Genomic DNA, 57,671 nt, shown 5'->3' with positions numbered 1-57,671 from the left:
AATATTGAGCGGAGCTATGAGCGCGACTTTCCTGAAATATACCGGCCTCCCAGCCACAGACCAGTTAGTTCGTATGCCCATGTTTTACGTAACTATGACTATACTGCTCGAAATCCTGTGTTTCTCGCTGGCATTAGGGCGACGTTTTCAGCTAAACAAAGAAGAAAAAATTCAGACGCAGCAGCAGTTAATTCACCAATTGGAAGAAAACCAGCGGCTTCAGCAAACCCATACTGTCGAACTGGAACGCCAATTAAACCAGCGCACCCGGGAAATTCAGGAACAGAGCCGCCTGCTGGAAGCCCAGCACATCCGCCAGCTCGAAACTGAGTTCGAGCAGAAACTGGCCGACACCGAGATGACTGCCCTCCGCGCCCAGATGAATCCCCACTTCATCTTCAACTGCCTCAACTCCATCAAACTCTACACCCTCGATAACGATGCTGACCGAGCCTCCGACTACCTCACCAAGTTCAGCCGCCTGATTCGCTTAGTGCTGGAAAACTCCCGCTCGGAGTTGGTGCCGCTGCAAAACGAGTTGGAAGCCCTCCAACTCTACATCGAACTGGAAGCCATGCGCTTCAAACAGAAGGTGCAGTTCTCTATTGACGTTTCACCCGACATCGACCAGCGGTACCTGTGCATTCCGCCCCTGCTGTTGCAGCCGTACGTCGAAAACGCCATCTGGCACGGGCTGATGCACAAACCCGAAGGCGGTACGGTAACGGTGGAGGTCAGTCAGCCGAAAGACAATCTGCTGCACATTGAAATCACCGACGACGGGGTAGGGCGGGAGCGGGCGAAGGAGTTGAAGAGCAAGTCGGCGGGTACCCACAAGTCGTTCGGGATGCAGGTAACGGCCGACCGTATACGTATGATCAACCAGTTGTACAACATCCAGACCCAGGCTGAGGTGATGGATTTGGTGGATAGTTTCGGGGAGCCTTGTGGTACACGGGTAGTTCTGGAAATACCCGTATGAAAGCGCTACAATATCATCGGTTGTTATTCATCGGCCTATTGTGGCTGCTTGGTCCGATGGTGTGGGGGCAGTCTCCGCTCTCGCCGATTAACCAGATCCCGGCAGCTACGCTGGATTTTTTTAGTGCCGCACTGGGGGCTTTGCTGTTCATCAGTCTGTTTACGTTCGCCCAATACCTGCTCAATCGAGACGCACCGTATGGTTGGTACGCGGCCTATCTGACCGCAACATCGGTCTGGCTGTGGCAAGCAATCAGTTCATGGTTCAACGTCGTTCCACGCTTACCCGATCATGCTATTTCGCTTACGTTCATGTTGATACTGGGCTATGGCATGATGGTATCATACATCCGCTTTTTAAGCTACCTGCTTGAAGTACCCCGGCAATACCCTCGGTTAGAGCGTTGGTTTCGCCACTTTTTCGGCTACTTAGCTATATCCATGCTGACTTCCCTGGCCGGTCTATTTGTTTGGAATTCTATGCTTGTGTACATAATTACCGATCTCTTTAGCTATGTCTGGATGTTAATTATTATGATCCAACTAGTGCGTCTTAGCCATCCATTGAAGCGTTATGTTCTGGCCGGGACGATACTGTTATTAAGTGGCGCTATTACATCAGCCCTGCTCAATTTTACTGGCGTTGCCTCAAATGACCGATTAAGTCACATGCCATACTTTTACGTGGCAGTTGGCATATTACTCGAAATTCTGTGTTTTTCGTTGGCCCTCGGGCGACGCTTTCAGCTAAATAAAGAAGAGAAAATTTGGGTGCAGCAACAGTTGATCAAACAGTTGGAAGAGAATCAGCAGCTGCAACAAACCCATACCGTTGAACTGGAGCGCCAACTGAGCCAGCGGGAGACCGAAGTGCTAACCAAAGCGCATCAGCTCGAAGAGCAGCGCATCAGCCAGCTTCGCTCGGGTTTCGAGCGTCGGACCGCCGAGTGCGAAATGGCTGGACTACGTAGTCAGATGAATCCGCACTTCATCTTCAACTGCCTCAACTCGATCAAGCTTTATGCCACCGAAAACGATTCAGAAAAGGCATCGGAGTACCTGACTAAGTTCTCGCGACTGATTCGCATGGTACTGGAAAATTCCCGCTCTGAGCGCGTGACGCTCCGAAACGAGTTGGATATGCTGCAACTCTACGCCGATATGGAGATCATGCGCTTCAAGCAGAAATTGTCGTTTTGCGTATATGTCGAACCCAGTATTGATGCGGGCTTTGTAGAGATACCACCCCTGCTGTTGCAACCCTACGTGGAGAACGCGATCTGGCACGGGCTGATGCACAAATCCGAGGGTGGTACCGTTCACGTGCGGGTTACCCAACCGCACGAAAACCTGCTTCAACTGATCATCAGCGACGACGGTGTTGGTCGGGCCAGAGCCGCCGAGCTAAAGAGTAAATCGGCCAGCCACCGCAAGTCGTTCGGCCTGAGAATGACCTCCGAACGAATTGCCTTAGTCAACCAGTTGTATCAAACCGACACGCAGGTAACGATTGAAGACTTAGTTGACGCCGACGGGCAGCCCGCCGGAACGGAAGTTGTCTTGCAGATACCGATATGAAAGCGATCATAATAGACGACGAACCCGACAATGTCCGGCTACTGGCCCTGCAACTGGCGAGGCATTGCCCGCAGGTCGAACTCGTTGGCCAGTTTACCGATAGTATCGAAGGCCTGAAAGCGATTCAGCAACTGCATCCGTCGCTGGTGTTTTTAGACATCGAGATGCCGCTGATGAATGGGTTTCAACTGCTGGAAAAAGTTGGTGAGATAACGTTCCATATCGTGTTCGTGACGGCCTACGACCAGTATGCCGTGCGGGCGTTCCGGTTCAGCGCATTAGACTACCTGCTCAAACCCATTGACACCGTTGACCTGATTGCCACCATCCGACGCGCCGAAACCACCGCCCGTGTCAATCCTCAGCAGTTGGAACTGATGCGTCAGTATTATCCCCCGGCTGGATGGCCCGCTGGTCCGACACTTGGTGGTCCGGCGGCAATAAAAGGATTGAATAACCCAAGCCGCATTGCGCTCCCGCACGCCAGCGGGATGGTGTTCGTGGATACGAAACAGATTGTTTATTGCGAAGCCGACAGCAACTACACCCGGTTTCATCTCGAAAATGGCGAAGTGTACATGGTCTCAAAAACGCTTGGTGACGTGCAGGATGTGCTCGAAACCCACGATTTCGTGCGGGTTCATCGGCAGTTTATGGTTAATCTAAATCACATTCAGAAATTAGTGAAGGGCGAAGGCACGTATCTGCTCCTGACCAATGGCGTCAGTATCCCCGTGGCCCGCCAGCAGAAGGACCGGTTGATGGAGCGATTTGGGTGGATTTAAACAGGAAGTCATTCCCGGCACGCAGGGTCAACCGCACGTGACCATCGCGGGTGGCGGGCATTTCGTGCAGGAGGATAACGGAGACGAGAGGGCGAGACTGGTGATGCGGTTCATTCAGAATAATCCGGTTTCGGTGCGTTCTCCCGTACGACAAGCGTATTGAATGGTCAAGATTTCCCAATTTTGGCAAAATTAGGAAATTCGATGCCTGCACTCTTCATCGACACCGAACGCCTGCGCGACTTCAACAGCGGTTTAGGGCAGGTCTGTTTACACCTTGGTCATGAGCTAATCCGTCAGAAGCCCGACGACTGGACGCTGACGTTTCTGGTACCAAAGGGCCAGACGGATATTTTTGGTAACCAAGTTAATTACGTTGAAGCGTCGTGGTTAAAGAAACTCTGGATACCCGGTGAGTATAACCTGTGGCACTGCCTGCATCAGGATTCAGCGTATTTGCCCCCGGCTGGATGGCCTGGCAAGAACGAAAAACTTATTCTGACAATTCACGATCTGAATTTTCTCGAACGTCCTGACTATTCCGAGGCAAAAAAAAGCCGCAAATTAGCCACCCTGCAACGCAGCGTCGACCGGGCCGATGCCCTGACCGCTATCTCAGCGTATACGGCTTCCGTCGTTCAGCAACACCTTCGTTTGCCCGATACTAAACCAGTACGGGTTATCGCCAACGGCGTGGCCGTCAGCGCACGTGACCTCCGGACCGATGGCCCACGCCCGGCATTTCTGGGTGAGAATGACGGCCCTTATTTTCTGTTCGTCGGCGTCATTCACCCCAAAAAAAACGTGCATACGCTGCTACCCCTGCTCGAAGCCTTCCCCGACTATCGCTTAGTACTGGCCGGGCCGGATGGTCACCCGTACGCGCAACACGTTCGTGAGCAAGCTCAAAGACTCGGCGTGGCCGACCGGCTGCTGATGCCCGGTGCGGTGGATGAATCGACTAAATGGTGGCTTTATGCCCACTGCGAAGCGTTTTTGTTTCCGTCACTGTCCGAGGGCTTCGGCCTGCCCGTGGCCGAAGCTATGACGTTTGGCAAGCCCGTGTTCCTCTCCAACCTGACCAGCCTGCCCGAAGTGGGCGGAAAGGAAGCGTACTATTTTGCCGATTTTGAGCCGGAAAACATGGCTAAGATTCTGCACGATGGGTTGCATGATTTCGGCCAGAATCCATTGCGTCAGGAGCGAATGAAGAAACGAGCGGCTGGCTTTAGCTGGCCCGACGTGGCGGGGGAGTACTGGACGTTGTACCGGGAGTTGGTAGGGACTATCAGCCGCCGTTAGCGAAACGGTATTTGCGCTGTACCTTTGCCCGATCAATGAAGACCTACCTCCGACTACTCAATTTTGCCAGGCCGCTGGGTCGCTTCCTGACGCCGTTTGTGCTGACGTCGCTCATGGCCAGCGTGTTCGGTGTGCTGAATTTTACACTGTTGATTCCCTTACTCAGCATTCTGTTCGACAAGGTTGATTCGGAGCAGATGCGTACGTTGTTGAGCCAGCCCGCCCCGTCGTTGACCACCTCGCCCGCCGATGCGTTCAGCTATTACTTCGCGCAAATATTTCGGGACTACGGAAAAGTGGGGGCGCTTCAGTTCGTGTGTGGGGTTATTGTCGGGTCGGTCTTGTTCAGCAACTTGTTCAAATACTTGTCCATAAGGCAGTTGGAGACGTTTAAGGCCCGGATGGTGGCCCGGCTGCGGGAAGCCGTTTTTGCGCAGACCCTTCGGCTGCACCTCGGCTTTTTCTCGAACGAACGCAAAGGAAACCTGATCTCGCGCACCACATCCGACGTGCAGGAGGTTGAGAATTCGATTGCCAACACGATGTCGGCCGCGTCGAAAGAAGTGTTTTTGCTGATCGGCTATATCATCGCGCTGCTCAGTATTTCGGTTAAACTGACGCTGTTCGCCATCGTGGTTATTCCGCTGTCGGGCGTGTTCATTGCCACGCTCGTTCGGCGCATGAGACGTGACGCCCAGGCCGGGCAACAGCGGCTCAGCAGCCTGGTAAGTTTGCTCGATGAAACGTTTGGTGGAATGCGCGTGGTGAAGGGGTTCGTAGCCGAGGGCTTTATTCTGGACAAGTTCCGCGCCGAAAACGAAGGCTACCGGCAGGCGGTGCGGTCGCTGGCCTATCGGCGCGAACTGGCCTCGCCATTTTCGGAGGTGATGGGCGTGGCCGTCGTGGCGGGCATTCTGCTCTACGGCGGGTCGCTGGTACTCAGCGGTCAGTCGGACCTGACGGCGGCTCAGTTCATTGCGTACATCGCCATTTTTTCGCAGGTAACGCGCCCGGCCAAAGATATTTCCAACGCCTTCAGCGGATCGCAACGGGGCCTGGCGTCGGGCGAACGGGTGCTTGAACTCATCGACACCCAGCCGACTATTCAGGACAAATCCGACGCGGTAACGTTGGCTAATTTTCAGGATCACATCTCGGTACAGAACGTGTCATTTGCCTACACGACTGAAACACCCGTGCTGCGAAACGTTAGTTTTGAGTTGGGAAAGGGGAAAACTATTGCCCTCGTTGGTTCGTCGGGCGGGGGCAAATCGACCATTGCCGACCTGATTCCACGCTTTTATGACCCAACCGCCGGGCAGATTCTAATCGACGGCGTAAACCTGCGTGATTGTACGATGGCATCCCTGCGCGGTCAGATGGGAATTGTAACCCAGGAGAGCATTCTGTTCAACGATACTATTTTCAATAACATCGCCTTTGGTACGCCCGCTACTGAAGCCCAGGTGATGGAGGCCGCCCGGATTGCCAATGCACACGATTTCATTGTGGCCCAATCCAACGGCTACCAGACCATCATCGGCGACCGGGGCGGCAAGCTGTCGGGTGGTCAGCGGCAGCGCATCAGTATCGCCCGTGCTATCCTGAAAAACCCACCCATCCTGATTTTAGACGAAGCTACGTCGGCCCTCGACACCGAATCCGAGAAGCTGGTTCAGGAAGCCCTCACGCGCCTGATGGCCAACCGCACAACGCTCGTGATTGCCCACCGGCTGAGCACCATTCAGCACGCCGACGAAATTCTGGTTGTCAATCAGGGCCGCATCGTTGAGCGCGGCCGACATGATGAACTGCTAACGCTGGACGAGGGCTTCTACCGAAGACTGAGTACCATGCAGGGCGTTTGAAGCAATAATTCACGGGCTACTTTCATCAAAGAAATCGTAAATCCTCTGCTCAGTAAATGACTTTTCAAAAGCTGATCCCTCGCCTACGGTTCAGCAGGTAGCTCGCGAAAAGCACTTCATCAGGCACGTCTGTTTCGGCTCCTCCCGAGTAAATGATACCGCTGTTGGTAGCTGCTCTATCGACAGTATAGTCCAAGTGAGCCGTTTGCTCACAAACCCACCAAACCGGCCGTTTTTTGTGCCCAAAATAAAACGTTTTTATAAACTTTTAGTAGTGCATGATGCCGACCATATACTGAGTCAGCAGTACTCAACTAAATCGTTTTTCTATAGTGAAAAAGTTACCTCAACACCCGATAGTGGGCAACAAGCCGCTATCAGTTCTGCCAATTCTACCGGTCTTTTCCGGTCGGCGGATGTTTATGCGCTACGTGGGCGTAGCGACCGCAACGGGTCTCGTGATGAGCTCCTGCAACGACAAAATCATAGAACCATTAGCTGGACCGGGGGGCGGTTCAACGGCGGGTGCCCGCGAGGGTGACGTTATCGACCTGGGTTCGGGCGACATCGGGGTGCTGAACTATGCCTACGCGCTCGAACAGGCCGAACTGCGCTTCCTGGAACTGGTAACGGATAATTTTTATCCCGGAATATCTGAGAAGGAGCGTCAGACGTTCATCGACTTCCGTAATCAGGAAATCACGCACCGCGAATTCTTTAAGCAGGTGCTGGGCAGCTTCGCCATTCCAACATTAACGCTCGATTATAGCAGCGTCGACTTCAACAACCGGGACAGTGTTTTGCAAACGGCCAAGAGTTTTGCCGATCTGGCAACGGCGGCTTACAATGGAGCGGGTCAACTGCTGACCAACGCCACCAACCTCGGCATTTCGGGGATCATTGTTTCGGTCGAAGCGCGTCACGCGGCCATCGTTCGGGAGCTTATCAGTCCGGGCAGCACCGCCTTTGCCGGAGACGACGTCATCGACCCCAATACGGGACTGGAGCAGGCACTCAAACCAGCCGAAGTATTGCCCAAAGCGAAGCGCTTCATCAAGGAAGACCTCCGGATCGACAACTTGCCACAGCCAACTGTTTAAACGACCTCAACGCAATGAACTTACAAAACATAGTTTCCGAATTAGAGAAGGTCGATGGCGATGTCTACGACCGGTTGAAACACGTATCGCGCCGTCACATGTTCAGCATGATCGGCCGCAAAGCAGCCGCCGTTGCCGCTCCAACCGTGCTGGCGTCGGCGCTGAATAAAGCCTATGGACAGTCGCTCGACCCGGTTGTGGTTGAGGTGCTCAACTTTGCGTTGACGCTGGAATATCTCGAATCCGAGTACTATAACGTAGGCATGGACATACCGGGTCTGCTGACGGGCACGGCCCGCACGGTGTACGGCCAGATACAGAAACACGAAAACTCCCACGTGAAACTGCTGAAGTCGGTGCTGGGTGGTCAGGCGGTTGAGAAGCCCGCCTTCGATTTCACGGCTAAAGGTGCATTTCCCAACCCGTTTGCGAACTACGATGTGTACGTACTCTTATCGCAGGCATTTGAGGATACGGGTGTGCGGGCTTACAAAGGACAAGCTCCCAAGCTCATTAACAACGATCCAATTCTGACGGCGGCATTACAAATTCATTCGGTCGAAGCGCGTCACGCAGCCCGTGTGCGCGAACTGCGTGGTGAAAAGGGGTACATCACCGGTAATACGGGCTTTCCGCCGGGCGTATACGATGGGGATGAATCCACTCGCCACCTCGAAACTTCGTCACTGAGCGGAGGTATTCCTTTTGAGAATGCAACTCAGGCGTGGGACGAACCGCTGTCCAAAGAAGACGTGCTGAAAATTGTTACCCCTTTCCTGGCCTAACGAGGTTCAGTAGTCTAATGTAAATGCCCCGTATTGCTAAAAAGAATTATTTTAGCAATACGGGGCATTCTACACTGAATGCGAGGTTTTACTTAGGCATTGCGCCAAGTCTGGCCCGCTGCGATTGCGCTTTTTCAACTAACTGTTGCGCATAGGTGCGCAATGCCGTGTTTTTGCCGTATTGCAGGTACGTCGTCGCCATGTCGATGGCATCCTGCTGATGGTCGGACAGCAGAGCAACCGCGTTTTTATCCACATCGCTCGTCAGCTTATCACTGGCACCGGTTTGCTGAAGTTTCAGGTTTATAGCTTCAATGTTGCGGCTTTGTTGCTGCGTGAAGGCCTGATTGGGGCGCGACGGTTTGATCTGACGCAGGGTTCCATCCAGCATTGTGATGTCGGCCTGAGTTCCCGCAATGAGCGTTTGGGCCATTTGCTTCATCGACGAATCTTTGCCACTCAGCAGTGCTTGTTTTAAAAAATCCTGTTCGCCCTGCGCATGAATTTTAGCAACGAAGGCATAATCAAAATCGGGGTCACCGGTGGCCTGTAACTTTTTCAGCTTCGTCACCATCTGTTGCAGGGGTTGCAACAGAGCGGTTTTGGCCGGGTCGGGTTGGGCGCTAACTCGGGCTGTACCCTTTGTGGCGGTGCCCGAAACTGGTTTCGCCTGGGCGCAGGCAAACATCGAACCGAAAAGCAGGGTCCCCATCAGAATCAGGGTAGCCTGGCGTACAATCATGGTGTTTTGCGTTTTCATAAACTCGAATGGTTGATTTTGTGCGTAATACACTATTCAGACCGCTAAAAGTAAGAAAGGTTTAGTGATCGGGCGCTGTTTTTGACTGTCTGCCCGGTTAAGTGACCGGTCGCTTTGCTTGTATAACCACCGAATTGATACCTGTGTTGCACGCATCGGTAGTGTGTCGATTACTCATGTAGAAAACGATTTGCTCAACAACTATGAAAAAAATACGTTCACTGATTGCCCTAATTGGCTGGCTGGCTGCGAAGATCACCGCAACTTTCCCGCGCAGAATCTAAACGTTCAACCCCGCATTGCCTATAACCTGCCGGAGCAGTACAATACGCCCGACGGCCTGGCTCTGACCCCGGACAACAACATGCTGCTGTCAGTGCCGAATCCTGGCAATCCGGCGTACCCACCCGTAATTCTCCGGCTGACGGACAAGGGTTACGCCGTGTTTGCCAATCCCGCGCCCAGCCCGGCAACGGGTAAAGCCTCACCGTTTGATCTGGCCTACGGACCGGATGGCAACGTGTATTACGCCGACAACCAGTTTAATAACGATCCCAACTTTAAATCACGGCTTATGCGGATACGCATCGTTAACGGTCAGCCAATGACCATTGAGCCGGTTGTTGAAGGCTTTCGGTTATCGAACGCGGTGGTATGGAGGGAAAATATCGTCTACGTGTCCGACAGTCAGTGGGATTTGCCGGGCGTTCCGAACGGCAGTGCCATTTTCAAATTCACGCTCAACGAGTTGAACGCCGGTGGCCCGATTCAGCTCCAGCTGCTGTCGCTCGACCCGCACATCCTGACCACGTTCACGACGCAGGTTGGACCCGACGGCGATGATTTGGGAGCAGACGGCGTTGACTACGACAGTCAGGGGAATCTATTCACGGGTTTGTTTGGCGATGGGACTATGTATAAGATGATACTGAACCCGAACGGTAGCTTAGCGTCCAAAACGCAGTTCGCCAATGTGCCCAATGTGGACGGCATCATCATAAACCGAAGCACGGACAATATCTACGTGTGCGATGCCAAAACCAACGCCATCCGGGTTGTGTCGCCCACCGGCGATACGCGGGTGGTGTCCCAAAACGGCGGCACCCACGCTCCGACGGGCGCCTGGACCAACCCGCCGAAATTCTGTTGTGCAACAACAAACTGTACATCTCCAACTTCGATGTCCCACAAGCGGGCACCATTAACACAAAGTACGACGCCCCGCACACCATTTCGGTGCTGGAGTGATTGGGGTAGACAATATATTTGCGAGACACGAAACAGGTGCAGCACGAAACGACTGCGCCTGTCTCATTAGCGAGTGATCAACGATTCTGACCAAACCGTTTTAATCGGTCTTCATAAGCGCTCAGGTAGGTCCGCTTTCCTTCATCACTCAAATAGGAACGGTTCAGTAGTGATCTAACTGCATCCTGATGACTTAGTAGATCCATCAAGTATTGCAACTATCCGGCGGTCAATCATACTAATTCGCTGACCAAACAATATGAACTCGTGGTAGGTGCGAAAGGCATTATCGCGAAAGTTCTGCGTTTCTTCATTGCCATCGAACAGCCCGTCTAAAGCCAATTCTGAATCTGTAACGTGTAAGGCTGTGCAAAGCAGGTCGTAGGGGGGAGCCAGTACAAAATCGCCTTGTGGTCCTTCAATCAGCGAAAAGTTTTTAAGGTGTGCATCGCCGTTGGAAAACAGGAAGTTAAACGCTACTAACCGAAAAAACTTTTCGACTTCAATGCGCCAGCTTGGCACATGTTGTTGCATGGCCCGCGCAATGTCCTCATAGTAGCCATCGTACTTGAAATTACGTCCAGCATTCCGTTCCGTCCGACCCAGAATAGAGGCAAAGTCCTCAATAGCCATCTTACTGCCATCCGGTTTGTAGTCGAAGCGCTTAACGATGTAGGCTGGTTGACCATCTGGAAAGAAAATCAGTGCGTTGGCGGGCGTTGGTAAGCCGAAGATTTGCCCGGCGATCTGCATGGTGAGGTGTTCGTTGGCGGGTATGTCGTTCCGATTGGCCAACTCGTAAGGTACAGGTTTGAGAATGTATTGACCGGCGTGGTCCGTCGGGGCAAGTTGACTCTTCTCTAACTGTAATGATGATTTAACCTGTACGCCCGAAATAGAAATTCGCTTTCGATTTTCCTGCAGACTGGTCTGACTCGTTCTGTCTCGTTCAAACGGCAACACATGAGAGACGTTGCGGCCATTAAACAGCTTACGGCGGCACGGTGGGCTGTAGGTTTGGAAGCCCTCAACCATCGTACCCGGACAGGTGGTCAGTTGCAATAGGTCATTCATCGGGTTGAACGGTAACAGGACCAATCGTTTCCGACCGAGCCGTATAACCTAATAAAGTAAAAAAGTCATGCTCATCAATTTGATAGGCCCGGCATTGTAGTCGCCGGTTTTCGCCTTCTGACAGCATATTATAAAAGAAGGGAAAGAAGACCGGTGACTTAAAAGATGATTTAGTTTTGGGAAAGCTGATGGCAATGGGGCGGGTTACCGGATCAAGCCGATACGTTTCATCATAGCGAAATGTGAACCCATCGCTGTCCCGCTCTAACCAGCCCGCTGATTTAGCATTGTAAAAAACGGCCAACCGATTCATCCAATGTGTATGTTAATTGTTAGGCCCAATACGTCTAAAATCTTAGTAACGGTATCCAATCTGGGACTTATCTGACCGCTCTCAACCATTCTGATCGTGCGCAGGCTAACACCTGCCAAAGCGGCTACATCTTCCTGACGAACACGAAGCGATTTACGTCTACTTATTATTATCGAAGCTAATTCCTCACTATTCATACGTGTAAATAGGCAGAGTTATGCCTATTTACACAATAATAGCTGATATAATGTAATATATAACGGCAAAGGGGCAGAATTCTGCCCCTTTGCCGTTTCTGAGAATAACGTTCTCTCGTTTACATCCGCATAATCTCCGCGCCAATGGCATTGAGCCGGGTGTCGATGTGCTGGTAGCCCCGGTCGATCTGCTCAATGTTGTCGATGATGCTTGTGCCCTTTGCCGACATGGCCGCAATCAGCAGCGCCACGCCAGCCCGAATGTCAGGCGACGACATGCGGATGCCTTTTAGGGGTAGTTGCCGGTTGAGGCCCACGACCGTAGCGCGGTGCGGGTCGCAAAGAATAATTTGCGCACCCATGTCGATGAGTTTGTCGACAAAAAACAGGCGGCTCTCGAACATCTTCTGATGAATGAGCAGCGTTCCCTGCGCCTGCACGGCCGTTACGAGCACAATGCTGAGCAAGTCGGGCGTGAAGCCGGGCCACGGGGCGTCGGCAACGGTCATCATACCGCCGTCCAAAAAACTTTCGATCTGGTAGCGTTCCTGCGCCGGAATAAAAATGTCGTCACCCCGAAATTCCATCTGAATGCCGAGCCGCTTGAACTGATCGGGAATGATGCCCAACTCCGGAATCCGGCAGTTTTTTATCGTAATCTCCGACTGTGTCATGGCGGCCATCCCAATAAACGAACCGATCTCGATCATGTCGGGGAGCATAGTATGCTCCGTGCCATGCAGTTCTGACACGCCTTCAATGGTGAGCAGGTTGGAACCGACGCCGGTAATTTTTGCGCCCATGCTGTTGAGCATTTTGCTCAGTTGCTGGAGATACGGTTCGCAGGCGGCATTATAAATCTGGGTGGTGCCCTCGGCCATGACAGCCGCCATCAGAATGTTGGCCGTACCCGTTACCGAGGCTTCATCCAGGAGCATGTACGTGCCCCTCAGATTGCTGGCATCGACCTGGTAGTAACCGCCGTCGTTAGCGTCGTAGTTAAACTGAGCGCCTAACTTCTCGAAACCCAGAAAGTGCGTATCCAACCGTCGACGGCCTATTTTGTCGCCACCGGGCCGGGGGATTCGCCCTTTTTTGAAGCGGGCGAGCATGGGGCCAAGTAGCATGACCGATCCGCGCAGGGCGGCCGCTTTTTGTTTGTAGGTATCCGTTTCGAGGTAATCCAGGTTAACGTCTGATGCCTGAAAACGACAGGATGTTTCGCCCATTCGGGTAACTAACACGCCCAAATCGCCCAGCAGGTCGATGAGTTGATTGACATCGCGGATACCCGGAATATTATGAATCGTGACGGATTCCTTAGTCAGCAGAACGGCGCACAGAATTTGTAGCGCTTCGTTTTTTGCTCCCTGCGGAATGAGTTCTCCCTTGAGGGTACGTCCGCCCGTAATTTGAAAAGATGCCATTGTAAAATGATAAATGATAAATGATAAATGACGAATGCTTTAAATGGAGCATTCATCATTTATCATTTATCATTGTTAATTTATCGTCTTCTGCGGTCGTTGTTGGGTCGGTTCGGTCCTGAACCGCCCGGTCCTGATCCGCCGTCGCGGTCGCCACGGTCCCGGTTGTTAGGGCGTTGTGGTCCTGACCCGCCCGAACCGCCCGTTCCACCGTCGCGGGGCCGGTCGTTGCGCGGGTTTGAGCCACCGGCGTTGTTGCCGAAGTTGCGTGGCCCACTGTTACGTGGTCCGCCATCGCGGTTTTGATTGCCATCCCGGTTGTTGGGACGTCCCTGATTTCGCGACCCCGGTCGGAATGCCGCATCACCGTCGTTACGGCCACCCATGTTGCGCGGCCCGGAGCCGTCGTTGCGGCCCTGCCGCCCGAGTCGGGAGTTGGCATCACCCCCTTCGCGTGGTGTGCGCATACTGGGGTTGGACGATGCGTTGCTAATGCGCTGGGGCTGAATCTGGTCGCCAGTGCGTTCGCGGGGTGTGGCCTCTACAAGGCCTTCTTCCCGGATAAGCTTGATATCGTCGGCAAGTTTGCCGTTCGAGAGTTCAATCAGGCTTTGGTAAATGGTTTCGTCCTCAACAGATTCCTTGTTCCAGGCCTGGTAAAAGGTTCGCATCAGCCGGGTCAGGTAGGAGACAAACGTGCGACGTTCCTCGGGTTCTTCGAGGGCAACGGCTTTGGCAATTAGCAGATCGACGTTGCGGCCAAAGTGCTTAAACTTCAACTGGTGCGTATTATAAGGAACCCGCTGCGGTTTCTTGCCCAGGGATTCTTCCGATGGCGGGGGATAAGGACTCTCGACGTCGAGGGTGAAATTGGACATGATATACAGGTCGTCCCACAGTTTATTGTAGTAGTCCTGACCATCCTTCATGTTGGGGTGAATTTGCCGCATCAGTTCAACCAGAATGTGGGCGTAGCGGGTACGCTTCTCCCGGTCGTCAATGTTGACCATGTTGTCAACCAACTTCTGCATACTACTGCCGTATTCTTTCAAGGGCTGTGCTGGATTCGTGATATACGCAAAAGTACAAACATTCGGTCCAAAATCCGCAAGTTGCCAACCGGGGAACATCCGGCGTCCCGATTTTGTCATTTGGATACCAATCTATTTGTATGCTACCTTTTTTACGCAACTACCGCGCTGAACTCACCGATACGTTCCGGTTAAGTGTCCCCATCATCATTGCTCAATTGGGCGTTGTGCTGATGGGCGTGACCGACAACCTGTTTGTGGGCCGACTGCTGGGGGCCGTACCCCTCGGGGCGGCCGGGTTGGCCAATGGCGTGTCGTTTTTAGTATCGTGCATCGGTGTTGGGGGGCTGTCGGTGGTGGCCGCGCTGGTTTCTAAAGCACACAGCCAAAACGACGCGGCCGAGGTGAACCGGTTGTTTCGGGCGGGCCTGCGGGTGGCCGGGTTGTTCAGCGTTGTGTTCGGAGCCGTGTCGGTGCTGCTGGCTTACAATTTCAACCTTTTTGGGCAGTCGGCTGAAGTGACCCGGCTGGGTGAGGAGTTTATGCTGATCCTGAGCGCGTCGTTAGTACCGCTGCTGCTCTTTGTGGCCGCCCGCCAGCTTGCCGACGGCCTGCGGTTCCCACGCGTGGCGATGGCCATTACGGTGGGTGCGCTGGTTCTGAACGCCCTGTTCAATTACGTGCTCATTACAGGGTTTGGCCCGTTTCCCGAAATGGGACTGATGGGGTCGGCCATGGCTACGCTGCTATCGCGGACATTTATGGCGGTCGGTATGCTGGTGTATATCTACCGGTCAGCCCGGTTCAGGCCGTATCTGCTTCGGGCGTTCCGGGCGCTGCCCACCGCTACTGAGGTTCAGACTATTCTGCGCTTAGGCATACCGGGCGGGCTAACGTTTTTCTTCGAAGTGGCTACCTTCACGCTGGCGGCCGTGGTCACCGGCTGGCTCGGCGACGACCGGCTGGCGGCTCACCAGATTGCCATCAACATGGCGTCGGTAACGTACATGATGGCGACCGGCATCTCGTCGGCAGCGGCTATCCGGGTGGGAGCAGCCGTAGGGCGGGGGAGTGGCGAGGGGGTCTTTCGGGCGGGTGTGGCGGCTTTTGCCTTGTCCATTGGGTTTATGAGCGCGGCCGCGCTGCTGTTTTTTACGGCCAACGACTGGCTCGTTTCGCTCTACATCCGCGACAGCCCCGCTGTGGCCAGCATGGCGGCTACGCTCATGATTATGGGTGGTATCTTCCAGCTTTCCGATGGCATTCAGGTGGTGGCAGTGGGCGCACTGCGGGGGCTCTCGGACGTGAACGCGCCCACACTCATCACCCTGTTTTCGTACTGGGGTGTGGCCCTGCCAATGAGCTACCTGCTGGGGTTCACCTTCGGGATGGACGTCGTGGGCGTCTGGATTGGCCTGCTGGCGGGCCTGACCATTGCCGCCGTGTTGCTGACGATTCGGTTTTTTCGGCGGGTCCGACGCATGGAACCGGCGGATTCAGGGGTACTGGCTTAGCTTCCAGTACGTGTGGACGTACCGCTTAACTGTCTCATGGGTTAGGGTAACGTCCAGCGCATCCCGCAGCATCGTTCGTTCTTGCCGTAACTCCGGGGGGAAATCAGCGTGGGTCGAGTCCATGCGGGCGTAGATGTATTGGCCGAAACCCTGCCGGAACGCGCGTTTCAGGTTGTCGAGACAGAGGGTCGTTTCGTTCCGGCTGCCGTAGTGACAGGCGGCTGCAAAAAACGCCTGCCGAAACGTGGCGTGTTTGATTGAGAAACCATCGTCGGTGTATTTCTCGTAGCCGTTCATTCGGACAAAACGCGCCCAGTCACCAAATAAGAACGATACCAAGCCGTGGTAGTGGTGTTCGATCAGCATCAACTCGCTGAAACTCTCGAAACAGCGGTACACCAGACGTGCCGGGTCTTCTTCGCGGTGGAGAATGAACGCGCTGGCTTCCGGCTCTTCGGCCATGCGGGCCAGTATGCCAAAGTGGTACACGTTGGCGCGGGTCTGACTTGTACCCGGTTTAGGAATCGAGAGGATCAGACTGCTCCAGAATCGCGACTCCCGGAAGGACATCATCAGTCCATTGGCACCGTCGTAACAGATTTCACCGTCAACCGTGAGGTCGCCATCCGTGATGACCACCCGGTCGCCGTTGATCACCAGTGGCATCTGAATAAGCTGGATGGGCTGGTCGGGCAGTGGCACCCGGTTGTCGGGATCACTCCGGCGCGGGTCGGATTCAATTTTCGTTAGGAAAAAGGCGTTGTATGTGCCCGTCAGGTAATCGGGTGTCGGCGTTGTTTTTGGCTTCGGTGCCTCACCGAACAGACTGTCGAGGTGGCTGGTCCAGCTATTGTCGGTGGTTCTGAGCGACCGGTTGGTCAGGAACGCGAATGCGTCGGGATCGGTACCCGCCAAATCGTCAAAATAAGGGCGGGCCGGTGCGCAGAGGTTATCCATCTGAATGGTTTCGGCGTCCTGCCAACCGAGGTACAATCGGCCGGATATGAGCGTTTGTCCCTTGGTCAGACCCGAATAAATACCCGTCAGATTGCGGCTGCCGGGCACTTTCTCCAGCATAAAGTAGAACCGGTAGTACCCTGCGTCGGGGTCGTAGGCAAACTTAACAATCATCGTTTTGTCGCAGTAGTCGACAAAACCGGCTGTTTCCTCATTGCCACCGATCAGCATCACCCGGCCGTTGGCACTGACAACGAGTTGCTTAACGTTGAGTTCCGCATTGTGCCAGGGTTGATACATCTGGTATGTACCGGCGAAATTTTTTAGCTGTATTGCTTCCTGACGATGCGGAATGGCGCGTTCGCTCGCGATGGGCTTGTCTGCTATTTTCAGGCGGGCGTTGGCAATTGAATAAAAAATGGTATTGGGAATATTTTTCAGCACCTTCTCCACACCGCCCGGTGCGGGCGGGCCAACGTAGTCAGACCGACTGAGGTTGGGGTTCGACTCGTTTTGTTTCAGAATTAGTTTGCCACAAACCGGCTCATTGTGTCGGTTCGACGACGCGAATACCCCAGCAATATAATCCCGTTCGTTCGTCTCATCGGGAATGGACAAACTCCAGAAGCTGTGAATGGATGGCAATCCTTTGGCCACGTGCGCATCGGCGAAACTGATGTAGGCGTTTTTTCCGTGCCGCTGCACGTCGCCCGTCAGCAGCGCGTATTCTTTGCCGTTTCTGATGGTCAGGTAATGGTAAATTAAATCGGCTTTCTGCCAGTCGTCGTAGAACCGGAGTTTAGCGATGCCCACATCGTCGCGGGTGGTGCGCCAGTAGAACACATCATACACAACGGAGTCGTCGTGGTCTGGTCCCAGTGGCTTAAAACGCACCGTATCAACCCGAACGTCTTCGCCGGTTTTGCTGCGAATCACCGATCCGAGCTGTTCGGTACGCACGACGGCTCCCTGCTCGCAGGCCAGCCACACTCGGTGTTCGTCGTAAAAAAGCAGCAAATACCGAATGGCGTTCTTCCTGTTGGTCGGGCTGTCGATCTGCTGCTTGTTGTTAGCGTAGAGTCTGTCGATGATAAACTTTTTGTAGGTGCTGGACCCCAGTATTTTGCCTTGCGTTGGGGGGGTGTTCTTATGCTTCGCTTGGATCCACTTATTGAGGTCACTCTGCTTCAGAAATACTGCCTTCCGTACTAAGTGATTGTTTACCTGCTTGACCGCATCCCGCCATTCGGGCTTAGTTAATTGCTGGAGGGACTGCTCATACTCGACTCGACTCAACATGGTTGGGGTGGATTAGAAAATAAATTGACCAGCATTTTGACCAGCTTCCTAGCCGTTGTGGTCTAAAAAAGAAGATTGACCTACTAATTTACCTCAGGAATGTACACCGCCAATCGAAGTATAGTGAATTAGTAGGGAGCGACCTCCATAGTTGCTTTATTAACCGGTAATTCTGCGAGGAAAAATTCTGTTGATCAGTCAGTACACCAACTATTATCTAACCTGAACGAACATGGAAACGAACCCCTTCTACTACCAACGCGTCACTGACCCCGCCGAACTAAAGCCCTTCATCCGGCACTACTTCGCCGAATCGGGTAACCTGCTCACCGAGGAGTTTCTGGCAAAGGCAATCGTCTACCAGTTTTACGAAGGGCCGAAAGCTGTCGCTGGTTTTGTTCTAAATACCGTCGAGATAAATCATTTTCTGCGTACGACCAGCTACCTCGATGGGTGGGTGACCCGGCGGGTAATGTTCTACGAAGACCTGTCGGAGGGGGATATACTGGAAATCTCGGCGAACTACAAGCTCAAAACGCTCGACCTGAGACGCACTATGAGCGTCTACGCAATCATGCTCAACAAAGCCCACGACCATGCGCAGCAGCTCAACAAAACTTACATTCTGGCCGGTAGCGTAGTCAAATCTTTGCAACTGATTCACCAACTCCTCCTGACGCGAACGGTGTATTTTGGCCCAATCAGCGCCGACCGGCAGGCAGCGGTAAAAGGCGAGTTGCCGCTGTTGAAGGTCTACGTCTCTAAGGTCCGGGGATTCCGATTCCGGGCCATGCTGGCCTTGGCGAGCCTGTTCCTGACCAAGGCTACCAAAAAGCGGGCTGCACCTGCGCCGGGAGAGGCAAAACCAGCCGTTGTGGCACAATCACAGCCAGTTACTGAAGACATTGAAGAGCCAGTGGGTGTTCAGTAACCTGATAAACCAACAAACCGGCGAGTCGACGAGCAACATCCCTGCCTGACGGCCCGCCGGTTTGTTTATTTCAGCAAGCCACTCTTTTTAAGGAAAACGGCCACGTCACGGGCGGTTTTGGCCAGGATGTCCTCCCCAAACATCGTTTTGGCCTTGCTTAGAATGGCCTTATTATACGTATTGATGGTGTTGTGCGCTACCCCGGCTAAGCCAGCCAATTGCTTAGCCGACAGGCCCTGATGCTCTTCGGCTATGTAGAGTTTCATGAGCACAATTTCCTTGGGCGCGAACAGATTGGCCTTGGCGGGCATATTGGCAAATGACCGGGCATTGGCATCGTTGAATTCGGTTTCGGTAGTGGGTCCCTGATTGAGGAAGCGCGGGTTCATCGGCTCGTTCTCGTAGGGTTTCATCACCGTGTATTCGACCACGTAGGAGGTCATCTTGCCCGTGTCCGTGTATTGCCACGGCGAGGCCATCCGCTTGGCCAGCATCACCTGGCCGTCGGCGCAGGTCAGCGGAACCTGCGACACGTAGTTGGGCTTCATGAACGACAGCACCGACTGGTGCGAGAGGGCGAACGCCTGTTTGCCCACCAGCGTGATGAGCTGGAGCATCCCGTGCGACGGGAAAATCGACAGATACTGGCGGAACGTGAACTGTGCAGAGTTGTAGCCAATCTCTTCTAAACCAGCCGCTTCCGTAATCTTCAGATTCACAAAGTCAACGATCATAAAAAACTGTTCGGCCCGCAGGCCCTGCTGCATCGTGCGCAGTTCCCGCTGCTGCACCGATTCGGGCACCACAAACATCAGAGACTCTGGTTTGGGGAAAAGCTCATGGACAAATGTTTTCAACTGCTGTAGTTCGTAGTCGACGGGAGAGAGTAAAGTTTTAGCGGACATTGTGCAGAAGTAAGGGATGTGGATAGCATTTGGAATCACCGTAAACATACTATGAATGAACCGTATGCAAAAAAAAATTGGCAACTTTTATCCCTACCCTAAGTATAATTTTTGAGGATAAATACGGACAAATTGCTGCCGTTTTCGCATTCATTATCATATCTGTCCACAAGTAGTATGAAGATAATCGTTTACCTCTCCTTAATGGCACTTTTAGGGTTGCCAACCGGGTACGCACTGGCCCAGAAAACCCCGCAGGTAACCCTTGAACAGATCGCCGAGAAATGCAAAGGCTTAGCCCGCGACAAGCGCGTGGTGGTGAAGGTGGCCCGCTTCAGCGTTTCTACTAAATCAGCGCAGGCCCACGCTACCTTCGGCGACGAACTGGCAACGATGCTGACCTCCGCCATTCAGCAAACGAATTGTTTTCGGGTCATGGAAATGACGCGGAATGTGGGCGACGCTACCAGCGAAATGGCATTGGCGCAGGACGGATTCACGGATGGGTCCGGCCCGTCGGCGGGCAAGATGGTTGGCGCTCAACTCGTGGTGACGGGTGAGGTAACTGACTTCTCCGAAGGTAATAAGTCGACGCAGGTGGGTGGGTTAAACTTCGGCGGCAACACGGCCACGCTTGGCTTCACGCTCAAACTCCTCAACCCGCAAACGGGCGAACTGCTTTTCAGCCGCGACATCAACATGAAAGGCAACACGTCGGGCTTCCGGGGCATGAGCTTAGGGGGAGCCAACGGACTGAAAATTGGGGGTTCCACCGAAAACCGGGCCGTTCAGGATGCCGTCCAGAAGGCCATCATCCGGTCGGTTGAAGTGATGGCTGATGCCAAAGATCAGATCGAAATGCCGGAACCGATGAAGCCCCGCGAAATCAAACGCTACACCGCGCAGAATTGCCAGATGCTGCGCAGTGGGTCGCCCAAGGTAATGATTCTGATTACGGAAGCGACCACGACCGGCACCTCGCGCTCTAGCGACGACACCGACCTGGCCCGTAAGGAACGGGAAATGGAACTGCGCGAACGCGAAAATACCATGTTGATCGGCCGCGAAATTGTAAAAGGCATCTTTGCAAAGCGGGACAAGCAGGTTCTCAAAACCGAAGAGCCCACCAGCCGACAGACCAGCGCATCGGCCGTGTATAAGCCCGTTGTCATTGAGCAGTCGGCTACGGAAACCGAACTCACCCGCCGGTTTGTGGAGGCTGGTTTCCGGGTGATCGACCCTAAATCGTTCGCCAAAATGCGCCGGAGCGTCGATTCAACGGGCGACCTGTCGCAGATGGCGGCCGTGGGCCTGAAAATGGGGGCCAACATCATCATCACGGGGCAAACCATTTCGGAGCGGACCAACACGCAGGGCGGCATGGTGTCGTGCCGGGCGCGGCTCGAAACGCGGGTCGTGGCCACCGAAGACGGCACCATTCTGGCATCCAATGCGCTGTCGGGTGGCGGCATCGACGTGTCCGAAGCAGTGGCTAACAAGCAGGCCATTCAAAACGCGTCGGAGAACATGACCCAGTACCTGCTCGACCGGCTCTGCGCCATGAACGTGCAGTTTGCCAGCGTGGCCAACAGTGCCGTTGCGGCCCGTCCGGCGGCCCGCGTGACCACATCGACTACCTCGTCGGTGCCAGCCGCCAACACGACTGACATTACCGTTGCGAACGCCAGTTTTGCCAAGCTCAAAGCCTTAGCCGACGTGTTGGCCAAAAATCCGAAAGTGAGGGGTGTGCAGAAATCTCTGAAAGGCACCGACGGTACACTGCACATTGAGCACCTCGGCACGACCGATGACCTGCTCGAATTTCTCGGTAAAAACCCGGCTGCCAAGTTCGACGTGACGGGCATGGAAGACGGGAAAGTGAGTTTGACGATGAATTAAAACCAATTGCAGTACGGCTCTCCGTTTCCATCCACCCCACATTTTAAGTGTACGTGTTTGTGTGTTTAGGTGTACAGGCTTAAACACGTACACATATAGTACGCATACACACACGTACTGAATAGAATCAAACCCTGCTTAGTGTCGTGTAATCTAAGTCTTTTATTCCGGTGTTTACCCCCCGCCGACGTTTCGGCGGGGGGTGGAATACATGCTCAAGCGAGTTACCTGCGATTCCCTTCAATCATCAACTTATTGGTACGATGCGAAACCGTTTACTCTGTTGGTTCTGGCTGGTTAGCGCAGTAGCCGCATCGGCTCAGGATGTGGCTATGAAAGAAGCCGTCAGGAAGGTATCAGGACTGCTTTCGACCGTTAAAACCGCTAAGTCGCAATTTTCCCAGCGTACAGAAACGGATAAAGAATCGATCTATCGCCTGACATTCGGCGTGTTGGAAACCGATAGTAAAGGCAAAATCAACGATGAACTATACTACCTCAATTTAGCGGATCTCGATCCGGCTTCGATCGCTTATAAAGTAGATCGTGATGTGGTTGTGGTTAATGCGGACGTTCGGCAAAAACGAAAGTTTATCCGCTACAGTACGGGTGGCGTCGTTAAAAATTTTACGGAACGCCTAAAGCTATACGCCGAAAGTGCGGATGCCGCCCGGACGCTGGTTGATGCGCTCCGGAGTGCGGCAATCTTAGCCGACAAAAATTACCAGGCCGGTCGGCTTCCCGACACGTATGAAGGCCTTACGCTTTGGCTTAAATCAAACGTTGGCCCGGCAACGGTTGGCACCGATCGGTATGAGCAGGAACTGAGCTTCGACACTCGTAATCCCCTACAGGTTACGTTTCGCCAGAGCCGAACCGACGCCAAAGGCAGCTCCAAACAGGCCGACGTGTTTGTGGTTAACGCCGGTGATCTGAGCGTGGGCGACCTAAAAATTGATGTTCGGAGTAACCAGCTCGAACTGACCATCGTCACCAAAAACCGGCAGAAGTTCATCCGCTACACCAAAGCTGGCCGGACCGACGGTAACGTTAGCTCATTTGAGCTGGTCAGCGCCGATGTCGACCGGATTCGGGACACCGAAGCCGCCTGGCGTAAGCTCATTCCACTGGCCGAGAAGAAACTCGTAGCCGAGCGACCGGCTCTGACTACCGTTGCCGAAGCCCGCAAGTACATCAGCACCGCCGTTGGCCCCGTTCGCGACGGCGATCAGACCATTGAACAAGCCATCCGGCCCGACTGCCTGTGTACACTCAGCCGCAAAGAGTCGGGGGCACGATCGGCAACGGAGGAGTTATATACGGTTGAACTGGCTGACCTCACCGACAAAGACCTGAAGTTTGACGTTAACAAGGCGTTGTACGTCCTCGATCTTCCCGTTCAGAATAAGCAGCGCTACGTCAGCTACCACAAGAACGGAGTTCGGCAAAACTACACCTCGGAGGTTCGGCTACTTGGTGCCGATCTTGACGGTACGCGCTACTTACCGGCTGCGTTCAGTAAACTGATTCAGTCCTGCATGCAGTCCCGCCAAAACGCGCCCGCTGCGAGTGGACTGACCGGGCTGACCGCCAGAATCCCCTCCCTTCGCAATGAAGACGAAGAACTCAAACAAACGCTGGTCGCTACCGGACCGGGCACTTGTCAATTACGCTTCACGACCACGCAGACCGGCAAAAAAACGGTCGAAACCAGCTATGATCTGAAGCTGAAAGACCTGAATGCTGACTTGACCGACTTTGTCGTAAGTGGCAAAAACGTATTCGTTAACCTGTTTACGAACGGCAAAGAGAAAATTATCAACACCCAGCAGGACGGGCGTCCGGCCAACTACGTCAATACCGTGCGGTTCCAGATCGACGATGTTGGCAAAGCCCGCGCTGTAGCCGATGTTGCCCGGCAACTGATCCGGGCCTGTTCAACCAACTAAATTCACTTCTTACCTCTTTTGATTATGCGCCTACATGTACTGCTGTTATTGATAGTTGGCCTGTGCCATGCGGTGACTGGCCAGGACAAGATACTGACGAAGGACGACGTCAGCATTTCGTGCCGTATCATCACGGCAACCAGCCAACAGATTCACTACGTCAATACCTTCAACAGCCAGCGCGATTCAATTCCCACCGAGAAAGTTGGGGAACTGCGCTATGCCGATTCTACCCAGCTCATTGTACCGGCCCTGAAGCGGAATCAGGTAATGAGCGTTTTGCCGGACGAACTCACGAAAGCGATTCGGGAAAACGACTATGGCACGGTACTTCATGCGAAGGCCACCCGCCTTGATTTTGCGTTTATGCCGGGTCTGGTGGCGCTCACAACGGACGGACGCCGGCAAGCATTGGCGCTGGCTGCGCTGCTGAAGACAAAACCCACATTTCACACGACGCTGACGGTTCATACCGACACCCTCGGCAAAGCAGCCGCGAACAAAACCCTGTCCGACCGGCGGGCCGTTGCCCTGCGTAGTTTGCTGATTGCCAACGGCGTCAAAGGCTCCCACCTTACCGTTATCGGTATGGGTGAATCGACCCCTATTTCGGTCCGCCAGGTACTGAACCGCCGGGTCGACGTGCAGGTAACGGCCATTGATGAAATTTCGGTGCTCTACGCCGAACCCTACGTGCCGCCCCGTCAACCGGAAAAGGTCGTGCCCAGAGCTGCCGAACCAATGTCTACGCCCGTAGCGACACAGTATATAGCCCCAAAAAAGAGTAAGATAGGCTTCGTCGTGTATGGCGAAGCGCTGTATGCCCTCGAACCATTGGCCAAAACATGGGTAAATCCTGATAATGGTATCGGTATCCAGCAAGGTTTTGGTGGTGGGGTACTGCTGAATTATTACCTGACCCCGCGTTTTGGATTGACGCTACAGGGCGGCTACGGACAGTGGCAGGTGCAACGCCGGTACATGACCGAAGAAGGAGAGGTGATCTTCACGAACGACCGCAATCTCAGGCGAATACTGGGGCAGGTTGGGTTTCGGTTCTACGCACTCCGTTCGGTGTACCTACAGCCGATGGGGGGTGGTCAACTGCTGACGCTGGCGAGCGAGAACTCGGATACGCATCCTGATGGGGTGGCTAAAGCCGAAACCAAAAAGTTCATGCCGACGTTTGGCGGGGCGCTTGGGTTTGAAGTGGGCAAAGGCAGCTTCATTGTCGACGTAGCGGCTCAGTACCAGATGACGCCCAACAGCAGCGATTTTGCCGGGGCAACCGGGCCGCTCCATTACGTTGGCCTGCGGGCAGGCATTGGTTTTCGTCCCCGTGCCCGCTAAAAATTTGGCTTCTTACTTCTTACCGTCTATTCGCACTCCCATGATACATCGTATAGTATTCTCTCTACTCGTAGCTACGTTCTCTCTAAGCTGCGTACGCAACGTTGATATTATTGCCGTACCAACCATCATTGACCCCAACAACCCAAACCAGTTGAGCCGGTATGTGGTGATGCCCGATGGTACACTCCGCATCGTTGGTGTACCGCCCGCGCCCAATGGGGGCAGCCAGGCACCCCAGATTCGGTCAATCTTTGTCACGCCCATTACGGCCAGCAACGGCGGGGTGGCGGCCGTATCCTTTCAAATTCCGACTAACACGAGTTCGACTGCACCAATCAGTGGCTACTACGTGCAGATTCAGGGGTCTGATTCGTATTTTAATGTGCCGGTTGCATCGGGGAGCAACCCCGCCGTGGCCTCCATCCCGATTCAACTACCAGCCAACACCGGGCAGGGGCGTTTTTGCGTCAATGTGTGGGCCTACGACGCCAGCGGCCGGGTAAGCAGCGTGGTGGAGCAGTGCGTGGAAGTGCTGCAATTGGGCACCGGTGATTTACAAACCAACCTGACCTGGGATACCGACGATACTGACGTGGACTTGTATGTGCAGGAGCCAAGTGGAAACGTCATCTACTACAGCAACGATCAGTCAGCGTCAGGTGGTGAATTAGACCGCGACGACACGGACGGATTCGGACCGGAAAATATCTACTGGACAAACCAGCTACCCGACGGTGAATATAAAGTCTGGGTGGAATACTACAGCGGTGGCCCGCGCACCAACTTCTTTGTGACCATCAATGCCGCCCGGACGGTACGGTCCTACACGGGTTTCCTAACGCGCGAGGATGAGCGCAAGGACATCGTTACGATTCGGAAGCAGGGGGATTCGTACACCTTCAGCAATTAACCACCGCAGCTTATGAAATCGGCTTTGTTAAGGTTGTTGTCGTTTGGCTTGCTGGTGCTGCTCATTGGCCAGTCATCCTGTCGGCGGATGATCGATGTACCGGTTCAGCCGTCTGTCTTAAATTTTCAACGTGGAACCGGAGCGCTGCCGCTTGATCCAGTTGAATATGCCAAAATTCCGTTGATACAGGAACCGTTGAACGGCGGCAGATTAGGTGCTTCGGATAACCTTTTTAATGGCTTCAGATCGCCTGAGAGTATAGGGATGCCTCCTGTTGGAGATCAGGGTCAATTAAACTCATGTGCTGGTTGGGCGGTAGGATATGCAACCAGGAGCTACTTGTACAGAAGAGCTACGAACGTAGTATTCACAAACGCTACAGGTCAGCGGGATGACAATCAGGTCTTCAGTCCGTCTTTCATCTGGAACTCGTTAAAGCCGTCAAACTCGAATGATGGAATTACGATCAGTTCAGCTATCGACTTTGTGCTAAGACAAGGAGTGTGCACGTTGACAGAGATGCCTCACGCTATTTACTCAGCTAATTACAATCACAGCCTCCCATCGCCAGCTCAAAAGCAGTCGGCTACAAACAATACAATCAAAGATTGGGGTCGAATAAATATAGACAAAGAAACCTTTAAGCGATTTCTGTCAAAGAATAATCCTGTAATCCTAAGAATATCTACCGACGACAATTTCCACGAGAACAACAAACTACTTAATATCCCTGATAAACTTGCACCGGATTATATATGGAAGTCATTTGGCAACCCTACTGGGCCAGGTGGACAACATGGTAGCCATGCCGTCGTATTGACCGACTATGATAATAGCAGGAAGGCGTTCCGGGTTCAGAATTCATGGAATACAATCTGGGGAGATAATGGAAAAATATGGATGCACGAGGACATGATTACTTCCCAGGTAGTGCATGAAGCCTATGTAATGGGTCCTGGAGACAAAGATGCAACGCCAGCTATCGTGCAGACGAATCCGTATGGAAGCGCACCAAATCAACAAGTTGTCTTGAAGGGTTCTGTAGAATCGGAGGGGGGAAAAGCGATAACCCGTTATGGTTTTATAGTCGGAGAAGATTCAACAGTCTTGTATCATGGTAGTGGTGGAATTTTCAGGGAGTTAAACCCAGCTCAGGTATCGTTCACTACAGTGCCTTATTCATTTTCTGTCAATCATACTCCCGTACAGAATCGAAATAATTTTTATCGGGCTTATGCCGCGACGTACGGGGATTATCATTATGGTAAAGTAATCCGAATTACGGGACAACCAGTGCCTACTGACATTCCCGATGAAGTCGAAGATTCCCCCACCGCCGTCAGCACCGCCGATCCGCACCTGACGACCTTCGACCGGGGGCGGTACTCGTTCATGGGCGTTGGTGAATTTGTGGCGGCTAAATCTACAGGTGATAATTTCCTGGTTCAGGTCCGGCAGTCGCCTTATCCAAACAGTACGCAGGTGTCGGTTAACACGGGTGTGGCGGTGCAAACCGGTTCCGACGTAGTGTGCGTTTATGCACCGAACCAGTTGTATGTCAACCGGCAGGCGGTGCCGCTCACTTTCACCGATTATGCCCTTGCCAACGGTGGGTCGCTGCGTTACCAGCGTAACCGGCTAACCATCAAAAATGCCAACGGCGACGTGGTGGAGGTTCAACTACTGGGAGCCGACCTTGATTACTTTATTACGCCCGCTAAAAACCGGAAGGGTAAACTAAGCGGCATTCTGGGTAATTATGACGGAAACCCCCAGAACGACATTGCCAAAGCCGATGGGCAGGTGCTGCGCAATGATTACTCGGCTTTGTATCCCGCGTTTGCCGATAGCTGGCGCATCAAGGATACGGAATCGTTGTTTTTCTACGATGCGGGCAAGAACACGAACTCGTACACGGACAAAGCTTTTCCGCGTTCGGAAGTGCAACTCACCGCAGCCCAGAGCGCAGATGCTGAACGGATTTGCCGACAGGCAGGCGTAACCGACCCGGCTGCCCTGCAAGGGTGTATTGTCGACGTGGCCTTGACGGGTAACCGGGGTTTTGCGGATCGCGCTAAAGAAAACGAAGTCGTTTCGGGAGCTAAAACAACCCTGTCCGTCTCTAATTTCGCTCAGTATCGCAGCGAGTTTGTGCTGGGGTCGGGGGGGACTATCAACGGCAATACGGCCGTGCTGCCCTCAAAAGGTACCATTCGCTGGAGCGACGCTTACCTGAACCGCGACGGGTACGAAACCGAGGTCGTGCTGGCCGTAAATGCCCCCAGCCCCTGCTTTCCCCTGTTCGACCTCGAAGTGGTAGACCTCCAGAACGCAGGCCTCCAAAACTTCCTGCGGCTGTCGACGAACAACGGCCGGACGCAGGTGGAATTGGTGAACTCGGGCGTACAGCCGCAATTTCATCCCGTCAATGTCTTCGATGGTAACCGGCATCGTATTAAAATCAACACCTACAAAGTAACCGCTGGTGTCAATACGATTCTGCAACTGGAAGTACGCATTGATAACTACGAACCGCTGCTGATTAGAAATGTGTACGCAACAGCATCCTTGGCAGGCTATCTGTACCCGACGTTGAAAAGCGAGACGTTGAATTGTACAACCGGACAAACGACAATCTACGGCTGGTCGTTCAGGTCGCGGTAGTTGTCCGAAGGTAAGCGCGATTTTCACCGCATCCCGGCCAGCATTTCGTCGCGGGTGGGGCGGTCGGTGGTCAGGTCGTAGGCGATGCCTTCGCGGTCTAAGTGGTCCATGAATGCAAGGTAGCTGTCTTTTTCAACTGAGAATACGTACCAGCTTTCGTACGGCTCGTTGAACAGTTCTACTTCCATAGTTAATGCCCGCTTTTGCAAATCGCGGTGCTGCGCGATGTCGAGAGCTGCCTGTTTTATGAGAAAATACCACATAGTCATTGTCTGTTGGCTATAAAACGAAAACCCCGTACAACGGTTTGCTGCACGGGGTTTTCTCTTTTCTTGTCATGGCCGGAGCCATAACAAAACACTACTTCACAGCCAGAATATAATCGGCCAGAACCAGACCCGCTTCGTTCAGGTACAGGTCTTTCTTCTTCTTGGGTGCGGCAGGCGTTCCTGCCTCCGGCGAGGGCGTACCGGTTTCATCGACCGGGGCCGACATCTGCGATACTTTGTTAGCCGCGGCCCGCTTACGTTCAGCATCCTCGCGTTCCTTCCGGCGTTTGGATTCCTGTAGCGATACCGTCGTATTCTCTTTCGCTTTCTTGAACTCAGCTAAGTCCTGCGCGAGCTTTTTCAACTCAGGGTCTGACTTCAGACGCTGATCGAAACGGTCACGCAACCGGCCCAGAATCTTATCGTCGATACCGCGCGACAGATCGTACCGGGTTGAGTTGATCTGATCCCAGGGCAACGCGCTTTTTTGCGAACTCTCACCGTACTCCTCAGCCGAAAAAGCCGATGGCAACTCAATGTCCGGCGTTACGCCTTTATGCTGCGTGCTGCTACCATTGATGCGGTAAAACTTCTGAATCGTCATTTTAACCTGCCCAACTTTTTCCGGCTCTTTGGGTAACCACTGGTTCAGGTCGATCAGCGTCTGTACGGTGCCTTTGCCGAAAGTCTGCCCACCGATGATAATACCACGCTTATAATCCTGGATGGCAGCCGCGAAAATCTCCGATGCTGATGCGCTGAAACGGTTCACCAACACGGCCATTGGACCGTCGTAAACCACGGAACCTCCGTCTTTATCGGCGTAGACCTCAGTTTCACCGGTCGACTCTTTCACCTGCACCACCGGCCCTTTCGGAATGAACAGCCCTGTTAGGTCGATAGCTTCCGTAAGCGAACCACCGCCGTTATCCCGCAAATCGATCACAACACCATCGACCTTCTCCGTTTTTAGTTCTTCAATGAACCGCTTCACGTCGCTCGTGGTGCTGCTGAAGCCCTCCTCGCGCTTACGTGCCCCCTCGAAGTCGCGGTAGAACATCGGTACGTTGATAACGCCAATCTTGAAGACTTTGCCGTTGTCGGTTACCTCAATAACTTCTTTTTTAGCCCGTTGCTCTTCCAGCTTGATCTTCTCACGGACCAGTCGAATCTCCTTTGGGGGAGCACCAGCCAGGGCATTCGGCGAAATAATCTGTAAGCGAACGACGGTTCCTTTAGGACCTTTTATCAGTTTGACAACCTCATCAACCTGCCAGTTCGAGGTGTTGACCATGGGACCGTTATCGCCCTGCGCTACGCCCGCAATCTTATCATTAGTCTTCAACAGGTTGCTTTTGAAAGCTGGACCACCGGGCAGTACGTTCGTGATTTTGATGTAATCGCCGTCTTCCTGTAGCAAAGCACCGATCCCTTCCAGCGACTGACTCATTTCCTGATTGAACCGATCTGCATTGCTGGGCGACAGGTAATTGGTGTGCGGGTCGAGCGCTTCGGCGAACGAGTTCATGTATATCTGAAACACATCGGCGCTCTTAATGCGGTTAACCCCCTTGTCGAGGTTGGTATACCGTTGATTCATCAAGGCCACAACGGCGCTGTCTTTGCGGTTGCCAAGCTTAAGTTCGAGGGCCTGGTTTTTCAGAATCTTGCGCCACAAATCATTTTGCTCCTCCGCCGTTTTGGGCCAGGTCGCTTTTTCCCGATCGGTATTAAAATTTTCATCGGCTGTGAATATGAACGGTTTTTTAAGCTCCTGTTTAATGAACTCAGACCGCTCCTGGTAGCGCTTGCGAAACACGTTATACAGGTCGTAAGCCGCCGTTAGATCACCGTTGATGAGCGCATCGTCGATCTGTTTGCGGTATTTTTCAAAAGACGCCACGTCCGACGCCAGCAGATACGTTTTATTTTGATCGACTTCCTTGAGGTAGTTATCCCACACCACCGACGAGAGAGAGTCGTCCAGCCGCACTTTGCGGTAGTGATACGTCGTCAGCAGCTTGGCCACCAGCGTTTCTACTTTCTCCTGCGAAATCGACGGTTTCAGATCGTCAATCGGTGCTGAGGAAGATGTTGAGCGCAATGCTCCATTGTCGGGAGCACCATTCAATGGCGAATCCGGCTGAAAACTCAGCATCAGCACGGGCACAAGGGTCACCAGATACTTCTTCATCTTAAGTTGCAATTGGCTATATGGAGCAACGAAATAGAGTCGCTAACGAACTGTTCGTTTCCCGACTGTTCACTTGCTATGCGTTCATTTTTAGGTACTGTTCCTTAACGGTTTTCTTTGATGGGTGCTCCACCAACGGGTTGCGGGCCTGTTTTAGCGGCTTCCGAACCAGCTGGTTTCACAATATCCAGCAATTCGACGTCGAACATCAGCGTTGAGCCGGGCTTGATTTCCTGACCGGCTCCCCGGTCGCCGTAGGCCAGTTCGGCGGGAATGTACAGCTTCCATTTGGAGCCAACGGGCATTAGTTGCAGCGCTTCCGTCCAACCCCGGATCACCTCGCCCACGCCAAACTCGGCGGGGCCGCGCTCAACCGAACTATCAAATACTTTGCCATCGAGCAGGCGACCGGTGTAATGTACTTTAACTCGATCCGTGGCAGTTGGTTTAGCCCCCGTGCCTTCTTTTTCAACCGAATACTGCAAACCGCTGGCTGTGGTCGTCACGCCCGCTTTCGCTTTGTTCTCGGTTAGGAAAGCGGTGCCCGTTTTTTTGTTCTCCGCCGAAACCTTCAGGCTCTCGGCGTTGCGAACGGCGTGTTGCTTTTGCTGGAAGTCGTTCATCACTTGTCCCGCCTGTTCCATCGACAATTGAGTCGGCTGGCCTTTGAGCGCATCATTCATGCCCCGCATCAACAGCGCGGTGTTAAGGTCGGTCATACCCTGTTGTTTGAGGCTCTGCGCCATGAACAGGCCGATGCTGTAGCTGATTGAATCCTGCGACGACATAGCTGCCCCAGCGGCCATTGGCCGGGCGGGTGCTTTGGTACTGGCAACGGGTTTCTTTACAGTGGGTTTTTTCGTCTGCGCGGTAGCAGAACCACCCATAAAAACGGCCGAGACAACACCGGCCAACATCCATTGGTTGAACTTCATGTGAACTAAAAACAGGGGTGTATAAGTAAGAACTGATTCTGTAGATAAAACGTGATTTAGTAGTAGAAAAGTTTGGCAACCGGTGCTTTTGGTAAAATCCTGCCCGCCTGATCCGCCCGTTTCAACACTAAAACTAACGGTATTTGGACCAATTCGATCCGTACATTACTTTAAAATTTGTTAATTTCGATGGATGACCTGATGAACGGTTTGAGACCCGGTCCGGTGGCATCAATGAATTGAAAACGAGGTTGGAAAAGCCGACCCATTGCGTCTCAATTCGGGGCTTTGTCTCGCTTTTCTTGAATTTTAACCCTACCTTTGCGGCTTAAAATCAATCGTTCAAATTCACCCTATACATATGGAATCCGTAAGACCCGACGAGATCTCGGCCATCCTGCGTCAGCAGTTAGCAGGTACGCAAACCGAGGCTGAACTCGAAGAAGTCGGTACGGTGCTGCAAATCGGGGACGGCGTAGCGCGTATCTACGGCCTCTCGAAAGTGCAGGCCGGCGAGTTGCTGTCGTTTGATAATGGGCTTCAGGCAATGGCGCTGAACCTCGAAGAAGATAACGTGGGGGCCGTGTTGCTCGGCGACTACTCGGAAGTTAAAGAAGGCGACACCGTTAAACGGACCGATCAGATTGCCTACGTCAGCGTGGGCGACGGTATTTTGGGCCGCGTGGTCAACACGCTGGGCCTGCCCATCGATGGCTTAGGTCCCATCCAGGGCGAACTTTTCTCGATGCCGCTGGAGCGCAAAGCTCCGGGCGTTATCTACCGCCAACCGGTGACCGAGCCGCTGCAAACAGGGATCAAATCCATCGACGCCATGATCCCCATCGGTCGGGGACAGCGCGAGTTGATTATCGGTGACCGCCAGACGGGTAAAACTGCCGTGGCCATCGATACGATCATCAACCAGAAGGAGTTTTTCGATAAAGGAAAGCCTGTATTCTGCATCTACGTTGCCTGCGGTCAGAAAGCGTCGACGGTGAAGCAGGTGGAGCAAACGCTGCGCAAAGCCGGAGCCATGGACTACACAGTGGTCGTGGCGGCTAACGCGTCGGACCCCTCGCCGATGCAGTTCTTCGCGCCGTTTACGGGTGCCGCCATTGGCGAGTACTTCCGCGATACGGGTCGTCCCGCGCTGGTCGTATATGACGATCTCTCGAAGCAGGCCGTTGCCTACCGCGAAGTGTCGCTGTTGCTGCGTCGGCCACCAGGCCGGGAAGCGTATCCGGGCGACGTTTTTTACCTGCACAGCCGTTTGCTGGAGCGGGCCGCCAAAATCAACCAGAACGACGACATCGCCAAAAACATGAACGACCTGCCCCCGAGCCTGAAAGACCGGGTGAAAGGCGGTGGTTCATTGACGGCGCTACCAATTATTGAAACTCAGGCGGGCGACGTATCGGCCTACATTCCAACGAACGTAATTTCGATTACGGACGGGCAGATTTTCTTAGAGTCGAACCTGTTCAACGCTGGTATCCGGCCCGCCATCAACGTGGGTATCTCGGTATCGCGCGTAGGGGGTAACGCGCAGATTAAGTCGATGAAAAAAGTGGCGGGTACGTTGAAACTCGACCAGGCTCAGTTCCGCGAGCTCGAAGCGTTTGCCAAATTTGGCTCCGACCTCGATGCATCCACTAAACTGACGATTGAACGGGGACGGCGGAATCAGGAAATCTTGAAGCAACCGCAGTATTCACCCGTCGCGGTGGAGCAGCAGGTCGCCATTATTTACGCGTCGGTGAATGGCTTGCTGGATAAAGTGCCCGTCAACAAAGTGAAAGCGTTCGAGACTAATTTAGCGATGGTGCTCACTGCGCAGCATCAGAACGTGCTGGACGATTTCCGGGCCGGTAAACTCACTGACGAGTCCGTTGCCACGCTCAAGAAAGTAGTCGCCGATCTGTCAGGACAATACGCATAATTAAGAAGTTTGTGGTTTGTGAGTTTGTAGTTGGCTGACGCACGTAACTGGACGCGTCAGCCAACTACAAACTCACAAACCACAAACTACAAACTAAGTCATGGCCTCTCTCAAAGAAGTACGCGCCCGCATTTTGTCGATCAACTCGACTCAGCAGATTACCAAAGCCATGAAAATGGTCGCGGCTGCGAAGTTGCGCCGGGCGCAGGATAACATCACGCAGCTCCGGCCCTATGCCCGGAAGCTGAGCCAGATGCTTGGCACCGTATCGGCCGGTGCCGAAAGTGCTTCGGAAAGTCCTTACAAACAAACGCGGGCTGTTAGCCGGGCGTTGATTATTGTCATCACCTCCGACCGGGGGCTATGCGGGGCGTTCAATACCAACGCTGTGAAAGCAGCTCTGTCGCTTATTGATGAGAAATACGCGGCTCAGGCCCGGTCGGGCAACGTCGAAATAATGGCCATTGGCAAAAAAGGAGCCGAAGCGTTTCAGCGCCGGGGCTTCACCGTCAACAAGGAACACATCGATGCGTTTGCGTCGCTGAGCTTCACCACGGTGAAAGCAGCCGCTGAGGAAGCGATGGCTGGCTTTGCCGCGGGCCGCTACGATGTCGTTGAGATCGTGTACAACGAATTCAAAAACGCAGCCATGCAAATCGTGCGGACGGAGCAGATGCTGCCCATCGTCTCGACAGAAACGGTTGGCCAGGTTGCTGCCATTAACTACGCGTTTGAGCCGTCGGAAGCCGAAATCATTACGGAATTAATTCCGAAAACATTGAAGATTCAGCTCTACAAAGCTGTATTGGATTCCAACGCATCGGAACACGGCGCACGAATGACGGCGATGGACAAGGCCACCGAAAATGCTGGTGAACTGCTGAAGGAACTACGCTTAATTTACAACCGGACGCGCCAGGCCGCTATCACAACCGAAATTCTCGAAATTGTGGGTGGTGCCGAAGCATTGGCCAATGCCTGATTAATGCTAAATCTTTATACCAAACAACAAAACACCGCCCCATTCAGTTGGGGCGGTGTTTTGTTGTTTGGTATCTATCCGTGCAAGGACTGCATCACTGCAACGTAAAGTTGATTGGCATCGTGTACTTAACCCGCACCTTTTGCCCGCGTCGGGTGCCCGGTTTCCAGCGGCCGTTCATTGCTTTAACTACGCGCAGGGCTTCCTGATTGATTGATGAGTCCAGCCCTTTGATGACTTCGTAATCGCACAAGGTACCATCGGTGCAGACGACGAAACTGAGAAATACTCTCCCTTGAACTCTGGCCCGTTGTGCGTCGGCGGGGTAACGCAGATTTTGCGCCAGAAATTGACCCAGGCCCTGCATTCCCCCTTTGAATTCGGGTTGTTCCATCTGAGTTGTGTAGCGCACGGTATCGTTCCCGGCTGTGCGGGCCTTGCCACCCTGGCAGACGCCTTTATCATACTGCTCTTCGTAGAAGTAAGACCCGTCGGCGTAGTGGCCGGTCCACGTGCCTTGCTTGAAACCGTTGGCATATAGCCCCTGCTCAATATACAATGTGTGCTGGGTTGTGTCGCTGTGTGACTTTCGCATTTCGGTGTAAATCGCCCGTCCGTTACCATCCCGAACGAGCGACTGACCCGTACTATCCCAGAATGCGATAACCTGGTCCGGGTTGTTGACCGACATCGGCTTTGGATCGTTGGCAGTCCACACTTGTTTGATTTGCCCGTTGGGATACCACGACGTACTGGCTTTGTTTCCGTCAACTAGTTCTGTCCGTTGGGCAACTGACCCATTCGCATGGTAGGTTTGGGATAAGCTTGTGCTTCGACCATTGTCATAATACGTCAGGCTAACGAGTGCCCCGGTGTCATCTACGCCGAAAACGTTGCCCCGCCAGAGCTTATCCTCATTGCGATAACCAATCAGATAAACAGGTTTATCACGAGGGCTACGTTCCTCGCTTTTGCTTCGGACTAATGGAAGACGGTAGTCCTCTTTCCAACTTGTCCCTTTTGCTTTATAAATGATTCTGTCACCATTAGGCAGCCCATTGGTGTCTATTGGCGAAACTTGCTTGTAACGGACCTGCTCACTCCCTTCCGCAACGAATTTTCTATCGGCATCGAAATAATCAATTTGCGTGCCGTCGACGTACGAGAAGGGCGGGTTTGGCCCGAACACAACGGGAACGTTCACCTGCTGCCGAACCGCTTTACCGTCCTTTTGCGCGGGTTGCCACGCGTTGAAGAGCCTGAACACCCGCACGGCTTCGCGGTCAAGTTCGGGAGACTTACCGGTTATTGCTTTCGCATCGGTTACGTGACCATCCGGTTCGACAATCCCGCTCACGACAGCCCGTCCGCCAATGCCTTTCGATTCAATCGCGACTGGTTTGCGAAGATTTACTTGCAGAAACGTGTTCAAATAAGCTATACCACCGCGTGGCTGAGCAATGCTGTCTACATCGAAAGACTGATAAACCGTTTCTTGGGCGAAAGCAGGAACGTGAAGAATGAGAACGAAGAACAGAGACTTAATTTTCATGGATAAACGTCGATGAAGAATAGATTCCTGAAGTCCAATAGAACGCTGATTTTTGTGATTGACATGATTCAGGCTGATTTGTTAAATCATAACCAGTCTTACCTATCATAAAAATCAGCGTTCTATTGCAAAGTAGAAAAGAGACTGGTTATTGTCAACCGGTATCAACAGCAACGGCCGAAACTTGCGCAAGTTTCGGCCGTTGCTAAACACATGCACTAAACGCGCAAACACGACCTTATTGCCGCAACACCTTCACCGTTCGGCTTTGGGTTGGCGTACTGATCTGCAATAGATACAATCCCGGCAAACTGCCCAGTCCAAGCGTTTGCCGCTCGACTGTACTGGCCTGCTCAACCGACTGGTCGCTCATGGCCCGGCCCTGCATGTCGCGTACGGTTAGGCGCAGGGGCTGGCCCCCGGCTCCGCGCACGTCGACTGTGACCTGCCCACCCTGAACGGGATTGCCCAGCACACGAACTTGCAATTGGGTCTCGACATCGACAGCACCAATGCGGGCACTAACGGGGCAAACGGCCCGGATGCTCCAGTCGAGGGTAACCACCCGACCACTCTGACGGGCTTGCAGGGTGACGGTCGGTGCATCGGCCGCAGTGCGGGTTTCGCGGTCAACGAACACATTCGGGTTAGTGGTCCAGTCGGTGATGCCCGGCACGGCCCGGTATTCGATTTGCGTGCCATCGCCCCCGGTCGTGTTGAACCTGAACGCACCAGTGGCGCAGTCGTAGGTTGGCGAAGTCAGAACGAGTGCAGGTGCATTAGGATTGATGGGGCAAACGGCACGGATGTTAAAGTCGAGGGTAACTATCCGACCACTCTGACGGGCTTGCAGAACAATGATGGGCGCATCGGCTGCGGTGCGGGTCTCGCGGTCAACGAATACGTTTGGGTTAGTGGTCCAGTCGGTGATTCCCGGCACGGCCCGGTACTCAATCGTCGTGCCATCTCCCCCGGTCGTGTTGAACCTGAACGCTCCCGTAGCGCAGTCGTAGGTCGGCGGGGTCAGGGCCAGATCTGTCACCGGTGTATTCACCTGATACACTGACACCGAGTTGCTCACTTCATTGGCCAGCAGCACTAATCCCTTTCCATTGGGACTGTCGGCGGGTGCAATGTAAATGATGCCTTCAGGACCTCGGTCGTCGGTGGCGGCTGTTGCGGTTGGTGCCGTTCGGTTCACGGTGTAGGTGACAAATTTAGGAGCCGTGGGTGTCGTTACATCATACACCATCACACCCCCAATGCGCTCTAAGGTGATGAAGGCGTACACTTTGCCGTTGATGGTCGCCGTCGTTACGCCCTCTGGTTCGGGTCCTTTGTCGTCGCTGCGGTTCTTGGGAGCGGGATTGGCATCGGTGTTGGTCGCGTTGAACAGCAAGGGCACCTGCGTCCGGGTGATGCGTTCGAGTTGATCGCCACTGTCCCAGACGAGGTTGCCAGCCGCGTCGAAGATGCTGAACGAGCGGGTACCGTGCGCGTGAATCTGGTCGAAATCGCCGTCACCGTCCGTGTCGCCGGTCTGGTTGGTTACGTTCAACCGACCCAGCAGCAGGTTATTTTTCAAGTCAGCCGCGTTCGGAAACGTGGCTGGGTCAAGCACGTAGGCAGCCGCACCCGCGCGGACGTCTTCGGTCAGGGCCGCGTACTCACGGGCGTCGCCCTCGTTGGCGGTCACCAAGTACGTCTGACCGCCCGAACTAAACGAGGCAATGGCGTCGGGCTGGTACATGCCGAATACGGGTAGCTTTTGCAGGGCCGGAATGCCCCCCTGATCGGTTGGGTCCAGCGGAGTTGCGTCGGTATTGTGATTTTTCAGGCCCAGTGGTTTGATAGACGACACGCTTTTGGCGGCTACGTTCAGCACGGCCAGCGCGTTGTTTTCTTGGAGCGTTACATACGCCGTTTGGCCATCGGCCGAGAAGGTGATATATTCCGGTTCCAAATCTTCGGCCACGCTGCTGCCGTTGACCACGCCCCCTTTACGACCATACAGCCGAACGCCCGCAGCCCGCAACGCGTCTTTCTGGCCATTGAAACTCGTGAAGCCAACCGTCGTGACGGCCGATTGAGTCAGGGTAGCAATGCCACTCGACAGATCGACGATGGTGACTGATCCCTCAGGGTCGGCGCTGTAGTCGTCGTTGGGTTCCCCTTCGTTGGCCGTCAGCACGTACCGGCCATCGGGCGAGAAGATAATCATGTCGGGCAGGGCACCAGCGGTTACTTCGCTCAGTTTGGTGCCGTTGGCATCGAAGAAAACGATCTTGCCGTCGAGCACTTTGTTGGCGTTTTCGATGGCTGCCGCCAGAAATCCGTCGCGCACAGCCACACTGTTAATGCTGCCGCCCAACGTTGACACATTGATGGACGAGATGGCGACGGGCGCAGCCGGATTCGTGAAATCGACAATGTCGATGCGATTGGCAATGGAATTCGCAATGAACAGCCGCTTGCTGACTTTGTCGTAGGCGACAATCTCCGATGAGCCAGCCGTTGGATTCCGGTAACTCGTCAGCAACTGGAGCGAAAGGCTCGCGTCACCGGTGGGTGCCACTTTGTCATTGTCCAGGATCAGAATCAACTGCGAGTTGACTGAGCCAATCTGAACGCCCGCTCCGTTCTGCAACCGTACGGTCAGGTACTCGTCGGCTTCGGGATCGGTGTCGTTGACGATTGGCAGTGAATACACAACCGACGTAGCTCCGGCGGGAATAGCAACCGTTACGGGCGAACCGGTCAGCGTAAAATCAGGTCCATTCTGCGCCGAGGCTGAGCCAACTGATAGCTGCACCGATCCACTCGTGCTGCCGGAACTGGTTACGGCAAGCGTCAGCGACAGGGTTCCGGCCGCTTCGCCAATGCTCTGATTAGCTGCGCTGAACGCTACCGTTGGCTGCGGACACGTTGAGCCAAAGGTGAAATTAGTTGTGCTGAACGGTACGTCGGGGGTGGTGCCATCGATGGATTGATCGCCACCGCTGTTGGCCTGCGTCTGCCAGTTCACGGCGTTGTTGAGCACCGAGGGATAGCAGACCCGGCTGATGCCGGTACGCGGCCCGTTGTAAGCGCCCACGGCAATGCCGCCGGTCAGCGACAGGGCCGTAGCCCCCACCGTCAGCCCCGTGCCCGTTAGCGTACCGAACTCCACCGGACCATTGGAGGATATGGCGGCTAAGAACGTAGTCGGCGTGTTTTCGTTGGAACCGACGTAGGCGAAGAAGGCGTCGCCCCCGGCGGCAATGCCCCGATTACCAGTGATGGTGACCGATCCACTGCTGGTGACGATGGGCGCGGCCGGGTCGGGATTGATGCTGGAGAACGCAACAACCGTTCCGGCCGGGGTGATGGCCCCGCCCGATGTCCAGGTGATGATACTCTCGCCCGTGTTGAAACCTGGATTCTGCCATTCATCGTCGCGGAAGAAAACGGTTGTGTTGGCTGGAATGGCGTCGAGCACCACAAAACTGAGGTTGTCGCTACCGTCGCCGTTGATGCCGGTAAACGCGATACTGCCCGGTGCCAGTTGGGCGAAGGAGAGCAGCGGAAAGAGAAAAAGCAGGAGTAGAAGGAGTTTTTTCATGAAAGCGGTTGGGGTTGAGATGAACGTAGAACCGGCGCAAATTTCAGAGTTGGCAGATTACCCGTATTTTAAGAATCTATGGATCGGCTTAACACTACCGACTTATAATTCATCGGTCGTAGTTAAGTAGGGGAAAAGGTTGAACGTGCTTTCTCCGTAATACATTTCCTGATCTGTATCATGAATCGACTTGTACACTACCTGACACTTACGCTACTCACGATTCGGGTCGCAACGGCTCAAACTACTCCTGCTGAACCAGCCGGTCCAGCGGGTTATAACTATGACGAGACAAAAGTTGGGGCGTATGTCCTGCCCGAATTGATGCTGACGTCCAGTGGCAAACGCGTGACCAGCAAGGCAGCCTGGTCTGGTCGGCGGGCCGAGTTGCTGCGGTTGTTCGCCGAAAACGTGTACGGAAAAACACCCGCCCAGGCCGTCCGGCTGCGTTTTCAGACCACATCGATCAACCAGTCGGCGCGGAACGGGCTGGCTATTCGCAAACAGGTGTCTATCTTTTTTGTTGATTATCCAAAAGTGCCACCCATCGACGTACTGCTTTATATACCAAAAGGCGCAACGAAACCCGCACCGGTTATCATGGGCTTGAACTTCTGCGGTAACCATTGCATCACGACTGAGCCGGATATTCCGCTTTCGACGCGCTGGGTTGGCAACGCCATCGGCGAGGTGTCAGTAAATAACAAGGCTACTGAAAAGGCCCGTGGAATGCAGGAACGGCGCTGGCCCGTCGACACGATTCTGAAACGGGGCTACGCGCTGGCAACGGCTTATTACGGCGATATTGAACCCGACCATCCGCAAGGCTGGCATACCGGTATCCGCTCGGTGCTGGGCGGCTCAACTCGCTACGGAAATAGTCAGGCCAGCGAATGGGGCGCCATTGGTGCGTGGGCGTGGGGCATGAGCCGCATCATGGACTACCTCCAAACTGACCCGTCCATCGACGCCAAACGCGTGATTCTGATGGGCCATTCACGCATCGGCAAAGCGGCTGTGTGGGCTGGTGCGCAGGATGAGCGGTTTGCGGCCATCATCTCAAACGAGTCGGGGGAGGGGGGCGCGGCCCTGAGTCGCCGGTACTACGGCGAAACCGTGGAGCGGCTCAACACCAGCTTCCCGCACTGGTTCACGGGTCGCTACCAAACATACAACCAGCGCGTGGCCGATCTGCCCGTCGACCAGCACGAACTGCTGGCGTTGATTGCACCCCGCCCGCTCTACGTGGCCAGTGCCGACGGCGATCAGTGGTCCGATCCCAAAGGCGAATTTTTGGGGGCGCTCCAGGCCGAACCTGCGTATAAATTGTACGGTAAAACTGGTTTGGGAACGGCCACCTTTCCGGGACTGAATCAATCTGTTGGCCAAACTGTCCGCTACCACGACCGGACCGGCAAACACGACGTTACAGATTACGACTGGGCGCAGTACCTGCGGTTTGCCGATGAATTAGTCCGGTAGCCGTGTCTACCTTTGCGGGATGATCCCCATCAACGATCCCCAACCCTGGCAGGTTGAAGACTCCACCTATCTCATCAGGAGCAAGTGGCTGACCGTTCGGCAGGACGCCGTTCGGTTGCCCAACGGAGGCTTCATGTCCGATTATTACGTGTTTGAGTACCCCAACTGGGTTAACGTGGTGGCCGTTACGACCGATGATCAGTTGATTCTGGTGCGCCAGTACCGGCATGGCAGTGCAGAAGTAGGCTATGAACTCTGCGCCGGTACGGTCGATCCGGCCGATGGCACATCAGAAACTGGTTTGCTGCTGGCCGCGCAACGCGAACTGCTCGAAGAAACCGGTTACGGTGGAGGACACTGGCAGCCGTTCATGACGAATTCGGCCAATACGGGCACGCACACCAACCTCAACCACACCTTTCTGGCAACGGACGTTGAATGGCAGCAGCCGCAGATGCTCGACGATACCGAAGACATAACCGTGCATTTGGTATCGCCCGAACAGGCCTTGGCAATCGTCAACAGCGGTCAAATGGTGCAGGCCATGTGCGCTGCGCCCTTGCTGAAATACCTGATAAGCCGCTGAATCGTTCAGGACGGTATATTCATCTCTCCGGTGAATCACTAAAACAACGGCTTACCCAGATAAGCCGTTGCCAGCAGACTGAGGTTGACGACGAGGTAGATAGCGGCCATTACCCCGACCCGGCCCACCGATGGAGCGCGGTTAAGGCGGATAAGTCCGTACGTGACCAATGGTAAAAGCTGAAGCGCGTGGAGGCCAACAAAGTGTGCGATGCGCAAATCGCCTGCGTTGACGCTCCAGTTCAGAAAAGGCAGTCCGGCCCCGCCGTCGGTAGCTCCCACGGTATGGGCCTTGTTCAGTACCATTAGCCCACCTTCGAGACAACCGATCATAAAGATAGCAGTGCCCCACCGGATGCTCCATAGCAACGATGCCGGATAGCCCGCAATGGTGGATTGCCGAAAGAAGCGGAATAGCAGGTAACCCACCATCGCCGTGTTGGCGTAAATGAACAGGCCCATCACAGCGAACAGAATACCGTTTAGGAGTGAGCTTTCGTTAAAGTGCGACCTCTGTCCCCGCCACGCTTGTCCGGCGATGATGGCAATCTCGACCACCATGCAAACGGCGGAAAGCAGCGCTACCCGGCGTTTCACGTTCGGCTTCAGGTCGCTGAGCCGCAAAAACCAGTCGATGGTGAAGGCGTAAATGGCAATCGCCAATGAGAATTTTAGCGGTTTTGTCCACACGTTAAGCCCTAACAACTGCCGATCATCGACCAGGCTTAGCAAACCGAAAATCAGCGATAGCACGACGTGGGCGATACCAACCCACCACAGCAGGTGATTCGTTACCCGAACGGACGAGTTAAGGGCGGAGGGATGGACAAGCTGAGTAGTCATGATTGAAAACAAAGTTGAGGTTGAGTGATCCAGGGTAAACTCATGAAGTACAATTGCTGTCGCACAGCCCTTCGACAAGCTCAGGGTGACAACGAACTTGAATCAATTCAGGAAACAGAATCAAATTCCAGGTCACCCTGAGCCTGTCGAAGGGCTTGTAGCGTGAAGCCACTTTTCCGTGGCTTTACCCTGCCAGAAGTTTTATGAAAAAGCCCAACACCTATACACATCATCAGCTTAAAACGTCAGCCGGTAGAACGGAATTGGTAAGAATCCCTGCTGGTAAGCCGTTCCGACGCGGTTCGTGCGGGGGTTGTACGCCTGCTGAAACACGTTCTGGTTGTTGGTCACGTTTTGCAGGTCGAGAGCCATTTCGTGGGTGACGCGGGCACGATTGATCTTGTAGCCAATTTTAACGTCCGTGCGGAAATACGGGTCCTGTCGGCTGGCAAACGCCCGGTTGTAATCGCTGATGCCGTAGCCTTCTGCAACCGACCGTTCTAAATCAATCGGCGTAATAAACCGGCCCCCGGTAGTCGTTAGTTTCCAGTTTACGCTGAACACATTGCCCCGGCTGCCCACCCGGAATTCGCGACCGGCCAGGAAATTGACCACGTAGCGGCTGTTGAAGGGCGTGTTGCGGGCAATGCCGTCGCTGCCCTTGTACGTCGACTCAAACAGCGAGGTCGTCAGCAGGAAGTAGTAATTGTTGGCAAAGTATTTTTCCAGCGTCAACTCCACCCCGTAGTTCCGGCCGGTACCCGCATTCACCAAATTGCCCTTATCGACCGGCCCAAAGTCGGCACCTTCCGTCAGCAGCGAAAAATAGCTGGGTGTCCGGTCAACCGGCGCGTCGAAAATGGACTGATGATACGCTTCTACTTTCAGCCGCAGATCGGGGCGGAGCATCCGGTCGTACCCAACGACGAGGTGGTGACTGCGCGTGAATCCCAGTTCGCGGTTCGTCAGTGCGTAGCCGCCGTTCGGCTGGCGCGTCTGGTAAAAATACGTCAGCAGGGGCTGCATCGTGCTGTGCAGACCGTAGGCGACGTTGAGCGAACTGACCGGCGTCAACTGGTAGTTCAGACCGGCGCGGGGTTCAAAAGCCGTTGATCCGTTCAGTTGCAACCGCAGGAAAGTCAGGCCCGTGTTCAACGTCAGGCGGTTGCTAAAGCGGTGTTTCCACTGACCGTACACCTGCGTCAGTGCCGTTGCGCCATCGGCATTGCGCAGCCGGTTGGCTACCGGGTAAACGTCCTGGTTTTGCAAGTCGTACCCAATCAAGTCCACGATGATACCACCCGTGACTTTGTCTTTCGCGCTCAGTTTGTGCGAGAGAAACGCGTTCAGCGATAGCTTATCCTGCTGATAGTCGGACTGGTCGGTGCGAATTTCCTGCGCAATTTCTTTGCCCGTGCGGTAGATAACCGTATCCCCTTCAAACTGCTGCGTCGTGCGGGAGCCGGAGACCGTAAGCCGCCCGTAGGTCCGGTCGGTGAAGCGGTGCTCGTAGGAAATGGCCCCGATACCGGTAAAATACTTGACGCGGGTGTTGGTATTTTCGTCGCCGTACGCATCCGGGCTGTCCGTTTCTATGTCTTTTCCCAGAAATGAAACCTGACTGTTGCCCAATAATGTCCAGGCCGACAGCGTACCCCGGCGACCAACCGGAATGTCGGTTTTGAACGTGAAATCGCGGTATTCGGGCGTCCCGGCCAGATCAAAACCAATGTTTTTCAGCAGACCAAAGAACGAGTAGCGGTAGTTAATAAGATAGGATGACCGGCCTGCCGCACCGTTGGACTTTTTGGAATATGGCCCTTCTGCACCAGTTTCGAGACCGTTGAAGCCCAACTGACCCAGAAACTCGCGTTTCTCGTCGTTGCCCTTCCGCAGCCGAACGTCGAACACGGAGCCGAGCGCGTTGGCGTATTCGGCCGGAAACGCGCCCGTCAGGAAGTCGGACTTAGCCAGTAGGTTGTTGTTCAGCATCGACACCGGCCCGCCCGACGTGCCCAGCGAACCGAAGTGGTTGGGATTGGGAATGTTGACGCCTTCGAGCCGCCACAGCAGTGAGGCTGGAGAGTTGCCCCGCACCACAATGTCGTTGCGGGCGTCATTAGCCCCGCTGACGCCCGCGAAGTTGGCCGCCATCCGCGACGGATCTCCGAAGCTACCGGCGTAGCGGGCGGTCTCGGCCGCGTTAAACGGTCGGGCGCTCACGGTGGCCATCTCGTTGTTGGTCACCGTGCGGTCTTCGGCGCGTTTGTAGGCAACGCTCACTTCGTTCAGGTTGGTAATACTTTCGGTCAGGGGCAGGTCGAGGACGACTTCCTTCCCGGCGTTGACAACCACTTCGTTTAGGAGCAGGTCTTCGTAACCGACCGACGTGATTTTGAGCCGGACGCGGCCTACGGGTACGCCTGTCATGCGGAAGCGGCCGTCAACATCAGTGACGGCCCCGATAATCGGGTTGCTGTTGATGACCTGCACCGTAGCGCCGATGAGGGGCGACCGGGACGAGCCATCCAGAATGGTGCCGCGAACGGTTTGGACGGGTTGGGCGAAGGCGGTCAAGGCTGCACACAGCAGCAGGGTAAGGGTAAATAGGGAAGTTTTCATAGCAGGAAACGGGACGTCGGTTGGTTGATTGACGGATCAAAGTTTCACTGCAACGGGGCGGAAGCCTACGGATTTGGGGCGGGCTGTCGGGCGGGCGAGGTCAACTGTCGGAATACGGAGGTGAACCGGAGAGCGATAACTCAGTTTTCAGGCATCTAACCACGCTTTGAAATCGCCGACGCGTTCGCGGCTAACGAACACCTCAAAGGGCGCTGTTGGCAGCAGGTCGAGTTTCAGACGACTGTTGAAATGCGTATGGATTTTGTGGATGGCTGGCAGATGCACCAGCAGTTTGCGGCTGATGCGGAAGAACTGCTTCGGCGACAGGAATTCCTCAGCCTGGTCGAGCGTGTAGTCGAGCAGCCACCGCTTACCCGCCGTGTCGACGGCAAACGTCAGCCCTTCGTCGGAGTACAGATACGCCAGCGTGTTGACCGGCACGTAGCCTAATTGCTGGCCTGTTTTCACCAGCAGCCGCTCTTTGTAGGTTGGCTGCGCTAAGTGCTGCATGAGTTTGGCTAATGTGGCGGAGGTTGCAGCGGGTTGCAGTGAATCAAATTTTTGGAGGGCCGCCGAGAGTTCGGCCGGGTCAATGGGTTTGAGCAGGTAATCGACACTGTTGACTTTGAACGCTTTGAGCGTAAACTCGTCGTAGGCGGTCGTAAATACGACCGGGGTACGAACGTCTACCTGCCGAAAAATGTCGAAACTAAGTCCGTCGGCCAACTGAATATCCATGAACAGCAGGTCGGGAGCCGGAAACGTACGCAGCCACGCGACGGCGGCTTCAACGCTGTCGATTACGTCGAGGACCCGCAGATTGGGACGCAGGTCGGTCAGCAGTTTGGTCAGGCGTTTGGCCGCCGGTTGTTCGTCTTCAATGAGCAACACGTTCATGTACGTCGGCAGATTCGGTGAGCAGGGGCAGACTAACGACAAATGATTGAGTCGTCACGATCACGTCGACCGGCTGATTGGCCAGCAGTTGGTAGCGATTTCGGATGTTAGACAGTCCCAGGTTAGTTGAGTCGATATCCTGATTTTTCCGTTGGAGGTTGTTGCGCACGATGACCCGGTCTTTCTGGATAAAGACCTCGATGAACAGGGGCCGCTGCGTCGAAATGATGTTGTGTTTAACGGCGTTCTCGACCAGCATCTGTAACGAAAGTGGCACCACCCGGTCGTTCAGCCGTTCGTCGGGGATGTCGAGGTGGAAGTTTACGTTGGTGCCGAAGCGAATTTGCATCAGGAAAATATAAGCCCGCAACGCCGACAGTTCGTCGTGCAGGCTGACGGTTTGCATCTCCCGGATTTCCAGAATGTAGCGGTACACGTTCGATAACTTCTGCACGAATTCGACGGCCAGGTCCGCATCGTCGGGAATAATGGCGGATAAGGTGTTCAGGCTATTGAACAGGAAGTGGGGGTTAACCTGGTTCTTCAGGGTTTCGAGCTGCGATTGTAGATTTTCTTTTTTTAACTGTTCGGCTTCCAGCAGCGCGACCTGCAACTGCCGGAAGTGATAAACGCTTTCGTACAGCGCTAAGCAGGTTATGGTGGGAATCAGACTGCCCGCGTATTCCTTCCAGACAAGCGGGTTAATGGATGGGTTAGACTTGTATAGCAGGGCCCACATCGCATACTCAATCAGGGAGCAGGCAACCAACGTGTAGGCTAATGACAGCCCGATGAGCCAGAAAAGCCGCTGATTCGTTTGGGCTACAAGTGGGAAGCGTCGTCGGCTCTGTAGAAAAATAAACCGATTTCCTTCCCAGTATATCCAGCTGTGCACCGTGGCAACTAACCAGATGGGCAGGTAGGCCACCAAACCGTCGTTGAGCGTGTGATCAAAAAAAATCAACGGGTTGACGAAACCAATCAGGGGTATGCCAATAGCGCGGGCCAACCGGTCGTCAAAAAAGATAGCTGGGTAGGCCGATTTCATGGCAGTTGCCGGGAATGACAGGTGTTGATTAACGCACAAATTTGACCGTTCCGTTTCTATAAAGCTACAAAGAAGTAGGTGAACTGTTAGTTTTGCGGGTTGATCTGTAAACCTGATGATAATTCCCGTAGCTCACCGTGCCGACCAAACGCAGGAGTACTATTTCTCGGTTAAACTGGCCGAAGTTCGCAAACTCATCGCGGCCGGTCACGACGTGATCAACATTGGCATCGGCAACCCCGACATGATGCCGTCCGAGGCCACGCTCGACGCACTCTCTGCATCGGCCCGGCAACCCAACGCCCACGGCTATCAGTCGTACAAGGGCATTCCGGCGTTTCGGGCGGCCATTGCCCGGTTCTACGCGCATACCTACGGCGTCGCGCTTGATCCCGAAACCGAAATCCTGCCCCTGATCGGCTCCAAAGAAGGCATCACCCATCTATCCCTGACTTTTCTGAACGAAGGTGACCGCGTTCTCGTGCCCGAATTGGGTTACCCAGCTTACCGCGCCGTGAGCCAGATGGTGGGTGCCGACGTGCGCGAGTATCCCCTGCTGGAACACGGTGGATGGCAACCCGACTGGACCGCGATGGCCGACCTCGTCAGTGAGCGCACAAAAATTATCTGGCTCAATTACCCGCACATGCCCACCGGTGCTCCGGCCACGCGGGCGCTGTTCGAGCGGGCCGTGCGGTTCGCCCACGATCACCAGGTGCTGCTCTGCCACGACAATCCGTACAGTTTGATCTTAAACAAGAAATCACCCATCAGTCTGCTTAGCATTGATGGCGCGAAGGATGTAGCGGTGGAGTTGAACTCAATGAGCAAGTCGCACAACATGGCGGGCTGGCGCGTTGGCTGGTTGGCGGGCGCGAAGCCGTACGTCGACGCTGTGCTGACGATGAAAAGTAACGTCGATTCGGGTACGTTTCTGGCCGTTCAGCAGGCGGCCGCGCAAGCCCTCGCCAACTCCGACGACTGGCACCGGGAGCGTAACGCCGTGTACGAAGGTCGGCTCGATGCGGTTAAAGCGTTTTTAGATGCTCTTGGCTGCACCTACACCGCCGATCAGGAAGGCTTGTTTCTGTGGGCCAAACTCCCCGCTTCGGTTGAATCAGCCGAAGTATTAGTTGATGATTTACTGTATAACAAACACGTGTTTATCGCGCCGGGGTTTATTTTCGGACCCAAAGGCGACCGCTACCTCCGGGTGTCGCTGTGTATGCCGAAGGAGCGGATCTGGACGGCCGTTGAAAGGGTTCGTGGTTTGTAGTTGGCTGACCGCACCGGTAGACCGGCATAAGCTGGATGCGTCAGCCAACTACAAACCACGAACTCAGCACCCACAAACTTGAAAATTCATGACAATCAGCATTGTAGGCGTTGGCCTGTTGGGTGGTTCATTTGCCCTGGCCATTCGTGAGAAATACCCCAAGATGCGGTTTGTTGGCGTCGATGTGTCGCCGGTAAATGGGCAATTGGCACTGGCGAAAGGCATCGTAGACGAGGTGTTGCCATTGGCCGAGGCCGTGTCGCAGAGTACGCTGGTGGTGCTGGCCACGCCCGTCAATATCATCATCGACCTGCTGCCGATGGTGCTTGACCAACTGCCGCCGGGTGCTACGGTCGTGGATCTGGGATCGACCAAAGGGCTGATCTGTGACGTCGCCGACATGCACCCGAAGCGGACGCAGTTCGTGGCGGCTCACCCCATGGCGGGCACCGAAAACTCTGGTCCCGGTGCGGCTTTTCGGGAGTTGCTGCCGGGCAAAAACCTCATCATCTGCGACCGTGAGAAAAGCCACCCCGACAGCCTGACACTGACCGAAAGCCTGTTCCGCGATGTTGGCATGAAGTTGTTTTACATGACCCCGCAGGAACACGACCTGCACCTGGCTTACGTCTCGCACCTGAGCCACATCAGTGCCTTTGCGCTGGGGTTGACGGTGCTGGAAAAAGAAAAAGATGAGCAGGCCATCTTCGACATGGCCAGTACGGGTTTCAGCAGCACGGTCCGGCTGGCCAAAAGTTCGCCCCAGATGTGGGCACCCATTTTCGACCAGAACCGCGCCAACGTGTCCGACGCGCTGGCGGCTTACATCGAATTTCTGCAACAGTTCAAGCAGGTCATCGACGATCAGAACGTGGCTACTTCGCTGGATTTTATGCAGCGGGCCAACGTCATCCGGCGAGTGCTGGACGGGATTGAGAAACGGTAAATTTTGAACAGTTTGCGTTGGCTGGTAGTCGTAGTATAAACGACAAAAACGCAGACTTTTTATGCAATCGCAAACGACACAACCCGCAACCGAAGCCGGGACAATTACCCTCGGCGGTGATCTGACCGTTAACCGAATGGCCTACGGAGCCATGCGCATCACTGGCGACGGTATCTGGGGACCACCCAAAGACCACGACGAAGCCATTCGAGTACTGAAGCGTTGCCTCGACCTGGGCATTAATTTCATCGACACCGCCGACAGTTATGGGCCATATGTATCGGAAGAACTAATTGCCGAAGCCTTATATCCGTATCCTGATGGACTGGTTATCGGCACCAAAGGCGGGCTGCTCCGCACCGGTCCCAATCAATGGCCCGTCGACGGAAGCCGCAAACACCTACAGGAAGCCCTCGATGGCAGTTTGAAACGCCTGAAGCTCGACCGTATCGACCTCTATCAACTGCACCGCTTCGACGATAAAGTACCGGCTGACGAGTACTTGGGTTTTTTGCAGGAAATGCAGCAGGCGGGCAAAATACGACACATCGGACTGTCTGAGGTAGATGTCGATCAGATCAAGCAGGCGCAGGCATATTTTGAGGTCGTGTCGGTGCAGAATATGTACAACTTTGGTCAGCAACGGTGGAACCCGACGCTGAAATTCTGCGAGGAGAACAGCATTGCGTTTATTCCGTGGTATCCGCTCAGCGCCGGTAATCTGGAAGCTGATAAAGCGATCCATCGGGTGGCCGAGCGGCACCGTGGCGACGGACCGGGCGCAACTGAGTATCAGATTGCGCTGGCGTGGCTCCTGGCTGCGTCGCCGGTCATGCTGCCCATCGCTGGAACGTCGTCCGTGAAGCACCTGGAGGAGAATGTGCAGGCCGCAACCATTAGACTAACAGAGGAAGATTTGCAGGATATGCCGTTGCCGAAGTAGAGCAGACGCGAACGTATCGTTTTAAACCAAAAAAACCGGCCAGAGCCGGTTTTTTTGGTTGAGCTACTAATTGCTACGCTGCCTTGTGCAACGCCTTCATTTTTTCGTACGCTTCGTTCAGTTCACCCAATTGCTTTGTCAGGTCTTCCTTGATGTAAGCGGGAAGGTGATCTTTCTCGATGGCGCTTTTGTACGCTTCAACAGCCGCACTCTCGCCAAATTCTACTGAACTCAATACCGTGTCGCGGTCTTTACCGGTTACTGCCGATTTAATATCAATCCAGGCGCGGTGAATCTTACTCGATATGTCCGTCGTGGTTGCATCGGTCACGGCCGTGCCGTCGATGCGCACAATGTGCTCGGCGAGCTGACTGCGAAACTTCTGACTCTGAACAACGTAGTGGCGAAACAAGTCATCTAACTGTGCGTCCTCGTTGTCTTCAATGGCTTTCTCGTAACCCTGAATACGATCATTATTGATCTTAACCAAATCATTAAGGTCGTCAACAATCTCTTCGTTCTTAATCATAACAGTTGCTATTTGATAGGTTGTGAACTTTGAGTAAAACTGCTCTCGCGTCTGATTGTTTGGCAAACGGCATTCTCTTTAAAAAAGCAACGTCTGGGATCACCGTATCTCGGCTAAACGGTTGAGCAAAAATTGACCTGACTGCTGACTTTGGATCATCCCGTTTGGTCTATTATTCTCTCTTGATCAACGTTTCTGAGCCGCATTGTAACTATAAGTTATAATTCTAAAATTTTACGAATCCGGGCATCATGTTTGCCCGTATCTACTGCAACTCTCCCGATGAACGGAAGACAAAATACACTAAACTTAATTTTCTCAATGGAAAAACTACCCAAAGACCTCACTGACGTTAGTCAGTTGCTGACGGGCAGAGAATCGGCAGCGGTTGGTCGCCGAATGTTTATGCGCTACGTTGGGGCCACCGCAGCAGCGGGCGTCGCACTGAGTGCCTGTACAGATCAGATTGTTGATCCTGCCACGAGGGGTTCAGCCCGGGCTGGCTTCACTACCGTCGATTTAGGCGATCTTGGCTCTAACGACGTTGGTATCCTCAATTATGCCTACGCCCTGGAGCAGTTGGAGGCCGCTTTCTACATTCAGGTTGTTGCAACACCCTACATGAATATGCCGGAAAGTGAAATGATGATTCTGCGTGACATTCGTGATCATGAAATCGTTCACCGGGAGTTTTTCAAAGCCGCTTTGAGCACCGCTGCCATTCCGGGCCTGACGCCTGATTTCAGCAGCATCGATTTCAGGAGCCGGGCATCGGTACTTGGAACCGCTAAAGTGTTTGAAAACATTGGTGTTTCGGCCTACAACGGTGCCGGTCAGTTTTTGAAAGACGCTGGTTTTCTAACGATTGCCGGTAAGATTGTATCGGTAGAAGCTCGTCACGCGTCGATTATCGCTACGTTGCTGGATCCTCAGGGTAAGTCGTTTGCGGGTGATGATATTATCTTCCCAAGCAACGGGTTGGAAGAGATTCGGGTGCCGGAAGAGGTACTGGCTATTGTAAGTCCGTACATCAAGGAAACTATTAACTTCAAGCAGGTACGCCGTTTTGCTTAATCCCCTACAACGATCATGAACTTACAAAACATACTGAATGAAATTGAGAAGGTGGATACCGACGTCATCGAACGCCTGGATCACATCTCACGTCGCAACATTTTTAGCAGCCTGATCAAGAAAGTTGCTGTTGGTGCGGCCCCGGTAGCGTTTGCTGCCGTCCTGAACAAAGCCTACGCGCAGAACAATGTAGTTGGTGAAGTCCTGAATTTCGCCCTGACGCTGGAGTACCTCGAAGCCGAGTTTTACAACCGCAGCATTGCATCAGGTATCATCCCGGCCGCTGCCCGGTCGTATTACGAGCAGATTGCCAAGCATGAGAATGCGCACGTAGCTCTGTTGAGATCAGCATTAGGTAGCGCGGCTGTCTCGAAGCCTAACTTTGATTTCACGGCCAGAGGTGCATTTCCGGGCGTATTCACCGATCTGCAAACCAACTATGCGGTTGCGCAGGCATTTGAAGATACCGGCGTTCGGGCCTACAAAGGACAGGCTCCCCGTTTGATTCCGTTCCCGGTTGTCCTGACGATTGCGTTGCAAATTCACTCGGTAGAAGCTCGTCACGCGGCTCGTATCCGTTTCCTGCGTGCGCAGAAAGGCTGGATTTCCAATTCGGACTCAAGCGGTTTGCCCGCTGCAATCTACGCGGGTGACGACAACGTGATGCAGGGTGGTGTTGATGTAACTACGCTGGTAAGCGGCATGGGCATCAGCCGTACCAACGTTACCGAATCGTTCGATGAGCCGCTGAGCATGAGCGATGTGCTGGCTATTGCTGGTCCGTTTATTGCTGCATAATCAGTAGTACAGAATTAGAATGCGATAAAAAGGGTGCCCGTCGGACGGGCACCCTTTTTTGTGTTGCTGTATCGACTAATTTTGCAGGATTTTTGGCCACCCGCCACCCGCTTGACCGTCACTACGTCTTGTCTTTATCTACTTTAGTCACCTCTGCCGAAGATGCCCAAAAACCCCAGCATTCGCTCCGTTCTCATTATTGGCTCCGGTCCCATCGTCATTGGTCAGGCGTGTGAATTTGATTACGCTGGTTCGCAGGCCGCCCGCTCCATCCGCGACGAAGGCATTGACGTGGCCCTGATCAACTCCAACCCGGCCACGATCATGACTGATCCGATCAACGCCGATTACGTGTACCTGCTGCCGTTGGAGAAGAAATCCATTGTCGAGATTCTGAAAAAACATCAGGCAATGGGGCGTCCCATCGACGCTGTGCTTCCCACGATGGGTGGCCAAACGGCGCTGAACTTAGCCATCGACTGCGAGAAAGCGGGCATCTGGCAAAAGTACGGTGTTCAGCTTATCGGCGTGGACATTCAGGCCATCGAGACAACCGAAGACCGGGAGAAGTTCCGGCTGCTGATGCTTGAACTGGGCGTTGGCGTCTGCAAAGGCCGCACGGCCCGCTCGTTTCTGGAGGGGAAAGAGATTGCGCAGGAGATCGGTTTTCCGCTCGTGATCCGGCCGTCGTACACGCTCGGCGGTACGGGGGGCGGCTTCGTAAACAGCCCCGATGAGTTCGACAAAGCGCTCACGGCCGGGTTGCACGCATCGCCTACGCACGAGGTACTGGTAGAACAGAGCGTGATGGGCTGGAAAGAGTATGAGCTGGAACTGCTGCGCGACCACAACAGCAACTTCATCATCATCTGCTCCATCGAGAATTTTGACCCGATGGGCATTCACACCGGCGATTCCATCACGGTGGCCCCGGCTATGACCCTGCCCGACACGCTGTATCAGCAAATGCGCGATCTGGCCATCAAGGTAATGGGTGCCATCGGGCAGTTTGCGGGCGGTTGCAACATACAATTCTCGGTCAATCCGCAAACTGACGACATCATCGCCATTGAAGTCAACCCGCGCGTGAGCCGGTCGTCGGCGCTGGCCTCCAAAGCAACCGGTTATCCCATTGCTAAGATTGCCGCCAAAATGGCCATCGGCTACAACCTCGATGAGTTGATAAACCCTATCACGGGCACAACCTCGGCGTTTTTTGAACCCGCCATCGACTACGTCATCGTGAAAGTGCCGCGCTGGAACTTCGACAAGTTTCCCGGTGCCGACCGGTCGCTGGGGTTGCAGATGAAATCGGTGGGCGAAGCGATGGGCATTGGCCGGAACTTCCAGGAGGCCCTGCAAAAAGCGTGTCAGTCGCTCGAAATCCGGCGCAACGGGCTGGGTGCCGACGGCCGGGAACTCACCGACCGCAACGCGCTGACGCAGAGCCTGCAACACCCAAGCTGGAACCGGCTGTTCCACATCTACGACGCCTTTAAAGCCGGGATGTCGTTCCGCACCATTCAGCAACTCACCAAAATAGATCCCTGGTTTCTGCATCAGATTGAGGAACTCATTGAACTGGAGCGCGAAATTCAGCAGTACGACTTAGACGACTTACCCCCCGAACTTCTGCGTACGGCCAAGCAGAAAGGATACGCTGATCGGCAACTGGCGCACCTGCTGACGGTGAAGGAGAGCAAGATTTATCAGTATCGGCAGACGCATAATATCCGGCGGGTGTTCAAATGCGTGGATACCTGCGCGGCTGAATTTGAGGCCAAAACGCCGTACTATTATTCGACGTTCAATAACCAGTTACCCATCACGCAGGACCGTCCCGAACCCGTGTCCGACCTGCCCGGCAACGAGTCCATCCGCAGCGACCGCCCGAAAATTGTGGTGCTCGGTTCCGGCCCAAACCGCATTGGACAGGGCATTGAGTTCGACTACTCCTGCGTACACGGCGTGCTGGCGGCCAAAGAAGCGGGCTACGAAACGATCATGATTAACTGCAATCCGGAAACCGTCTCGACCGACCCCGACATTGCCGACAAGCTGTATTTTGAGCCGGTATTCTGGGAGCACGTTCACGCCATTATCATGCACGAGCAGCCGGTGGGCGTTATTGTGCAGTTAGGTGGTCAGACGGCGCTTAAAATGGCAGAGAAACTGACCCGCTACGGCATCAAAATCATCGGCACCAGTTGGGAAGCCCTCGACCTGGCCGAAGACCGGGGTCAGTTTTCGAGTCTGCTGCGCGACTTGGGCATTCCATACCCAAAATTCGGGACGGTGCGCGAGTCGGAGGGAGCGCTGGAACTGTCGCGCGAGCTGGGTTTCCCGCTGTTGGTGCGGCCGAGCTACGTGCTGGGCGGGCAGAACATGAAAATCGTCATCAACGAAGACGAACTGGAGCAGCACGTGATGAAGATCTTGCAGGACATTCCCGACAATAACATTCTGCTCGATCACTTCCTCGAAAACGCCATCGAGGCCGAAGCCGACGCTATTTGCGACGGGGAGGACGTGTACATCATCGGCATTATGGAGCACATCGAACCGGCGGGAATTCACTCCGGCGACTCCTACGCCGTGCTGCCGCCTTTCGACCTGAGCGAGAACGTGATCCGGCAGATCGAGGAACACACCCGGAAGATTGCCGTGGCGCTGCGCACCGTTGGCTTGATTAATATTCAGTTCGCCATTAAGAACGAAGTGGTGTATATCATTGAAGCCAATCCCCGCGCCAGTCGCACGGTGCCGTTCATTTGCAAGGCTTACCAGGAACCGTACGTCAACTATGCCACCAAGGTGATGCTGGGCGATAAGAAGGTCAACGACTTTGATTTTAAGCCGGTCAAAAAGGGTTACGCCATTAAAATTCCGGTGTTCTCGTTCAACAAATTTCCGAATGTGAACAAAGAACTCGGTCCCGAAATGAAATCGACGGGCGAGGGCATCTACTTCATCGACGACCTGACGGACGATTTTTTCCTGACCGTCTACGGCGAACGGAACCTGTATCTGAGCCGGTAAAACTCAGAAACAGTTGTGCTACATGCGATGAGCCTATTCCTAAACGCAAACAACCCGGCCCGCTTCGAAGCGGGCCGGGTTGTTTGTAACTGATTTGTCGATTTTAGAAGCCTAAGCCAACCGCAAAGCCGCGAACTGAAGGGTTGCCCGGTAATGCGATTCCGTTGGTAGCCGATCCGCTCATCAGGTTAACCGTGTAGAGCCGGGTAGTACCACCCGAGCGCAACAGCGCGTAGCCCGTGTTACTGGCCCCGCCGATGTCGAAACCGTTGCCTCCCTCCGCGTCAACGCCCAGCATACCAACTGGCATCAGGCCACCGCTGTTGGGCGGGTCCTGACGGAAGAGCATGGCACCCGTACGTGTGCTAATGTCATACAGCACCGTAGCCGTTGAGCCAGCGAAGTTGTTCGTGTAGGCGGCCGCCGTCACAACGACTGGTCCCGGATTGAGGTTACCATCAACGGCCGCTACGGTGCCGTCGTTCGGGTTCAGGCGCAAGTTCTGACCCATGTTGCTTACAACCCTAATACGGTCCACCGTCGGGTTAAAATCAAACCCAACATCAGTGCCCGTCAGAGCAGGAGAAATCGGTCCCGAACCAACCAGAGCAGCCATACCATTTGAGGTGTTGATGGTGTAAATCCGGCTGGTGCTGCCAATGGCGTACAACTGACCATTGGCCGGGCGGAAATCAATACCGTAGAGCGTTTCACCGCTTTGCAAACCCGTGATCGTTTTTGTAATGGGCGACGGACTCATTGGGTTGAAAATGAGCAGGTTATTGCCGCCATCGACCGCGTACGCAACCGGTTCCGTGGGAACAGCCATGCCAACAAGGCTTGTAGCGTTGGGCAAATCGCCAAGTAACTCAGCCCGGCCCGTTCCTAAGTTAATTTGGTAAAAGCGTTGCGTACCGTTATTAATCAGGATCGCAACGGCGTCGCCATTCGGGGCAATGTCGAAACTGCCCACTCCAGCGACATCGATACCCAATGCGCCTACTTCGGCCAGCGTGCCGTTGTTGGGCGGATTTTGAATATACAGTTTGTCGGTTACCGGATCAATGTCATATAAGGTCGTGGTGGTAACCCCGGCGCGGTTGTTGGTGTAAGCAACGCCCGAAATAGACGCGTTCGGTACGCCGTTGATAGCACCATCCACGGCAGCAACCGTTCCCGTTTCCGGGTTCAACCGCAAATCCTGTCCCCGGTTCGTAACCAGCCGGATGCGGTCAACGGTTGGGTTAAAATCAAATGCCACTACATCGCCGTTTATCGATGGCGAAA

The 57,671-nt window shown here is 54.2% G+C and carries 44 protein-coding genes and 1 pseudogene (2 of these 45 cut by a window edge); 26 read left to right on the top strand and 19 right to left on the bottom strand.

Annotated elements, in window-relative coordinates; all coding sequences use genetic code 11:
• The 7 genes from ACYVHB_RS17470 to ACYVHB_RS17440 form a co-directional block, all read left to right on the top strand.
• Positions 1 to 982: the 3' portion of a histidine kinase gene (locus ACYVHB_RS17470; protein ID WP_461053056.1), read on the top strand. 764 nt of this gene lie to the left of the window's left edge; only the last 982 of its 1,746 coding nucleotides appear in the window; its start codon lies off the left edge, out of view; its stop codon occupies positions 980 to 982.
• Positions 979 to 2,559, top strand: coding sequence for a histidine kinase (locus ACYVHB_RS17465; protein WP_461053055.1), 1,581 nt, complete (start codon positions 979 to 981; stop codon positions 2,557 to 2,559). The genes ACYVHB_RS17470 and ACYVHB_RS17465 overlap by 4 nt, the downstream gene beginning before the upstream one ends.
• The gene (locus ACYVHB_RS17460; protein WP_461053054.1) at positions 2,556 to 3,344 is read left to right on the top strand and encodes a LytR/AlgR family response regulator transcription factor; all 789 of its coding nucleotides are present in this window, start codon (positions 2,556 to 2,558) and stop codon (positions 3,342 to 3,344) included. The genes ACYVHB_RS17465 and ACYVHB_RS17460 overlap by 4 nt, the downstream gene beginning before the upstream one ends.
• A 204-nt stretch (positions 3,345 to 3,548) precedes the next feature.
• The gene (locus ACYVHB_RS17455; protein WP_461053053.1) at positions 3,549 to 4,646 is read left to right on the top strand and encodes a glycosyltransferase family 4 protein; all 1,098 of its coding nucleotides are present in this window, start codon (positions 3,549 to 3,551) and stop codon (positions 4,644 to 4,646) included.
• 35 nt (positions 4,647 to 4,681) lie between these two features.
• Positions 4,682 to 6,514 carry an ABC transporter ATP-binding protein gene (locus ACYVHB_RS17450; protein ID WP_461053052.1) on the top strand — a complete coding sequence of 611 codons (1,833 nt, stop codon included), beginning with the start codon at positions 4,682 to 4,684 and terminating at the stop codon, positions 6,512 to 6,514.
• Positions 6,515 to 6,846: 332 nt separating this feature from the next.
• Positions 6,847 to 7,614: a ferritin-like domain-containing protein gene (locus ACYVHB_RS17445; RefSeq protein ID WP_461053051.1), complete on the top strand. Its 768-nt coding sequence runs from the start codon at positions 6,847 to 6,849 to the stop codon at positions 7,612 to 7,614.
• Positions 7,615 to 7,628: 14 nt separating this feature from the next.
• Positions 7,629 to 8,399 (top strand): ferritin-like domain-containing protein, encoded by a 771-nt coding sequence (locus ACYVHB_RS17440; protein ID WP_461053050.1) that lies wholly within the window; start codon positions 7,629 to 7,631, stop codon positions 8,397 to 8,399.
• Positions 8,400 to 8,487: 88 nt separating this feature from the next.
• On the opposite strand, the gene ACYVHB_RS17435 is transcribed toward ACYVHB_RS17440, so the two are convergent.
• Positions 8,488 to 9,159, bottom strand: coding sequence for a DUF305 domain-containing protein (locus tag ACYVHB_RS17435; RefSeq protein ID WP_461053049.1), 672 nt, complete (start codon positions 9,157 to 9,159; stop codon positions 8,488 to 8,490).
• Between the two features lie 190 nt (positions 9,160 to 9,349).
• Here ACYVHB_RS17435 and ACYVHB_RS17430 point away from each other — a divergent pair, with 190 nt between their 5' ends.
• Complete coding sequence (locus ACYVHB_RS17430) at positions 9,350 to 10,477, top strand: NHL repeat-containing protein (protein ID WP_461053048.1); 1,128 nt, start codon at positions 9,350 to 9,352, stop codon at positions 10,475 to 10,477.
• A gap of 104 nt (positions 10,478 to 10,581) precedes the next feature.
• Here ACYVHB_RS17430 and ACYVHB_RS17425 read toward each other — a convergent pair whose 3' ends face one another.
• The 5 genes from ACYVHB_RS17425 to ACYVHB_RS17405 all read right to left on the bottom strand — a co-directional run bounded on the left by ACYVHB_RS17425 (position 10,582) and on the right by ACYVHB_RS17405 (position 14,548).
• The gene (locus tag ACYVHB_RS17425) at positions 10,582 to 11,481 is read right to left on the bottom strand and encodes a HipA domain-containing protein (protein WP_461053047.1); all 900 of its coding nucleotides are present in this window, start codon (positions 11,479 to 11,481) and stop codon (positions 10,582 to 10,584) included.
• The gene (locus ACYVHB_RS17420; RefSeq protein ID WP_461053046.1) at positions 11,474 to 11,794 is read right to left on the bottom strand and encodes a HipA N-terminal domain-containing protein; all 321 of its coding nucleotides are present in this window, start codon (positions 11,792 to 11,794) and stop codon (positions 11,474 to 11,476) included. The genes ACYVHB_RS17425 and ACYVHB_RS17420 overlap by 8 nt, the downstream gene beginning before the upstream one ends.
• Positions 11,791 to 11,991 carry a helix-turn-helix domain-containing protein gene (locus ACYVHB_RS17415; RefSeq protein ID WP_461053045.1) on the bottom strand — a complete coding sequence of 67 codons (201 nt, stop codon included), beginning with the start codon at positions 11,989 to 11,991 and terminating at the stop codon, positions 11,791 to 11,793. Before ACYVHB_RS17415 ends, ACYVHB_RS17420 begins: the two co-directional genes overlap by 4 nt.
• 119 nt (positions 11,992 to 12,110) lie before the next feature.
• Positions 12,111 to 13,418: a UDP-N-acetylglucosamine 1-carboxyvinyltransferase gene (gene murA, locus ACYVHB_RS17410; RefSeq protein WP_461053044.1), complete on the bottom strand. Its 1,308-nt coding sequence runs from the start codon at positions 13,416 to 13,418 to the stop codon at positions 12,111 to 12,113.
• An 80-nt stretch (positions 13,419 to 13,498) separates the two neighbouring features.
• Positions 13,499 to 14,548 (bottom strand): DUF4290 domain-containing protein, encoded by a 1,050-nt coding sequence (locus ACYVHB_RS17405; RefSeq protein ID WP_461053249.1) that lies wholly within the window; start codon positions 14,546 to 14,548, stop codon positions 13,499 to 13,501.
• A gap of 41 nt (positions 14,549 to 14,589) precedes the next feature.
• Between ACYVHB_RS17405 and ACYVHB_RS17400 the strand changes: the two genes are divergently transcribed.
• Positions 14,590 to 15,963 carry an MATE family efflux transporter gene (locus ACYVHB_RS17400; RefSeq protein ID WP_461053043.1) on the top strand — a complete coding sequence of 458 codons (1,374 nt, stop codon included), beginning with the start codon at positions 14,590 to 14,592 and terminating at the stop codon, positions 15,961 to 15,963.
• On the opposite strand, the gene ACYVHB_RS17395 is transcribed toward ACYVHB_RS17400, so the two are convergent.
• The gene (locus ACYVHB_RS17395; RefSeq protein ID WP_461053042.1) at positions 15,946 to 18,219 is read right to left on the bottom strand and encodes a hypothetical protein; all 2,274 of its coding nucleotides are present in this window, start codon (positions 18,217 to 18,219) and stop codon (positions 15,946 to 15,948) included. The genes ACYVHB_RS17400 and ACYVHB_RS17395 overlap by 18 nt on opposite strands.
• 232 nt (positions 18,220 to 18,451) lie before the next feature.
• Between ACYVHB_RS17395 and ACYVHB_RS17390 the strand changes: the two genes are divergently transcribed.
• Positions 18,452 to 19,150 (top strand): hypothetical protein, encoded by a 699-nt coding sequence (locus ACYVHB_RS17390; RefSeq protein WP_461053041.1) that lies wholly within the window; start codon positions 18,452 to 18,454, stop codon positions 19,148 to 19,150.
• A gap of 65 nt (positions 19,151 to 19,215) precedes the next feature.
• Here the strand turns inward: ACYVHB_RS17390 and ACYVHB_RS17385 are convergent, their stop codons facing one another.
• Positions 19,216 to 20,055, bottom strand: coding sequence for a hypothetical protein (locus tag ACYVHB_RS17385; RefSeq protein ID WP_461053040.1), 840 nt, complete (start codon positions 20,053 to 20,055; stop codon positions 19,216 to 19,218).
• A gap of 177 nt (positions 20,056 to 20,232) precedes the next feature.
• Here ACYVHB_RS17385 and ACYVHB_RS17380 point away from each other — a divergent pair, with 177 nt between their 5' ends.
• The 6 genes and pseudogenes from ACYVHB_RS17380 (at position 20,233) to ACYVHB_RS17355 (ending at position 28,830) form a co-directional block, all read left to right on the top strand.
• Positions 20,233 to 21,954 carry a CsgG/HfaB family protein gene (locus tag ACYVHB_RS17380; RefSeq protein ID WP_461053039.1) on the top strand — a complete coding sequence of 574 codons (1,722 nt, stop codon included), beginning with the start codon at positions 20,233 to 20,235 and terminating at the stop codon, positions 21,952 to 21,954.
• 263 nt (positions 21,955 to 22,217) lie between these two features.
• Entirely contained in the window at positions 22,218 to 23,903 is a 1,686-nt protein-coding gene (locus tag ACYVHB_RS17375) for a hypothetical protein (protein ID WP_461053038.1), read from the top strand.
• A 24-nt stretch (positions 23,904 to 23,927) separates the two neighbouring features.
• Complete coding sequence (locus ACYVHB_RS17370) at positions 23,928 to 25,253, top strand: OmpA family protein (protein WP_461053037.1); 1,326 nt, start codon at positions 23,928 to 23,930, stop codon at positions 25,251 to 25,253.
• Between the two features lie 40 nt (positions 25,254 to 25,293).
• On the top strand, positions 25,294 to 26,166 hold the full coding sequence (locus tag ACYVHB_RS17365; protein ID WP_461053036.1) for a hypothetical protein: 873 nt from the start codon (positions 25,294 to 25,296) through the stop codon (positions 26,164 to 26,166).
• A 12-nt stretch (positions 26,167 to 26,178) separates the two neighbouring features.
• Positions 26,179 to 27,075 (top strand): annotated as a pseudogene (locus tag ACYVHB_RS17360) (C1 family peptidase); the annotation flags it as partial.
• A gap of 384 nt (positions 27,076 to 27,459) precedes the next feature.
• A complete protein-coding gene (locus ACYVHB_RS17355) occupies positions 27,460 to 28,830 on the top strand; it encodes a VWD domain-containing protein (protein ID WP_461053248.1) in 1,371 nt (456 codons plus the stop codon).
• A gap of 23 nt (positions 28,831 to 28,853) precedes the next feature.
• Here the strand turns inward: ACYVHB_RS17355 and ACYVHB_RS17350 are convergent, their stop codons facing one another.
• The 3 genes from ACYVHB_RS17350 to ACYVHB_RS17340 all read right to left on the bottom strand — a co-directional run bounded on the left by ACYVHB_RS17350 (position 28,854) and on the right by ACYVHB_RS17340 (position 32,228).
• Positions 28,854 to 29,093: a hypothetical protein gene (locus ACYVHB_RS17350; RefSeq protein WP_461053035.1), complete on the bottom strand. Its 240-nt coding sequence runs from the start codon at positions 29,091 to 29,093 to the stop codon at positions 28,854 to 28,856.
• 97 nt (positions 29,094 to 29,190) lie between these two features.
• Positions 29,191 to 31,293 (bottom strand): carboxy terminal-processing peptidase, encoded by a 2,103-nt coding sequence (locus ACYVHB_RS17345; RefSeq protein ID WP_461053034.1) that lies wholly within the window; start codon positions 31,291 to 31,293, stop codon positions 29,191 to 29,193.
• A 104-nt stretch (positions 31,294 to 31,397) separates the two neighbouring features.
• Positions 31,398 to 32,228: an FKBP-type peptidyl-prolyl cis-trans isomerase gene (locus tag ACYVHB_RS17340; RefSeq protein WP_461053033.1), complete on the bottom strand. Its 831-nt coding sequence runs from the start codon at positions 32,226 to 32,228 to the stop codon at positions 31,398 to 31,400.
• A 361-nt stretch (positions 32,229 to 32,589) separates the two neighbouring features.
• Here ACYVHB_RS17340 and atpA point away from each other — a divergent pair, with 361 nt between their 5' ends.
• A complete protein-coding gene (gene atpA / locus ACYVHB_RS17335; protein ID WP_461053032.1) occupies positions 32,590 to 34,167 on the top strand; it encodes a F0F1 ATP synthase subunit alpha in 1,578 nt (525 codons plus the stop codon).
• Between the two features lie 100 nt (positions 34,168 to 34,267).
• Positions 34,268 to 35,149 (top strand): ATP synthase F1 subunit gamma, encoded by an 882-nt coding sequence (gene atpG, locus ACYVHB_RS17330; protein ID WP_461053031.1) that lies wholly within the window; start codon positions 34,268 to 34,270, stop codon positions 35,147 to 35,149.
• Positions 35,150 to 35,243: 94 nt separating this feature from the next.
• On the opposite strand, the gene ACYVHB_RS17325 is transcribed toward atpG, so the two are convergent.
• Both ACYVHB_RS17325 and ACYVHB_RS17320 read right to left on the bottom strand, forming a co-directional pair.
• Positions 35,244 to 36,701, bottom strand: a complete 1,458-nt coding sequence (locus ACYVHB_RS17325) for a TonB family protein (protein WP_461053030.1) — start codon at positions 36,699 to 36,701, stop codon at positions 35,244 to 35,246.
• Between the two features lie 238 nt (positions 36,702 to 36,939).
• Positions 36,940 to 40,302, bottom strand: a complete 3,363-nt coding sequence (locus ACYVHB_RS17320; protein ID WP_461053029.1) for a choice-of-anchor I family protein — start codon at positions 40,300 to 40,302, stop codon at positions 36,940 to 36,942.
• 180 nt (positions 40,303 to 40,482) lie between these two features.
• On the opposite strand from ACYVHB_RS17320, the gene ACYVHB_RS17315 reads away from it, so the two are divergent.
• Positions 40,483 to 41,784, top strand: coding sequence for an alpha/beta hydrolase family protein (locus ACYVHB_RS17315; protein WP_461053028.1), 1,302 nt, complete (start codon positions 40,483 to 40,485; stop codon positions 41,782 to 41,784).
• Between the two features lie 19 nt (positions 41,785 to 41,803).
• The gene (locus tag ACYVHB_RS17310; RefSeq protein ID WP_461053027.1) at positions 41,804 to 42,370 is read left to right on the top strand and encodes an NUDIX hydrolase; all 567 of its coding nucleotides are present in this window, start codon (positions 41,804 to 41,806) and stop codon (positions 42,368 to 42,370) included.
• Positions 42,371 to 42,408: 38 nt separating this feature from the next.
• Here the strand turns inward: ACYVHB_RS17310 and ACYVHB_RS17305 are convergent, their stop codons facing one another.
• From ACYVHB_RS17305 to ACYVHB_RS17290, 4 genes are all read right to left on the bottom strand, one after another.
• Entirely contained in the window at positions 42,409 to 43,212 is an 804-nt protein-coding gene (locus tag ACYVHB_RS17305; RefSeq protein ID WP_461053026.1) for a hypothetical protein, read from the bottom strand.
• Between the two features lie 237 nt (positions 43,213 to 43,449).
• Complete coding sequence (locus ACYVHB_RS17300; RefSeq protein ID WP_461053025.1) at positions 43,450 to 45,834, bottom strand: TonB-dependent receptor; 2,385 nt, start codon at positions 45,832 to 45,834, stop codon at positions 43,450 to 43,452.
• Between the two features lie 147 nt (positions 45,835 to 45,981).
• Positions 45,982 to 46,731 carry a LytR/AlgR family response regulator transcription factor gene (locus ACYVHB_RS17295; protein WP_461053024.1) on the bottom strand — a complete coding sequence of 250 codons (750 nt, stop codon included), beginning with the start codon at positions 46,729 to 46,731 and terminating at the stop codon, positions 45,982 to 45,984.
• A complete protein-coding gene (locus tag ACYVHB_RS17290) occupies positions 46,712 to 47,779 on the bottom strand; it encodes a sensor histidine kinase (RefSeq protein ID WP_461053023.1) in 1,068 nt (355 codons plus the stop codon). The genes ACYVHB_RS17295 and ACYVHB_RS17290 overlap by 20 nt, the downstream gene beginning before the upstream one ends.
• Before the next feature lie 115 nt (positions 47,780 to 47,894).
• On the opposite strand from ACYVHB_RS17290, the gene ACYVHB_RS17285 reads away from it, so the two are divergent.
• The 3 genes from ACYVHB_RS17285 to ACYVHB_RS17275 all read left to right on the top strand — a co-directional run bounded on the left by ACYVHB_RS17285 (position 47,895) and on the right by ACYVHB_RS17275 (position 50,944).
• Positions 47,895 to 49,055, top strand: coding sequence for a pyridoxal phosphate-dependent aminotransferase (locus ACYVHB_RS17285; RefSeq protein WP_461053022.1), 1,161 nt, complete (start codon positions 47,895 to 47,897; stop codon positions 49,053 to 49,055).
• Positions 49,056 to 49,143: 88 nt separating this feature from the next.
• Positions 49,144 to 50,001, top strand: a complete 858-nt coding sequence (locus ACYVHB_RS17280) for a prephenate dehydrogenase (RefSeq protein ID WP_461053021.1) — start codon at positions 49,144 to 49,146, stop codon at positions 49,999 to 50,001.
• Between the two features lie 61 nt (positions 50,002 to 50,062).
• Positions 50,063 to 50,944, top strand: coding sequence for an aldo/keto reductase (locus tag ACYVHB_RS17275; protein ID WP_461053020.1), 882 nt, complete (start codon positions 50,063 to 50,065; stop codon positions 50,942 to 50,944).
• A 73-nt stretch (positions 50,945 to 51,017) separates the two neighbouring features.
• Here ACYVHB_RS17275 and ACYVHB_RS17270 read toward each other — a convergent pair whose 3' ends face one another.
• Complete coding sequence (locus tag ACYVHB_RS17270; RefSeq protein WP_461053019.1) at positions 51,018 to 51,473, bottom strand: PA2169 family four-helix-bundle protein; 456 nt, start codon at positions 51,471 to 51,473, stop codon at positions 51,018 to 51,020.
• A gap of 321 nt (positions 51,474 to 51,794) precedes the next feature.
• On the opposite strand from ACYVHB_RS17270, the gene ACYVHB_RS17265 reads away from it, so the two are divergent.
• The 3 genes from ACYVHB_RS17265 to carB all read left to right on the top strand — a co-directional run bounded on the left by ACYVHB_RS17265 (position 51,795) and on the right by carB (position 56,384).
• On the top strand, positions 51,795 to 52,547 hold the full coding sequence (locus ACYVHB_RS17265; protein ID WP_461053018.1) for a ferritin-like domain-containing protein: 753 nt from the start codon (positions 51,795 to 51,797) through the stop codon (positions 52,545 to 52,547).
• A gap of 15 nt (positions 52,548 to 52,562) precedes the next feature.
• Entirely contained in the window at positions 52,563 to 53,345 is a 783-nt protein-coding gene (locus ACYVHB_RS17260; RefSeq protein WP_461053017.1) for a ferritin-like domain-containing protein, read from the top strand.
• A gap of 162 nt (positions 53,346 to 53,507) precedes the next feature.
• Positions 53,508 to 56,384 (top strand): carbamoyl-phosphate synthase large subunit, encoded by a 2,877-nt coding sequence (carB, locus tag ACYVHB_RS17255; protein WP_461053016.1) that lies wholly within the window; start codon positions 53,508 to 53,510, stop codon positions 56,382 to 56,384.
• A 103-nt stretch (positions 56,385 to 56,487) separates the two neighbouring features.
• On the opposite strand, the gene ACYVHB_RS17250 is transcribed toward carB, so the two are convergent.
• On the bottom strand, positions 56,488 to 57,671 hold the 3' portion of the coding sequence (locus ACYVHB_RS17250; protein WP_461053015.1) for a DUF4394 domain-containing protein. It continues 373 nt past the right edge of the window; the window shows 1,184 of its 1,557 coding nt (coding positions 374-1,557); its start codon lies beyond the right edge, outside the window; its stop codon occupies positions 56,488 to 56,490.

This window comes from Spirosoma arcticum (assembly GCF_054779955.1).
The sequence above is the reverse complement of the archived record's forward strand: the minus strand, read 5'-3'. Positions and strand labels throughout refer to the sequence as shown.

What these genes read in the sequence shown, in the direction of transcription:
- ACYVHB_RS17425 (WP_461053047.1), bottom strand. Translation starts at nt 11,481, where the DNA reads ATGAATGACCTATTGCAACTGACCACCTGTCCGGGTACGATGGTTGAG.
- ACYVHB_RS17380 (WP_461053039.1), top strand. Translation starts at nt 20,233, where the DNA reads ATGAAGATAATCGTTTACCTCTCCTTAATGGCACTTTTAGGGTTGCCA.
- ACYVHB_RS17370 (WP_461053037.1), top strand. Translation starts at nt 23,928, where the DNA reads ATGCGCCTACATGTACTGCTGTTATTGATAGTTGGCCTGTGCCATGCG.
- ACYVHB_RS17455 (WP_461053053.1), top strand. Translation starts at nt 3,549, where the DNA reads ATGCCTGCACTCTTCATCGACACCGAACGCCTGCGCGACTTCAACAGC.
- ACYVHB_RS17385 (WP_461053040.1), bottom strand. Translation starts at nt 20,055, where the DNA reads ATGTCCGCTAAAACTTTACTCTCTCCCGTCGACTACGAACTACAGCAG.
- ACYVHB_RS17305 (WP_461053026.1), bottom strand. Translation starts at nt 43,212, where the DNA reads ATGACTACTCAGCTTGTCCATCCCTCCGCCCTTAACTCGTCCGTTCGG.
- ACYVHB_RS17345 (WP_461053034.1), bottom strand. Translation starts at nt 31,293, where the DNA reads ATGAAGAAGTATCTGGTGACCCTTGTGCCCGTGCTGATGCTGAGTTTT.
- ACYVHB_RS17390 (WP_461053041.1), top strand. Translation starts at nt 18,452, where the DNA reads ATGGAAACGAACCCCTTCTACTACCAACGCGTCACTGACCCCGCCGAA.
- ACYVHB_RS17440 (WP_461053050.1), top strand. Translation starts at nt 7,629, where the DNA reads ATGAACTTACAAAACATAGTTTCCGAATTAGAGAAGGTCGATGGCGAT.
- ACYVHB_RS17450 (WP_461053052.1), top strand. Translation starts at nt 4,682, where the DNA reads ATGAAGACCTACCTCCGACTACTCAATTTTGCCAGGCCGCTGGGTCGC.
- ACYVHB_RS17465 (WP_461053055.1), top strand. Translation starts at nt 979, where the DNA reads ATGAAAGCGCTACAATATCATCGGTTGTTATTCATCGGCCTATTGTGG.
- carB (WP_461053016.1), top strand. Translation starts at nt 53,508, where the DNA reads ATGCCCAAAAACCCCAGCATTCGCTCCGTTCTCATTATTGGCTCCGGT.
- ACYVHB_RS17310 (WP_461053027.1), top strand. Translation starts at nt 41,804, where the DNA reads ATGATCCCCATCAACGATCCCCAACCCTGGCAGGTTGAAGACTCCACC.
- ACYVHB_RS17280 (WP_461053021.1), top strand. Translation starts at nt 49,144, where the DNA reads ATGACAATCAGCATTGTAGGCGTTGGCCTGTTGGGTGGTTCATTTGCC.
- ACYVHB_RS17340 (WP_461053033.1), bottom strand. Translation starts at nt 32,228, where the DNA reads ATGAAGTTCAACCAATGGATGTTGGCCGGTGTTGTCTCGGCCGTTTTT.
- ACYVHB_RS17300 (WP_461053025.1), bottom strand. Translation starts at nt 45,834, where the DNA reads ATGAAAACTTCCCTATTTACCCTTACCCTGCTGCTGTGTGCAGCCTTG.
- ACYVHB_RS17260 (WP_461053017.1), top strand. Translation starts at nt 52,563, where the DNA reads ATGAACTTACAAAACATACTGAATGAAATTGAGAAGGTGGATACCGAC.
- ACYVHB_RS17285 (WP_461053022.1), top strand. Translation starts at nt 47,895, where the DNA reads ATGATAATTCCCGTAGCTCACCGTGCCGACCAAACGCAGGAGTACTAT.
- ACYVHB_RS17435 (WP_461053049.1), bottom strand. Translation starts at nt 9,159, where the DNA reads ATGAAAACGCAAAACACCATGATTGTACGCCAGGCTACCCTGATTCTG.
- ACYVHB_RS17270 (WP_461053019.1), bottom strand. Translation starts at nt 51,473, where the DNA reads ATGATTAAGAACGAAGAGATTGTTGACGACCTTAATGATTTGGTTAAG.
- ACYVHB_RS17320 (WP_461053029.1), bottom strand. Translation starts at nt 40,302, where the DNA reads ATGAAAAAACTCCTTCTACTCCTGCTTTTTCTCTTTCCGCTGCTCTCC.
- ACYVHB_RS17365 (WP_461053036.1), top strand. Translation starts at nt 25,294, where the DNA reads ATGATACATCGTATAGTATTCTCTCTACTCGTAGCTACGTTCTCTCTA.
- ACYVHB_RS17405 (WP_461053249.1), bottom strand. Translation starts at nt 14,548, where the DNA reads ATGTTCCCCGGTTGGCAACTTGCGGATTTTGGACCGAATGTTTGTACT.
- ACYVHB_RS17350 (WP_461053035.1), bottom strand. Translation starts at nt 29,093, where the DNA reads ATGTGGTATTTTCTCATAAAACAGGCAGCTCTCGACATCGCGCAGCAC.
- ACYVHB_RS17275 (WP_461053020.1), top strand. Translation starts at nt 50,063, where the DNA reads ATGCAATCGCAAACGACACAACCCGCAACCGAAGCCGGGACAATTACC.
- atpG (WP_461053031.1), top strand. Translation starts at nt 34,268, where the DNA reads ATGGCCTCTCTCAAAGAAGTACGCGCCCGCATTTTGTCGATCAACTCG.
- murA (WP_461053044.1), bottom strand. Translation starts at nt 13,418, where the DNA reads ATGGCATCTTTTCAAATTACGGGCGGACGTACCCTCAAGGGAGAACTC.
- ACYVHB_RS17415 (WP_461053045.1), bottom strand. Translation starts at nt 11,991, where the DNA reads ATGAATAGTGAGGAATTAGCTTCGATAATAATAAGTAGACGTAAATCG.
- ACYVHB_RS17460 (WP_461053054.1), top strand. Translation starts at nt 2,556, where the DNA reads ATGAAAGCGATCATAATAGACGACGAACCCGACAATGTCCGGCTACTG.
- ACYVHB_RS17375 (WP_461053038.1), top strand. Translation starts at nt 22,218, where the DNA reads ATGCGAAACCGTTTACTCTGTTGGTTCTGGCTGGTTAGCGCAGTAGCC.
- ACYVHB_RS17315 (WP_461053028.1), top strand. Translation starts at nt 40,483, where the DNA reads ATGAATCGACTTGTACACTACCTGACACTTACGCTACTCACGATTCGG.
- ACYVHB_RS17290 (WP_461053023.1), bottom strand. Translation starts at nt 47,779, where the DNA reads ATGAAATCGGCCTACCCAGCTATCTTTTTTGACGACCGGTTGGCCCGC.
- ACYVHB_RS17395 (WP_461053042.1), bottom strand. Translation starts at nt 18,219, where the DNA reads ATGTTGAGTCGAGTCGAGTATGAGCAGTCCCTCCAGCAATTAACTAAG.
- ACYVHB_RS17265 (WP_461053018.1), top strand. Translation starts at nt 51,795, where the DNA reads ATGGAAAAACTACCCAAAGACCTCACTGACGTTAGTCAGTTGCTGACG.
- ACYVHB_RS17295 (WP_461053024.1), bottom strand. Translation starts at nt 46,731, where the DNA reads ATGAACGTGTTGCTCATTGAAGACGAACAACCGGCGGCCAAACGCCTG.
- ACYVHB_RS17325 (WP_461053030.1), bottom strand. Translation starts at nt 36,701, where the DNA reads ATGAAAATTAAGTCTCTGTTCTTCGTTCTCATTCTTCACGTTCCTGCT.
- ACYVHB_RS17400 (WP_461053043.1), top strand. Translation starts at nt 14,590, where the DNA reads ATGCTACCTTTTTTACGCAACTACCGCGCTGAACTCACCGATACGTTC.
- atpA (WP_461053032.1), top strand. Translation starts at nt 32,590, where the DNA reads ATGGAATCCGTAAGACCCGACGAGATCTCGGCCATCCTGCGTCAGCAG.
- ACYVHB_RS17420 (WP_461053046.1), bottom strand. Translation starts at nt 11,794, where the DNA reads ATGAATCGGTTGGCCGTTTTTTACAATGCTAAATCAGCGGGCTGGTTA.